The organism is Spirillospora sp. NPDC046719 (assembly GCF_040645715.1).
GTDB lineage: Bacteria > Actinomycetota > Actinomycetes > Streptosporangiales > Streptosporangiaceae > Spirillospora.
This window is the reverse complement of the sequence record NZ_JBEYYT010000023.1, coordinates 8475-50228: the sequence shown is the minus strand read 5'-3', so window position 1 is coordinate 50228 and position 41754 is coordinate 8475. Positions and strand designations below refer to the sequence as shown.

At 74.9% G+C, this 41754-nt stretch carries 35 protein-coding genes; 16 read left to right on the top strand and 19 right to left on the bottom strand.

Going from position 1 to position 41754, the window contains the following annotated elements; all coding sequences use genetic code 11:
• Positions 1–185: 185 nt before the first annotated feature.
• The 3 genes from ABZ914_RS06830 (at position 186) to ABZ914_RS06820 (ending at position 2114) form a co-directional block, all read left to right on the top strand.
• Positions 186–458: a DUF1905 domain-containing protein gene (locus tag ABZ914_RS06830; protein ID WP_500192119.1), complete on the top strand. Its 273-nt coding sequence runs from the start codon at positions 186–188 to the stop codon at positions 456–458.
• Positions 459–526: 68 nt separating this feature from the next.
• A complete protein-coding gene (lepB, locus tag ABZ914_RS06825) occupies positions 527–1039 on the top strand; it encodes a signal peptidase I (RefSeq protein ID WP_500192118.1) in 513 nt (170 codons plus the stop codon).
• 67 nt (positions 1040–1106) lie between these two features.
• Positions 1107–2114 (top strand): aldo/keto reductase, encoded by a 1008-nt coding sequence (locus ABZ914_RS06820; RefSeq protein ID WP_500192117.1) that lies wholly within the window; start codon positions 1107–1109, stop codon positions 2112–2114.
• Between the two features lie 176 nt (positions 2115–2290).
• Here ABZ914_RS06820 and ABZ914_RS06815 read toward each other — a convergent pair whose 3' ends face one another.
• The 6 genes from ABZ914_RS06815 to ABZ914_RS06790 form a co-directional block, all read right to left on the bottom strand.
• Positions 2291–5122, bottom strand: a complete 2832-nt coding sequence (locus tag ABZ914_RS06815; protein ID WP_500192116.1) for a glycoside hydrolase family 2 protein — start codon at positions 5120–5122, stop codon at positions 2291–2293.
• Between the two features lie 116 nt (positions 5123–5238).
• The gene (locus ABZ914_RS06810; protein WP_500192115.1) at positions 5239–6720 is read right to left on the bottom strand and encodes an ABC transporter ATP-binding protein; all 1482 of its coding nucleotides are present in this window, start codon (positions 6718–6720) and stop codon (positions 5239–5241) included.
• Entirely contained in the window at positions 6717–7598 is an 882-nt protein-coding gene (locus ABZ914_RS06805) for an ABC transporter permease (RefSeq protein ID WP_500192114.1), read from the bottom strand. The genes ABZ914_RS06810 and ABZ914_RS06805 overlap by 4 nt, the downstream gene beginning before the upstream one ends.
• Positions 7588–8571: an ABC transporter permease gene (locus ABZ914_RS06800; protein ID WP_500192113.1), complete on the bottom strand. Its 984-nt coding sequence runs from the start codon at positions 8569–8571 to the stop codon at positions 7588–7590. The genes ABZ914_RS06805 and ABZ914_RS06800 overlap by 11 nt, the downstream gene beginning before the upstream one ends.
• Entirely contained in the window at positions 8572–10110 is a 1539-nt protein-coding gene (locus tag ABZ914_RS06795; protein WP_500192112.1) for an ABC transporter substrate-binding protein, read from the bottom strand.
• A gap of 253 nt (positions 10111–10363) precedes the next feature.
• Complete coding sequence (locus ABZ914_RS06790; RefSeq protein WP_500192111.1) at positions 10364–10903, bottom strand: 2'-5' RNA ligase family protein; 540 nt, start codon at positions 10901–10903, stop codon at positions 10364–10366.
• A gap of 782 nt (positions 10904–11685) precedes the next feature.
• Between ABZ914_RS06790 and lanL the strand changes: the two genes are divergently transcribed.
• From lanL to ABZ914_RS06765, 5 genes are all read left to right on the top strand, one after another.
• Positions 11686–14535 (top strand): class IV lanthionine synthetase LanL, encoded by a 2850-nt coding sequence (lanL, locus tag ABZ914_RS06785; protein ID WP_500192110.1) that lies wholly within the window; start codon positions 11686–11688, stop codon positions 14533–14535.
• On the top strand, positions 14532–16547 hold the full coding sequence (locus ABZ914_RS06780) for a S9 family peptidase (RefSeq protein ID WP_500192109.1): 2016 nt from the start codon (positions 14532–14534) through the stop codon (positions 16545–16547). Before lanL ends, ABZ914_RS06780 begins: the two co-directional genes overlap by 4 nt.
• A 5-nt stretch (positions 16548–16552) precedes the next feature.
• Positions 16553–16711 carry a VenA family class IV lanthipeptide gene (locus ABZ914_RS06775; RefSeq protein WP_190855574.1) on the top strand — a complete coding sequence of 53 codons (159 nt, stop codon included), beginning with the start codon at positions 16553–16555 and terminating at the stop codon, positions 16709–16711.
• Between the two features lie 145 nt (positions 16712–16856).
• On the top strand, positions 16857–18683 hold the full coding sequence (locus ABZ914_RS06770) for an ATP-binding cassette domain-containing protein (protein WP_500192108.1): 1827 nt from the start codon (positions 16857–16859) through the stop codon (positions 18681–18683).
• A complete protein-coding gene (locus ABZ914_RS06765) occupies positions 18680–20413 on the top strand; it encodes an ATP-binding cassette domain-containing protein (RefSeq protein ID WP_500192107.1) in 1734 nt (577 codons plus the stop codon). Before ABZ914_RS06770 ends, ABZ914_RS06765 begins: the two co-directional genes overlap by 4 nt.
• 15 nt (positions 20414–20428) lie before the next feature.
• Here ABZ914_RS06765 and ABZ914_RS06760 read toward each other — a convergent pair whose 3' ends face one another.
• From ABZ914_RS06760 to ABZ914_RS06700, 13 genes are all read right to left on the bottom strand, one after another.
• Positions 20429–21598: an MsnO8 family LLM class oxidoreductase gene (locus ABZ914_RS06760; RefSeq protein ID WP_500192106.1), complete on the bottom strand. Its 1170-nt coding sequence runs from the start codon at positions 21596–21598 to the stop codon at positions 20429–20431.
• Entirely contained in the window at positions 21595–22695 is a 1101-nt protein-coding gene (locus ABZ914_RS06755) for an LLM class flavin-dependent oxidoreductase (RefSeq protein WP_500192105.1), read from the bottom strand. The genes ABZ914_RS06760 and ABZ914_RS06755 overlap by 4 nt, the downstream gene beginning before the upstream one ends.
• Positions 22692–23888, bottom strand: coding sequence for an LLM class flavin-dependent oxidoreductase (locus tag ABZ914_RS06750; protein WP_500192104.1), 1197 nt, complete (start codon positions 23886–23888; stop codon positions 22692–22694). Before ABZ914_RS06750 ends, ABZ914_RS06755 begins: the two co-directional genes overlap by 4 nt.
• Entirely contained in the window at positions 23885–25246 is a 1362-nt protein-coding gene (locus tag ABZ914_RS06745; protein ID WP_500192103.1) for an NtaA/DmoA family FMN-dependent monooxygenase, read from the bottom strand. The genes ABZ914_RS06750 and ABZ914_RS06745 overlap by 4 nt, the downstream gene beginning before the upstream one ends.
• Positions 25246–25791 (bottom strand): NADPH-dependent FMN reductase, encoded by a 546-nt coding sequence (locus ABZ914_RS06740; RefSeq protein WP_500192102.1) that lies wholly within the window; start codon positions 25789–25791, stop codon positions 25246–25248. The genes ABZ914_RS06745 and ABZ914_RS06740 overlap by 1 nt, the downstream gene beginning before the upstream one ends.
• Positions 25788–26633, bottom strand: coding sequence for a DUF1684 domain-containing protein (locus tag ABZ914_RS06735; protein WP_500192101.1), 846 nt, complete (start codon positions 26631–26633; stop codon positions 25788–25790). The genes ABZ914_RS06740 and ABZ914_RS06735 overlap by 4 nt, the downstream gene beginning before the upstream one ends.
• A complete protein-coding gene (locus ABZ914_RS06730) occupies positions 26630–28309 on the bottom strand; it encodes a dipeptide ABC transporter ATP-binding protein (RefSeq protein ID WP_500192100.1) in 1680 nt (559 codons plus the stop codon). Before ABZ914_RS06730 ends, ABZ914_RS06735 begins: the two co-directional genes overlap by 4 nt.
• A complete protein-coding gene (locus ABZ914_RS06725) occupies positions 28306–29214 on the bottom strand; it encodes an ABC transporter permease (protein ID WP_500192099.1) in 909 nt (302 codons plus the stop codon). Before ABZ914_RS06725 ends, ABZ914_RS06730 begins: the two co-directional genes overlap by 4 nt.
• Positions 29211–30170 (bottom strand): ABC transporter permease, encoded by a 960-nt coding sequence (locus ABZ914_RS06720; protein ID WP_500192098.1) that lies wholly within the window; start codon positions 30168–30170, stop codon positions 29211–29213. The genes ABZ914_RS06725 and ABZ914_RS06720 overlap by 4 nt, the downstream gene beginning before the upstream one ends.
• A gap of 2 nt (positions 30171–30172) precedes the next feature.
• The gene (locus ABZ914_RS06715) at positions 30173–31744 is read right to left on the bottom strand and encodes an ABC transporter substrate-binding protein (RefSeq protein WP_500192097.1); all 1572 of its coding nucleotides are present in this window, start codon (positions 31742–31744) and stop codon (positions 30173–30175) included.
• Between the two features lie 127 nt (positions 31745–31871).
• Positions 31872–32387, bottom strand: coding sequence for a flavin reductase family protein (locus ABZ914_RS06710; protein WP_500192096.1), 516 nt, complete (start codon positions 32385–32387; stop codon positions 31872–31874).
• 13 nt (positions 32388–32400) lie between these two features.
• A complete protein-coding gene (locus ABZ914_RS06705) occupies positions 32401–33606 on the bottom strand; it encodes an acyl-CoA dehydrogenase family protein (protein ID WP_500192121.1) in 1206 nt (401 codons plus the stop codon).
• A gap of 103 nt (positions 33607–33709) precedes the next feature.
• A complete protein-coding gene (locus tag ABZ914_RS06700) occupies positions 33710–34501 on the bottom strand; it encodes an IclR family transcriptional regulator (protein WP_500192095.1) in 792 nt (263 codons plus the stop codon).
• A 59-nt stretch (positions 34502–34560) separates the two neighbouring features.
• Here ABZ914_RS06700 and ABZ914_RS06695 point away from each other — a divergent pair, with 59 nt between their 5' ends.
• The 8 genes from ABZ914_RS06695 to ABZ914_RS06660 all read left to right on the top strand — a co-directional run bounded on the left by ABZ914_RS06695 (position 34561) and on the right by ABZ914_RS06660 (position 41678).
• A complete protein-coding gene (locus ABZ914_RS06695; RefSeq protein WP_500192094.1) occupies positions 34561–35577 on the top strand; it encodes an ABC transporter substrate-binding protein in 1017 nt (338 codons plus the stop codon).
• The gene (locus ABZ914_RS06690) at positions 35574–36578 is read left to right on the top strand and encodes an NrtA/SsuA/CpmA family ABC transporter substrate-binding protein (protein ID WP_500192093.1); all 1005 of its coding nucleotides are present in this window, start codon (positions 35574–35576) and stop codon (positions 36576–36578) included. Before ABZ914_RS06695 ends, ABZ914_RS06690 begins: the two co-directional genes overlap by 4 nt.
• Positions 36575–37447 carry an ABC transporter permease gene (locus ABZ914_RS06685; protein ID WP_500192092.1) on the top strand — a complete coding sequence of 291 codons (873 nt, stop codon included), beginning with the start codon at positions 36575–36577 and terminating at the stop codon, positions 37445–37447. Before ABZ914_RS06690 ends, ABZ914_RS06685 begins: the two co-directional genes overlap by 4 nt.
• Positions 37444–38322, top strand: a complete 879-nt coding sequence (locus tag ABZ914_RS06680) for an ABC transporter ATP-binding protein (protein WP_500192091.1) — start codon at positions 37444–37446, stop codon at positions 38320–38322. The genes ABZ914_RS06685 and ABZ914_RS06680 overlap by 4 nt, the downstream gene beginning before the upstream one ends.
• The gene (locus ABZ914_RS06675) at positions 38319–39137 is read left to right on the top strand and encodes an LLM class flavin-dependent oxidoreductase (protein WP_500192090.1); all 819 of its coding nucleotides are present in this window, start codon (positions 38319–38321) and stop codon (positions 39135–39137) included. Before ABZ914_RS06680 ends, ABZ914_RS06675 begins: the two co-directional genes overlap by 4 nt.
• A complete protein-coding gene (locus ABZ914_RS06670; protein WP_500192089.1) occupies positions 39127–40239 on the top strand; it encodes an LLM class flavin-dependent oxidoreductase in 1113 nt (370 codons plus the stop codon). Before ABZ914_RS06675 ends, ABZ914_RS06670 begins: the two co-directional genes overlap by 11 nt.
• Positions 40236–41150, top strand: coding sequence for an ABC transporter substrate-binding protein (locus tag ABZ914_RS06665; RefSeq protein ID WP_500192088.1), 915 nt, complete (start codon positions 40236–40238; stop codon positions 41148–41150). The genes ABZ914_RS06670 and ABZ914_RS06665 overlap by 4 nt, the downstream gene beginning before the upstream one ends.
• Before the next feature lie 93 nt (positions 41151–41243).
• Positions 41244–41678 (top strand): Fur family transcriptional regulator, encoded by a 435-nt coding sequence (locus ABZ914_RS06660; protein ID WP_500192087.1) that lies wholly within the window; start codon positions 41244–41246, stop codon positions 41676–41678.
• The last annotated feature ends 76 nt before the right edge of the window (positions 41679–41754 follow it).

Below are 41754 nucleotides of genomic sequence, written 5' to 3'. Positions count from 1 at the left end.
GTCTGATCCCTGGGGTCGCGCCCCCCCTCCGCCGTGGCCCATCCCGACGGGCCCGGCGTGGACCATCGTGGGGGGGGGGGGGGGGGGCCCCCCCCCCCCCCCCCCCGGCCCTGTCGAGAGCAACCGGCGCCACGCTCATTAACCTCGATCAGGACGGGCTGCCGGCGAGAGAGCGGGAGCAGACCATGAAGTTCCGAACCCGCGTCGAGCCCCCGGAGCCCATGCGGGGGCTGGAGGTCCCCGAGGAGGTCGTGGAGGCGCTCGGCGACGGCAAGCGGCCACGGGTGTCCATCACGGTAAACGGGCATACGTGGACGAGCCGGGTCGCCATCATGCGCGGCCGCTACCTGCTCGGCCTGAGCCGCGCCAACCGCGACGCCGCCGGCGTGGAGACCGGCGAGGAGGTCGAGGTCGAACTGGAAAAAGCCCTCACCACCCTGGAATCCGAAAGCCCCTAAGGCCCGGCCCCCACAGGCTGGTGGATTCGGGGGTTTTGGGGCGGGGTGGGTCAGTAGCATGGGCGGCCATGCGGAGGCGGGTGATCGCCGTGGCGGCGGTTCCATGGTTGGTGGCGGGATGCGGCGCGGCGAATTCGGCGGTGCACGGGTACCACCGGTACAGCGATCCCAGCGTGGCGATGGAGCCGACGATCCGCGCGGGGCAGACCTTCGACGCGCGTCCGGTGGACCACGGCGACTACAAGTCGAGGCGGGGCGACGTCGTCGTCTTCTCCATGCCGTCCTGGCTCGGGGGACGTGACGCGCCGCAGGTCAAGCGGGTGGTGGCGATCCCGGGCGACCGGATCGCGTGCTGCTCGCGCGATGGCCGGGTCATGCTCAACGGCGCCGCGCTGGACGAGCCGTACCTGGCGGCGGGCACCAGGGAATCGACGTTCGGGCCGGTCTCCGTGCCGGCGGGGCGGCTCTGGCTGATGGGAGACAACCGGGGGTCTTCGGCGGACTCGCGGTACCACCTCGGCGACGGCGGCCAGGGCACCGTGCCCGCGTCGGCCGTCGTCGGCGTGGCCGTTCTCAAGTAGGCCGCCGAGGTTTCGCGCAGGCGAGAAGCGATGGCGGCCGCACCGGGCCCGGTGTGATCATCCGGGCATGATCCCGAACATGATCGACGCGGCGGCGGCGGGCACCCGGCGGCTCGGCGACCTGGTGGTGAACCGGCTCGGCTTCGGCGCGATGCGGCTGCCGCAGACCGGCACGGCGCTCGTCCCGGACGCCGTGCCGCGCGACCGCGGGCAGGCGGTCGCGGTGCTGCGGCGGGCGGTCGAGCTCGGCGTGGACCACATCGACACGGCCGCCTTCTACTTCTCGGCGCTGCGCTCGGCGAACGAGCTGATCAACAGCGCGCTGGCGCCCTACCCGGACGGTCTCGTGATCGCCACCAAGGTGGGGCCGGCGCGGGACGCGTCCGGCCGGTGGGCGCCGCACGCGATGACGGCGGACGCGCTGCGCGGCCAGGTGGAGGAGAACCTCCGCCAGCTCGGCCGCGACCACCTGGACCTCGTCAACCTGCGCGTCAACGACGACCACGACCGGTTCGCCGAGCGGTTCGGCGCGCTCGCCGAGCTGCGCCGGGCCGGGCTGATCCGGCATCTCGGGCTGTCGAACGTCCGGCCGCACCACCTGGCGGAGGCGCAGGCCATCGCGCCGGTCGTCTGCGTCCAGAACCCGTACGGCGTCGGCGCCTTCCCCGAACAGGAGGAGATGCTGCGGCTGTGCGGCGAGCAGGGCATCGCGTTCGTCCCCTTCTATTCGCTGGCGGGCACCCGCCGCCTGGAGGGGCTGTCCGGCGACGACGACCCGGCGGTCAAGGCCGTCGCGCGCGCACACGGGGCGTCCCCCGCGCAGATCCGCCTGGCATGGACGCTGCACCAGGGTCCGCACGTCCTGGCGATCCCCGGCACCGGCGACCTCGGCCACCTGGAGCAGAACGTCGCCGCCGGTGCCATCAGCCTGACCGATGACTCTCCGCCCTGGCGCCTCACCCGAGCCCGCGCTGAGTCGCGGCGTCAGGCGGCTATGACGGCGGTGGTGGTGCGGCCGCCGTCGACGTCCAGGGTGATGCCGTGCACGAAGGCGGACTCCTCGGCGGCGAGGTAGACGGCGGCGTGGGCGATGGCCCGGGGGGTCGCCCAGGGCGCTGCCGGCGTTGTTCACCAGGATGTCGAGGCCGCCGCCGAAGACGGCCGTCGCGTCGCGGGCCAGGACCAGAAGGTCCGATCTAACGCGGCGGAAGGCCGGACGGGGACGCTCCCCGTCCGGCCTTCGCGCCGGGGTCAGCCGGTGTGGCGGGTCTGCTCGGGGACGTTGAAGCCGTTGACGCGGACGTCGGGCTTGCCGGACGTGGCGGAGTAGCGGGCGGTGATCGTCTGCTGCTCCCCCGGCCAGAGCGTGACGTCGTTGTCGCTCCAGCGGATCGGCAGCACCTGCTTGCCGCCGGCGAACAGGTCGGCCCGGGTGAACAGGGCCGGGGCGCCGCCGCGGCCGACGTTGCGGACGGTCACGCTCGTCACCATCTCGCCGCCCTCGCGGCGGGTGGTGGCCTGGACCTTGATGTCGGCGGGCTTGAGGGAGCGCAGGCCGGTCAGGTCGGCGTAGCCGTCCTTCTGGAAGACCGCGAACCCGTTGGACGGGGTGTACTTGCCGGGCGCGTGGGTCTTCGGCCAGTCGACCTGGTCGGCCTTGGTGGACAGCCAGTACACGTTGCGGCTGACGACCTTGGAGCCGCGGGTGAGGGTGAGCTTCTCGAAGTAGGTCTTGGAGATCCCGGCCGGGACCTTCGGGCGCAGGACGGTCCGGACGTCCTGGCTGCCCAGCGCGCCGACGGGGGCGCTGGCGGTGGCGCGGACCTTGCCGTCGAGGTCGATGATCTGGGCGGTGGCGCGCAGGCCGTCCTGGCGGGCGCCGGTGAGGTTGGCGACCTTGATGGAGCCGTCGTCGTAGGAGTACATGACGTGCACCGGCTCGTTGGCCTTCTTGGCGCCGAAGTAGACGCCCGGCTGGTCGAAGTCGGAGCCGTACATGCTCCACTGGAGCGACGGCCACGCCTTGTTCAGCATCCAGTAGATGATCCCGGTGCTGGGGTTGGCCTTGTCGGTGGAGTTGCCGATGTACGACTCGAACTGCGCGCGCGTGACCTCGTACTGGCCGAGCTGGACGGTCTTCTGGTACGAGCCGGCGTCCTTCCAGGGGCCGTACCGGTGCCACAGCGGGGTGTTGTAGACGCCCATCCGGGACAGGCGCGTGTAGTCGGAGTAGAAGAACGTGTGGTACATGTCCTGGCCGGCGGTCTGGCCCTGCGCGGTCGCCGGGTCCCAGATCTTCTTCTGCTCGGCGGCGCTGAGGAAGCGGTTCAGCGAGTCCTGCGTCGGGATGGTGTTCCCGGTGCTGACCTCGGTGTCGAAGCCCCAGGCGCTGCCGGTCATGCTGAGCGTCGGGTCGTTGGTGTTGACGGTCTCGCGCTTGTTGTTCCACAGCGCGTTCGGCGGGAAGTAGTTGTAGCCGCCCTCCTTGGTGCCGGCGGGCCCGAGCTTCGGCGACGACTTGTACTCGGCCGCGGCGACCTGCGGGAGCCGGAAGTCGGCCCGCTCGAACGCCTTGAGGAAGAGGGCCTCCTTCTCCGCGTCGGGCGCGTCGTCGCTGCCCTGGAAGAAGGTGAAGACGCTCGGGTGGTCGCGGAGCCGCTCCGCCATCCTGCCCGCCTGGTTGGACGCGTTGGCCTTGACGTCGTCCGACCAGGTCGACGACTTGCCCTCCCACAGCGCGCAGCACTGCCAGCCCGGCATGGCGAGGACGCCGGCGCGGTCGAGCTGGGCGAACATGTCGTCCGGCGGGAAGTTGCCCTCGAACCGGACCGCGTTCAGGCCCATGTTCCTGATGTAGGAGATCTGGTTCGAGACGTTGGACGGGGAGTAGCGCAGGAACAGGTCGGGTGACCATCCGGCGCCGCGGATGACCAGCGGCTTGCCGTTGACGATGAACTGCCGGTAGCCGTCCTTGCCGTGGGTCTTGCCGGGGACGGGCTTGGTGAGCCGGGACGTCACCGTCCGGATGCCGAAGTCCTCGGCGGCGGTGCTGGAGACGGTCCCGCCCACGGACGCGTCCAGCGCGAGGTGGTACATCGGCTGGTCGCCCATCTGGTACGGCCACCACACCGCCGGGTGCTCCAGGTGCAGGCCGGGGCAGTCCGCCTTGGTGATCGCGACGGTGCGGGTCGCGTGCGCGGGCACCGTGACGGTGGCCTTGCAGGCGATGCGGGTGGAGCCGTGCGACACCGTCCCGGACACGGTCACCCGCTGCGGCGTGCCGGTGTTGTTGCGCACGTCGGCCTTGACGGTCAGGTCGGCGGTGGACAGGTCGGCGGCGTCGTCCTGGAGGACGTGCGCGTTGCGGACCGAGACCGGGCCCTCCTGGACGATCTGCGGCGCGTACTGGAGCCCGGTGTTCTGGTCGGGCGCCATCGGGTTCCAGTCGACCTGGTTCTGGGTCAGGTACCGCATGGGGGTGTCGAACTTGGTGATGTCCTCGTCGTTGCGGGAGACGTCGAGCGCGATGGCGTTCGCGCCGTCCCGGACGTACCGGGTGATTTCGTACTCCAGCCGCGCGTAGGAGCCCTGGAGCTGCGCTCCGGCGGCGATCTTCTTGCCGTTGATCCAGAGGTCGGCCTTCCCGGAGACGCCGTTCATGACCAGGAAGGTGCGGCCGTCCTTGCGGGGGTGGACGGTGAGCTGCTCGCGGTACCACCAGTTCGCGTCGAACTGCTTCGCCGGGACCTTCTTCATGTTGTCGTCGTCGAAGATGTTCGGGTAGCGGCCGTTCTCCAGCAGGCCCGCCATCAGCGTCTCGGGGCGGGACAGCGGCAGCCATCCCTTCGCCGAGTAGTCCGGTCTGGAGATCTCGGCGCCGGTGTCGCGGGTGTCGGCGGACGACCGGATCGCCCAGCCGGAGGTCAGCTCCGTCGTCCCGGCCGCCCGGATCGCCTGCGCGGCGGGCCGGTGCCCGGGGAAGGCGTGGGCCGGTATCGCGTGGGCGGGCACCGCGGGGGCCAGCGTCCCGGCGAGGGCGAGGGCGGCGCACAGCGCCGTGGTTCGTGTCCTGGACCCGCTCATGTGTCCGTCACTCCTTCGTGCGGCGGGGGCCGGGCGCTTCCCGGCGGCCGATGCATTCATGCTCGGTCCGGGGGCACCCGCCGGGCCGTAGGGCCAGGACGTCAATGGGGGTAGTGCTAGGCCCACTTCGCGGTGAGGGCGGTGGCGTCCAGGAGCCGCCTGGTCTCGGGGTGGCGGGCGCCGTCGAGGGTGTGGGCGGGCAGGTCCTCGGCGATCCGGCCGTCGTGCAGGACGACGATGCGGTCCGCGACGCGGCGGGCGACGCGCAGGTCATGGGTGACCAGGGCGATCGTGATGCCGTGGTCGCGGCGCAGGCGGCCCAGCAGCCGCAGGACGCGCTCCTCGGTGAGGACGTCGAGGCCGCTGGTGGGCTCGTCGGCGAGCAGCACGTCCGGCCGCTGCGCGAGCGCCCGCGCGATCGCGACGCGCTGGCATTCGCCGCCCGACAGGGTGGCGGGGCGCCGCGCCGCCATGGCGGGGTCGAGGCCGACGTAGCGCAGCAGGTCGTCGTTGTAGGGGCCGGCCTGCGCGATGGCCTGCCGGACGGTGTGCCGGGGGTCGAAGGAGGCGAGCGGGTCCTGGAAGACCAGGCCGGTCCGGCGGCGGACGGCGCGGCGTTCCCGGTCGCGCAGCGCCCAGACGTCCCGGCCGCCGCGCAGGACGGTGCCGGCGTCGGGGCGATCGAGGGCGGCGAGGGCGCCGACGAGCGTCGACTTGCCGGAGCCGCTGCGCCCGACGATCGCGACGGCCTCGCCGGGACGGACGGCCAGGTCGGCGCCGTCCAGCGCGACGGTGACGCGGCGCCGGGACCGCAGGACGCGCCGCAGTCCCCGGACGGAGACGGCGTCGCCCTCGCCCGCCGCCGACGGAACGCCGGCCGGAGGGGGCGCGGCGGTGGCGGCGGCGACCAGGTCCCGCGCGAGGTCGCTTCGCGGGTCGCGGAGGATCCGCGCGGCGGGCCCGTGCTCGACGACGCGGCCGTCGCGCATGACGGCGATGTCGTCGGCCCAGCGCGCGGCGGCGGCCAGGTCGTGGGTGATGAGCAGGACGGCGCGGTCGCGGGCCTGCGCGCGGACGAGGTCGAGCACGGTCGCCTGGGTGACCGGGTCGAGCGCGGTGGTGACCTCGTCGGCGATGAGGACGGGCGGTTCGTGCACGGTGGCGAGCGCGAGCGCGACCCGCTGCGCCTGCCCGCCGGACAGCTCGAAGGGGTGCGCGGCGGCCAGCGCCGGGTCGAGGCCGAACCGGGCCAGCGCGGCGGCGGGGTCGCCGGTGCCGTGCGCCTTGACGGTCTCGGCGAGGTGCCGCCGGACGGTGACGGTCGGGTTGAGCGAGGCGAGCGCGTCCTGGAAGGCGTATCCGACGTCCCGCCCGCGCACCGGGGGCCGGCCGTCCACCAGGACGGTCCCGCCGTGCGGGTGCAGTCCGGCGACGGCGCGGGCGGTGAGGGTCTTGCCGCTGCCGCTCGGCCCGACGAGCGCGAGGACGCGCCCGGCCGGGACGGCGAGGTCGATGCCGTGCACGACGCGGCGTCCGGGGACGTCCACGGTGAGCCCGGACACGGTGAGCCCGGTGGCGGTCGGGCCGCTGGAGGTCACCACGTCCCGCCTTCGTCGGAGGGGCCGGCGACGGCGCCGGCGACGGCGTTGACCGCGACGATGGTGGCGACGACGGCCGCCGCCGGGATCGCGACGGTGTACCACTCGCCGGTGAGCAGGTGCGACTGCGCCTCGGTGAGCAGGTTGCCCCAGCTCGGCCGGTTCGGCGGGACGCCGAGGCCGAGGAAGCTGAGCGTCGACTCGGTCAGCACGGCGTGGCCGACCTCGAACGCGGCGACGGACGCGACGGGCGGCAGCGCGCCGGGCAGCAGGTGCCGCCACAGCACCTGCGCCCGGGACAGGCCGAGCGCGTAGGCGGCGCGGACGTGGAGGCGCTCGCGGCGGCCGCGCAGCTCGGCGCGGACGATCAGCGCGACCGGCATCCAGCTCGTCAGCGCGATCGCCGCGACCACCAGGCCGAGGGACGGGCCCGCCACGGCGGCGAGCGCGAGCACGATGACCAGCAGCGGGAGGGCGAGCAGCACGTCGGCGGTGCGCGCGATGAGGCCGTCGAGCCAGCGCGGCGCGATCGCGGCGAGCCCGCCGAGGAGCAGGCCGAGCCCGACCGCGATCGCGGCGGCGGTGAGCCCGACCAGCAGGGACGTGCGGGCGCCGTACAGCATCCGGGTCCACAGGTCGCGGCCGAGCAGGTCGGTGCCGAGCGGGTGGCCGGGCGAGCCGGGCTTCAGCGACGTCGCGGACGTGTCGGTGGCGACCGGGTCGAGCTCGGTGAGGAGCGGCGCGAGGACGGCGAGCAGCGCCAGCGCGGCGAGCACGGCGACGGCGGCGAGCAGCGCGGGGCGCCGGGGCCGCAGCCGGACGGCGAGCAGCCCGCGCACGCGGGCGGCGGCGGCGGTGGTGGGGGCGTCAGGCGGCATCGGCTCGTCCTGTCCGGGCGCGGGGGTCCAGCGCCGCGACGATCAGCTCGGCGGCCAGGTTCGCGGCGATCACGATGAGGCCGGTGACCAGCACGATGGCCATGAGCAGCGGGTAGTCCTGGGCGCGGGCGGCGGTGATGGCCTCGCGGCCCATGCCGGGCCAGGAGAAGATGACCTCGGTGGCGTAGACGCCGGCGATCAGCGTGCCGACGCCGACGCCGAGCCGCGCGGTGAACGGCACCAGCCCCGGACGCATGAGGTGCCGGGCGACGACGGTCCGCCGGGGCAGGCCGCGGACGCGGGCGTTCTGCACGTGCGGCGCGTCCCGGAGCCGTCCGACGCCGTTCTCCACGAGCCGCACGTACACCCCGAAGTGGTGGCCGAACGCGAGCGCGCACGCCGGCAGCACCAGGTGGGCGAGCAGCCCGTACGCGGTGACCGGCTCCCCCGGGCGGCTGACCCCGCCGGACGGCATCAGGTGCGTCGCCGCCGCGAACACGTACAGCAGCAGCAGCGCGACGACGAAGCCGGGCATGCCGCCCATCACGAACAGCAGGAGGTCGATGCCGCGCCGCAGCCACGCGCGGCGGGTGAGCGCCGCGACGAGGCCGACCGCGAGGGCGGCGGCGAAGCTCAGCAGGACGGCGGCGGCGGTGAGCAGCAGCGTCCACGGGACGGTGTCGCCCAGCGTCTCGGTGACCGGCCGCCCCGACATGTACGAGGTGCCGAGGTCGCCGCGCACGGCGTGCGACGCCCACCGCCAGTACCGGACGGGCGGCGGGTCGTCGAGGCCCATCTCCGCGCGCAGTTCGGCGACCGCCGCGGGGGACGGCGGGCGCCCGCCCGACCGCGACTCCAGCACCGACGCGGCCGGGTCGCCGGGCGCGGCGTCCAGGAGCCCGAAGCACACCGCCGACAGGGCGGCGACGATCAGCACGGCCGTCGCGACCCGGCGGACCGCACGGAGCGCCATCTAGTTGTAGCGCCAGGTCTCGGCGTTCCAGAAGAACCCGTAGCCGTGGTGGCCCAGCGTGCGCCGCGCGGGCCCGGTCAGGTTCGCCGGAACGGCGTTGATCGTCTTGAGGTAGGAGATCCACACGAACGGCGGATCGTCCTGCAGCGCCTGCTGGAACGCGGTGTAGGCGGCCTTCCTCCCGGCGGGGTCGAGGGTCGAGCGGCCGTCCTCCAGCGCCTTGTCCGCGACGGGGTTCCTGTAGGAGCCGTAGTTGGAGCCGCCCTTGGCGAGCGCCTGCGACGAGGCGAACGGCCCGTAGACCGAGGAGTCCGGGTCATAGGGGGTGCCCCAGCCGACCACCATGCCCTGCAGGTCGCCCCAGTGCTTGCGCACCCAGTCGCGCGGGCGGGGGCGCGGGTCGACGTCGAACCCCTGCTGCTTGAGCTGCGTGGCGGACACGTTCAGGATCGCGACGCGCAGCGAGTCCTCGGCGAAGGTGGTCAGCTCGAACTTCACGGTCCTGCCGTCCTTCGCCCACAGCCCTTGGGCGTTCCTGGCGTACCCGGCGTCCTTCATGAGGGACGCCGCCTTGGCGGGGTCGAACGCGAACCCCGGGGCGGCGGCGTACGGGCTCGTGTCCAGCGGCCCCTTCGCCGGGGTGCCGTAGCCGAGGACGACGCTCCTGGTGATGGCGTCGCGGTCGACGGCGTGGTTCATCGCCTGCCGCACCCGGCGGTCGGCGAACACCGGGTCCTTCATGTTGAACATGAGCGCCCGGTAGTCGGCGGTCGGGTACACCTCCAGCCGGTGCCCGCCGGCCTTGCCCGCCTGCTGCGGCGCGAGGTTCGCGGCGTCCACCTCGCCGTTGCGCAGCTGGATCAGCCGGGCCGAGTCGTCCGGGACGTACTTGACGACGACCTTCTTCAGCCCCGGCTTGCCCTCGTAGTAGCCGTCGAACGCGGTCAGTTCGGCGTACTGGCCGTGCTTGTAGGTGGTGAGGGTGAACGGGCCGGTGCCGACGGGGCGCTGCCCGAACCCGGGGTCGGTGAGCTTCTTCCCCTGGAGCAGGTGCTTCGGCAGCATGCCCATCGATACCGCGTCCAGCATCGGCGCGAACGGCTCGTCGAGGACGAGCCGGACCGTGGCCGGGTCGGGCGTCTCGACCGACCTCACCATCGAGAAGTTGCGCGACAGCGGCGAGTCGGCGCCCGCGTCGCGGACGGTCTCGATGGTGAACTTCACGTCACCTGCGGTGAACGGCTTGCCGTCCTGCCAGGTGACGCCCGGCCGCAGCGCGAACGTGTACGTCCGGCCGTCGGGCGCGACCGTCCACGACCTCGCCAGCGCCGGGACGACCTTGTTGTCCTTGTCGTGCCTGGTCAGCCCGCGGAACACGAGCTCGGTCACCGGGTCGGTGTGCTCGTCCTGCAGCCCGGGGTTGAACGTCTCCGGCTCGTCCGCGATCGCGTAGGTGAGCGACCCGTCCTTCCCGCCGGGCGCGGACTCTCCGCCCTGCCCGCACGCGGACGCGACCGAGGCCGCCAGCACAACGGCCATCCCTGCCATAACCGGACGTTTCACCATGCGCGGCATTATTGCAAACTCCTCGCAGTAGCGAGTTACTCGCATCTGCCCGCACGGCACTGCCTCGCAGCGGTGAGCGGGAACGACCGCCGTCATCACGCACTGGGCCGGCGCCTCTTCACGGACGCGATGCCCGCGAGATGAACGTCCGACGTCCGGCGCCGCCAGCAGCGCCTTCATTGGTCCGCGAGGCCACATACACGTCCTCCGGCGCCGGCCCGTCGGGCTAAACGGTTGCCACCATCTCCGGAAAGGTGCCGTAAGGACCGAGACGGCCCAGCGCCGGGCGAAAACGCATGTCGGTGGCGAACAGTCGGTCAGGCAGCGGGATGGCGCCGTTCGGCGCGGTACGCAACACACCAAGGGTCACATGCGGGCGGAACCGCACCCCGGACGGGCTGAGCATCGGCGCTTGGGCGGCGTCCAGCCAGGAACGCGCCTCTTCGTGGAGTTCGAGCAGCGCTGCGGAGCGTGCGCACTCAAGCCCGCAGTAGACGCCGCCCTCCGGAACGTATTGGTCACCTGAAGCGATCGGAGCGAACATCAGACCGGTGAACTGCAGCGCGAAGTCCAGTCGGCGCTGAGCCGTGAGATCGGTCCACAGGGCCATGGCCGTCTCCGCCGAGACATCCGCGTGCACCACGCTGACATGGGGCGGTGCGTCGGCGCCCAATTGCATGATCGGGTCGGCGAGTCGGGCGATTGCGGCGGACTGCCGTGTCAGAGGGCTGGCATCCGTCGGCAGCAAGATGATTCCGTACGCCATGAAGATCGCACATTACCCCGGCCTGGAGCCTTACCGGGACGTCCCGAAGGTTCGCGAGGTACTCGACACGCACGCGGCCCGACACGAGGCGGCCCCGGCCGCTTCGACGAGGCCGCGTCCGGCCGTCCCGGGAGGCGGTCGCGCCGCCGGTTCACGGAGCAGCGCAGCGGATCCTTTTTCCTGGCGCGGTCCATCCTTCTTTCCGTCAGCCCTCCGACGCCGCGAAAGGTGAACGGGGCGGCCGGAATGGGGGGCGGCCTGCGGCGTGCATCTCCCGATCTAGGCCGACAATACGGATAAATTAGGACAACAGAACTGCATTCGGCCCACCGGCCGGCGGAAAACGATCGCCTCGCGCCGCGCGATGGTGCGCTAAAAGGCCCGCGGTGGTGCGCTAAAGAGCCCGCCTAGCTGCGCTTTTGTAGATCGCGCGGCCGAATGCGGACAGCAACTCGATCATAACTGTCCTGTCGAGATCGAAGTGTGCCATGGCCCCGGTCAACCCCCTGAAGGGCTCCTCTTGCGGTCAGTTACCGCCTCCTGCGTCACAGCGGTCACACCCGGCACAGCCATTAATGCGGCCGAAGAATGTTCCCTACCAATCCGGTAGGGATGATTTGTTATTCGCCCCTCTGGATTTCTCGCCGGGTCCGTGGTTAACGTGTTCCCGTTCGCCGAGAAGTTCCGGCCGGCACCGGGAGAGGCGAACCCGATCAAGGCGGCATTCGATCTTTGCGCGCGTAGGGCGGCACTCGAAACGCGCAATGAGAGCGGAGATCCTCATGGTGGATTTCAATTTCAGTGTCTTCTCGGCTGCCCCGGAGGCGGCGGACGAGGACACGGCTCTCACCGATCTCCTCACGGCGGCGATCGGTCGGGCGCCCGCCCCGGAGCGGTGGCGCACCGGCCGGGCCGGCATGTGGTGCACCGTCGTCCCCGACGGGGCGCCCCGCCGCCCGCAGGGCTGGAAACTGCACGTCACGGCCACCCCGGCGGCGGCATCCGAGATCCTCGGGCGATGTCTGGAGGTCCTCCTCCAGGCCGGCTCGGTGTTCAAGTTCGCCGCCACGACCGACTACGTCGCGGCGCTCAACGCGCGCAACACGCCGCGCGGTCATTCGGGCAAGTTCGTCACGGTCTATCCCGAAAGTGATGACGAGGCCGTCCGGCTCGCCGCCGCGCTGCACGACGCGACGGCCGGCCTGCCGGGCCCGCGCATCCTTTCCGACCGGCCCTACGCGGCGGACAGCCTCGTCCATTACCGCTACGGCGCTTTCACCGAGGACCGGCGTCTCACCAATGACGGATTCTACGCCTGGATGATCATCGATCCCGACGGGAATCCGGTCGAGGATCGGCGCATCGGCCGCTACACACCTCCCCCTTGGGTGACCTGTCCCTTTCCTGACAACGGCATGCGGGTCACCCGCCCGGAAGGCGGTTCCCGAAAGGACATCGTCATCGGCGGGCGCTTCGCGGTCAAGAACGCGATCCGCCACACCAACAAGGGTGGAGTTTACCGTGCCGTGGACGTCCGCAGCGGTGACGCGATTGTGCTCAAGGAAGCACGTCCGCATGTCGCCGCCGATATGGAGGGCCGCGACACCCGGGACCGGCTGCGCGCGGAGGCCCGCGCCCTGGAACGGATTCAGGACCGGAGAATCGCGCCCCGCTCGGCCGGGTTGTTCACCCAGAACGGGCACCTCTTCCTCGCGCAGGAGATGATTCCGGGAACGCCGCTGCGGGAATGGACGGCCGATTCCATCCGCGAGGCCGGCTGGGGCCCGCACCTCGCTCCGGCGCTCGACATGGCGCGCCGGCTGGCCGACCTGATGATCGAGGCGCACGCCGCCGGGCTCGTCCTGCGCGACTTCAATCCCAACAACGTCATGGTGCGGCCGGACGGCGCGCCGGTGCTGATCGACCTCGAGCTGGCCGCGGCGGCCGGCGGCGGCGAGGACGTGCCGCTGCGCGCGGGAACCCCCGCCTTCAGCTCGCCGGAGCAGTTCGAGGGCGCGCCGCCCCACCCGACGGCGGACTACTACAGCCTCGGCGCGACGCTGTGCTACGTCCTCACCGGCGGCCCGCCCTACTTCCTGGAGGAGCACCCGCGGCCCCGGCCGCTGACGCAGCGGCTCACCGAGTGGCTGGCGGCCCGCACCCAGGGCCTGGACCTGCCCGAGTCCCTGCGGGCGGTGCTCGTGGAGCTGATGGCGGACGACCCCGGACGCCGCTGCACGCCGGCGCGGGCCCGCTCCGTCCTGGCCTCGTGCGCGCCGACCCCCGTCCCGCCCCAGGCCCGGCGCGCCGGGACCGACCGCGGGCCCATCACCGATGGGCACACCGCCGACGGGTACGCCGCCGACGAGGACGCCGACCTCGGCGAGGCCGCGCCCGAGTGGCTGCGGGAGGCGTGCGAGCAGGCCGTCAGGGGCCTCACCGGCCGGCTGCTCGCGGCCATGGAACCGGAGTCGCCGCAGGCGCTGTGGCCGATGTCCTGCGTGCACGGCGCGCCCGACCCGTGCAGCGTCCAGCACGGCGCCGCCGGATGCATGGGCGCGCTGGTGCGGTACATGCGGCACACCGACGATCCGCGCCTCCCGGACGCGTCCGCCACGGCGTCGCGCTGGATGCTGGACCGCCTGCGGGACGGCACCCGGCGGCCGTCCGGCCTGTATTTCGGGACGGCCGGCGTCGCGTGGGCGCTGCTCGACGCGGGCCTGGCGCTCGGCGACGAGGACCTGGCCGAGGAGGCGGTCGCGCTGGCGGAGGCGCTCCCCGCCACCGCCCCCGGGCCCGACGTCACCCACGGCACCGCGGGCATCGGCCTGACCGCGCTGCACCTGTGGGCCCGGACCGGCCGGCCGCTGTTCGCCGAGCGCGCCCTGGCCGCCGCCGACGCGCTGGCCGCCTCGGTCGAGGAGGGCCCGGACGGGCTCGTCTGGCGGACGCCCGCCCACGTGGAGTCGAAGCTGGCGGGCAAGTCGTACTACGGGTTCGCGCACGGCATCGCGGGCGTCGGGTACTTCCTGCTCGCCTGCGCCGAGGCGACCGGGCGCGACGAGCACCGGGAGCTGGCCGTCCGGGTCGGGGACAGCCTGCTGGACGCGGCGGTCATCACGCCGCGCTCGGCGATGTGGGGCGCCGGGACCGGCGACCCGCCCACCGCGCCGTACTGGTGCCATGGCGCGTCCGGGATCGGGACGTTCCTCGTCCGGCTCGGCGCCGCGACCGGCGAGGCGCGGTTCCTGCGCGCGGCCGACCTGTCCGCCGGCGCGGTGACCGACCAGTCCTGGCGCGCGGTGCTCGGGCAGTGCCACGGCCTGGCGGGCAACGGCGACTTCCTGCTCGACATGGCCGACATCACCGGCGACGCCCGGCACCGGGCCGCCGCCTGGCGGCTCGCCCGGATCATCATCGCCAACCGCGCGCACCGCGACGGCCGGATCGTCCTGCCCGACGAGCGCGGCGACGTCTCGATGAGCTGGGGCGAGGGGCTGAGCGGGGTGCTGGCGTTCCTGGTCCGGCTGCGGTACGGCGCGGAACGGCTCTGGATGGCCGACGGCGCGGGCGCGCCGGGCGCGGCCGAGGACGCGGTGGCCGGCACGGCCGTGCGGGGGTCCGCCCCGTGAACGCCACCGCGAACGGCACCACGGGCGGCACCGCGAACGGCGCCGTGAACGGCACCGCGGGCGGCGCGGCCGACCCGGCCGTGCCCGCGCTGCCGGAGATCCCGACCCGGTTCGGCCTCGCCTTCTCCGCCGGCGGCCGGTGGGCCGCCTGCCTGAGCGCCGTCGGCGACCACGTGACGCTGGAGCGGTGGAACCTCGCCCGCGCCGTGCCGTCCCGGCGGGTGTTCGGCGGCGGGACCGTCGCCTCCGGACCGGACCGCCGGGAGCCCGTCGACCGGCACAGCCGCCCGCTGCCGCTGGACGACGGCCGCCTCCTCGTCGTCCGTCCCGAGGTCGACGCCCACGGGGCGCCCTCCGGGCACGGGACGGTGGTCGCGGCGCAGGCCGGGCACGGCGGCACGACCGTCGGGCGGTCCTGGTGGATCCCGTCGATGCTCGCCGGGTACGCGCTGGCGAGCCCGGGCGCCCCGCAGACCGTCGTCCTCGTGACCGTGGAGGACGAGCACCGGTCGCGGATCTGGGAGCTGTCGCTCGCCGCCGGCCGGCTCGAACCGGTCATGGCCGTCCCCGGCACGCTGTCGGGGGGCGTCTGGCTCGACGACGGGCGCACGCTGGCCCTCGACCAGGCGACCGCGGACCACCGCGCCGACGGGATAGCCGTCGACCTGCGCGAACGCTCCTGGCGGCGGGTCTGGTCGGTGGCCGCCGCGACGGCGGACCGGATCGTCGCCCGCGACCGCCGCTCGGGGACGCTCGCGGTGACCACCGGCCTTCCCGGCGCCGAGTGGACCGGCTCCCTGCGGATCGGGCTGTGGTCGCCCGGCGGCGGGCGCGTCCGGTTCCCGGCGGCGCTCAACCGGCCCGGCGGCGGCATGGTCCCGCTGACCTTCGACGACACCGGCGCGCACCTGCTGGTGAGCGAGGTGTCGGGCGCCGTGTCGCGGCTCCTCGTGCACACCCGGGAGGACGACCGGCTCACGCCGGTGGCCGTCCCGCCCGGGACGGCGGGGCCGCCCGCCTCGTGGACGGGCGACCGCATCCACCTGCGGTTCTCGGCGCCGCACCTGCCGCCGACGCTGGCGACGGCGCACCGGCCGCCGCTCGCGGGCTGGACGCCGGTGCGGCGGGCGCCCGACGTCGCGGCGGACTGGCGGAACGCCGAGCTGGTCGAGCTGGCGGGCCCGGCGGGGCCGATCGAGGCGATCGTCTACGGCGGTCCCCGCTGGCGCGAGCGGCGGCACCTGGTGCTGGCGCTGCACGGCGGCCCGCTGTCGGCGTGGCGGTTCGAGTTCGACCCGCTGTTCCAGCACCTCGCCGCCGCCGGCATCGCGGTGGTGGCGCCCAACCAGCGCGGCAGCACCGGCTACGGCGCGCGCCACCTGCGCGCGGTGATCGGCGACTGGGGCGGCCCCGACCTGGAGGACGTCGTCCACCTGGCGCGCGGCATCGCCCTGCCGCGGCGGGACGCGGGGCTGCCGGAGCCGGTCGTGCTCGGCGGCAGCTACGGCGCGTACCTCGCGCTGCTGGCCGCCTGCCACAGCCCGGACCTGTGGTCGGGGTGCGCGGCGCTCGCGCCGTTCACCTCCGCGGACGGCCTGTACCGCGACGCGCCCGCCCCCGTCCGGGACCGGGTCGCGCGGCTCACCCGAACCGGCGGCGGCACCGGACCCGCCTCCACGGAACCCGCCTCCACGGAACAGGGCGGTACGGGACAGGGCGGCGACGCGCCCGGCGCGGGACGCGACGTCCTGCGCGCGTGCGCCGCGCTCACGGCGCCGCTGCTGCTGGCGCACGGGACCCGCGACGAGGTCATCCCCGTCGCGCACTCCCGGGCGCTGCGGCGGCGCCTCCTCGAACTCGGCAGGACCGAAGGGGCCGGCCTCGACTACATCGAGGTCGACGACGGGCACACCGCCGTCGTCCAGGCATGGTCCCCGGTCCTCCGGACGGCGGTGGTCCGCTTCTGCCTCGCGGCGGAGCGGATCTCGGCGACGACGAACGGAGGGAGGTGAACAGAATGGAGAACATCTTCGAGGGTGACCTCGTGGCGGAGCTTCAGGAGCTGCCCGAGACCGACCCGATCGAGATCGAGGGCGTTCAGCTCAGCGGCACGTGCGCCTGCGTCGGCCTGCTGACCCTGCTGAACTCCGTGTGCATCGGCATCTCCTGCGCGTGATGCCGATCCCTACCGCGGGCCGGGGCGCCTGAGGTGACCCCCGTCCGCAGACACCGGTCACGGGCCGGCCGAGAGGCCGGTCCGTGACCGGACCCACTTTCCACTGTAACCCGACGGCCGCCGAACGCGAACGGAGCCGACGAGAGTGCCCGATCCCGATCCCGAGTCCGCCGCGGGTGGCGGACCCCAGCCTCTCGCCGGATCCCCCGCCGCGCCCGCCGCGCTGCGCCGGGACGGGAGGCGGCTGCTGCGCGCGGCGGCGCGCCGCTTCCGGGGACCACTCGTCCTGCTGGCGGCCGTCACGGCGGTCCGCGTCGCGGCGATGCTCGCGACGCCGGTCATGCTCGGCCGGGCGATCGACGCCGTCCGCTCCGGCCGGGGCCTCGGCGCCGCCGTCGCCGGGCTCGCCGCCGTGCTGCTCACCGCCGCCCTCGCCGACGCCGCCGAGGAGCTGGCGGGCACCTACTGCGGCAGCCGCATCACCGCGTGGCTCCGGCACCGCCTCGTCGGGCGGGTCCTGGAGCTGGGCGTGCCCGGACGGCGCCGCTTCCCCGCCGGGGACGTGCTGTCCCGGCTCACCGAGAGCGCGGGCGGCCCGGCCGTGTTCCCGACGCTGCTGCTGTCCGGCGCGGCGGTGCTGGCGACCACGGCCGGCGCGGTCGTCGCCCTCGGCCTCATCGACTGGACGCTCGCGCTGGTCTTCGCCCTCGGGACGCCGCCGGCCGTCCTCGCGCTGCGGATGTTCGTCGCGAAGGCGGGCGCGCCGTTCGCCGACTACCAGCGCCACCAGGCGGAGATCGGCACGCGGCTGCTCGACGCCCGGCAGGGCGCCCGCACCATCCGGGCCTCCGGCACCGCCGCCCGCGAGGTCCGGCGGATCCTGCGGCCGCTCCCGCTGCTGGGGGCGGCCGGGCGCCTGACCTGGGACGCGCAGGGGCAGGTGGGCTGGCGGCTCGCGCTGCTCGCGCCGCTGCTGCAGATCATGGTGGTCGGTGTCGCCGGGGTCCGCCTCGCGAGCGGCGACGTCACGGCCGGGGAGCTGGTCGCCGCCGCGTCGTACACGTCGATGGCGGTCGGTGCGGCGGCGCTCTTCGACACCTTCGTCGCGCTGCTGAACTGCGAGGTCGCCGCCGGGCGCGTCGCGGAGATCCTCGACGCGGACCCGGCCGTCCGGCCGCCGGAGCGGCCCGTCCCGCTGCCGGACGGTCCCGGCGCGCTGCGGCTGCGCGGGGTCACCGTCCGGGTCGACGGCCGGACGGTGCTCGACCGCCTCGATCTCGCGGTGCCGCCGCGGACCGCCGTCGCGGTCGTCGGGACGTCCGGGTCGGGCAAGAGCGTGCTGGTGGCGACGGTCGCGCGGCTCGCCGACCCGGACGAGGGCCGCGTCGAGCTCGACGGCGTGGACGTCGCGGACGTCGCGCTCCCGGAGCTGCGGCGGGCCGTCGCGTACGCCTTCGAGCGTCCCGCGCCGCTCGGCGCGACCGTGCACGACATGATCGCCTACGCGCGGCCGGGCGCCACCCGCGCCGAGGTGCGCCGCGCGGCGCGGACCGCGGCGGCCGACGGGTTCGTCCGGGCGCTGCCGGCCGGGTACGACACCCCGCTCGCCGAGGCGCCGATGTCGGGCGGCGAGCTGCAGCGGCTGGGGCTGGCCCGCGCGGCGCTGGCGGACGCGCGGCTGCTCGTCCTCGACGACGCCACGAGCAGCCTCGACACCGCGACGGAGATGCGGGTGACGCGGGCGCTGCGGGAGGTCCTCGCGGGGCGCACCAGCCTGGTGGTGGCGCGGCGTCCCGCGACGGCGGCCCGCGCGGATCTCGTCGCCTGGCTCGACGCGGGCCGGGTCCGCGCGCTCGCTCCGCACGGCGAGCTGTGGGCCGACCCCCGGTACCGGGCCGTGTTCGCCGCCGAGCCCGGCGAACCGCCCGGCGAACCGGCGCCGTACGCCGCCGCACCGGGGCCCGCCCTGTGACCGCCGCGCCCGCCGCCCGGCTGCTGCGCCGCCACCTGCGCGGGCAGTGGCCCGCGATGCGGCGCCTGGCCCTGTGGTCGGCGGTCGAGAGCCTGCCGTCGTTCGCGTCCGGCCTGCTGCTCGCCCGCGCGATCGACGACGGCTTCCTCGCCCGCCGCCCGCTGACCGGGCTCGGCTGGCTGGCCGCCCTCGCGGTCCTCCAGGCGGTCGGCGCGCTCGGCACGCGGCGGATCTACCCCTGGCTCGCCGCCACCGTCGAGCCCCTCCGCGACTCCCTCGTCGGCGCGGTCGTCACCGGCGCGCTGCGCCGCACGATCGACCGGGCGGCCGGCCCCGTGTCCGCGTCCGGAGGCGCCGGTGCGGGGATCTCGCAGGTCACCGAGCAGGCGGAGGCCGTCCGGGCGCTGCTCGGGACGGCGCTGCGCAACGTCCGGCAGATGCTCGCGGCCGGGATCGCCGCGCTGCTCGGGCTGACCCTGCTCGCCCCGCTGCCCGCCCTCACCGCCGCCGTGTCCGTGACGCTCGCGCTGGCGCTGTTCGGCGCGCTGCTCGGGGTCCAGGTCCGCCGCTACCGCACCGTCGTGCGGGACGCGGAGCGCATCGGCGAGACGGCGACCGAGATCGTCCAGGGCGTCCGGGACGTGGTGGCGTGCGCGGCCGAGCCGCGCGCCGCCCGGACCGTCGGCGAGGCGGTCGACGCGCAGGCCGGGGCGCTGCGGGCGTTCGCCCGGTCCCGGCTCGTCCGGCTGCCCGTGCTGGCGCTCGGGGTGCACGTGCCGCTGCTCGCGCTGCTCGCCCTGTCGCCGCGGCTCGTCGAGGAGCACCGGCTCACCACCGGACAGGTGGCGGGCGGGGTGAGCTACCTGGTCACCGGGCTCCAGCCCGCGATGGTGCTGCTGGTCGACGCCGGCGGGACGCTGCTGCTCAGCCTGGCCGTGGTCCTCGGCAGGCTCGCCGAGGTGTGCGCGGAACCGGCCCGCGCGCCCCGCTTCGCGGCGCCGGCGACCGCTACGTCCTACGACCTGGAGGCCGAGAACGTGACGTTCGCGTACTCGGCCGAGGCCGCGCCGGTCCTCGCCGACCTGTCCCTGTCCATCCCGGAGGGCACCCATCTGGCCGTGGTCGGGCCGAGCGGGACGGGCAAGTCGACGCTCGCGGACGTCCTCGCCGGGCTCGTCCGGCCCCAGCGGGGAGGCGTCACGCTCGGCAAGGTGCCGCTGCCCGAGCTGGACGAGGCGCAGCTCCGGTCGGCCGTCGCGCTCGTCCCGCAGGAGAGCTACGTGTTCGCCGGGACGCTGCGGGAGAACCTCGCGTACCTGCGCCCCGACGCCGCCACCGCCGACATCGACGAGGCCGTGGACGCCGTCGGCCTGGCCGGGACGGTGGAGCGGCTCGGCGGCTACGACGCCGCCGTCCCGCCCGGCGGCGGGTCGCTGTCGCAGGGGGAACGCCAGCTCGTCACGCTCGTCCGCGCGTACCTGTCCGCGGCGCCCGTGACGATCCTCGACGAGGCGACCTGCCACCTGCACCCCGCCGCCGAGGCCCGCGCGGAGCGGGCGCTGGCCGCGCGCGGCGGCACGCTCATCGTCATCGCGCACCGCATCAGCTCCGCGCAGCGGGCCCAGCGCGTCCTGCTGCTGGACGGCTCGGCCCCGCAGCTCGGCACGCACGAGACCCTGCTCGCCCTCAGCCCCCTCTACGCCGAACTGGTCGGCCACTGGCAGACGTGACGGCGCCGGGCGCCGTCATCGGCGGGCCTGGCGCGGGACGGTGACCGGGGGCGCGGTGACCGGGGACGCCGCGCGTTCCCAGGCCGCGGCGAGCAGCTCGTAGGAGCGGACGCGATCGGCGTGGTCGTGGGTGATCGTCGTGATGAGCAGCTCGTCGGCGCCGGTGACGCGCTGGAGGGTCGCGAGGCCGTCCACGACCGTGCCGGGCGCCCCGGCGAACTGGGTGTCGACGCGGTCGGCGACCAGGTCGAGGTCCTCGGGCCGCCACTCGTGCGCGGCGGCCTGCGCCGGGGTGGGGAACGGGATCGCCGCGAGCCGGGACCGGATGCTGTGCACCCACAGCGCGTACGGCGACGCCAGCTCCCGGGCCTCCTCGTCGGTCGGCGCCACCACCGCGTCGGCGGACACGATGACGTACGGCTCGTCCAGCACGTCCGACGGCCGGAACGCGGCCCGGTACGCCTCGACGGCCTCCAGCACGTTGGACGGGCTGACGTGGTAGTTCGCCGCGAACGGCAGCCCGCGCTCGCCCGCGACGCGGGCGCTCTCGCCGCCGCTGCTGCCGAGGATCCACAGGGCGAGGTCGGCGCCCTCGCCGGGGGTGGCGTGCGCCTCCTGGCCGTCCCTGGCGTAGGTGCCGGCGATCAGCGCGGCGATGTCGTCGACGACGCCGGCGAAGCCGGGGGACTCGGCGCCCGGCTGCTGGAGCAGCGCGCCGTGCAGCCCGAACGCGGCGGACGCGGCGAGCCGGGTGAAGTCGAACGGCGCGGGGATGAGCAGCCCGTCCACCACCTCGGCCTCGCGGGCGGGCTTCGGAGGCGCCGCGCGCCGGGCGGCGGCCTCGGCGCGGCGCTGCCCCGAGCGGCCGAGCCCGAGGTCGATGCGGCCGGGGTGCAGCGCGTCGATCGTGCCGAACTGCTCGACGATGGACAGCGGCGTCCAGTGCCCGGTCTGAACCGCGCCGGAGCCGACGCGGATCCGGGACGTGGCCGCCGCGACCGCCTCGATGAGGACCTGCGGCGCGGCGCTGGCGACACCGGGCGCGAGGTGGTGCTCGGCGAGCCAGTAGCGGCGGTAGCCGGCGGCCTCGGTGCGGCGCGCCAGGTCGAGGGTGTTGCGGAGGGCGTCGCGCGCGGTGCCGCCGGCGGGGATGGGCGCGAGGTCGAGGACGGAGAGGGGGGTCACGGGCGGCTCCCTGCGGCGGTCGTGGCGGGGGCGTTCGGTGCGGGCGGGATCGGTGCGGGCGGGAACGGCCGGCTCGGGATCTCCCTGCGCAGGACGGGCGCGACGTCGCTCTGGAACAGCTCCAGGGACGCGCGGTGCAGGTCCTCGGGGAGCCCGTCGGGATCGGCCTGGACGTGCATGACCTCGTGCCCGAGCCGGTCGTGGTAGCGGTGGACCTTGTCGATGATCTGCTGGGGGCTGCCGATGAGCGCGGAGCTGCGCGCGACGGCGTCCTCGATCGAGTCGAAGACGGGCGTGACGCCGTTGCGGCGGAACAGCTCCTGCCGCGCCTCGAACACCGGCCGGTACACCTCGATGGCGTCCTGGGACCTCGGCGCGACGTAGAGCCCGGCCGTTCCGGCGCCGACCAGGGCGTCGGCGGGGTCGTGGCCGTGGTGCGCCCACCGCTCCCGGTAGTGGGAGACCAGCTCGGCGTACGGTTCGACGGGGTTGGTGACGTTCGCGGAGAACAGCGGGTCGCCGTAGCGGGCGGCCAGCTCGACCGACTCCTTGCTGGTGGCGCTGCCGTGCCAGACGCGGACGGGGCGCTGGAGCGGCCGGGGCAGCACCTCGGCGTCGTCCAGCGGCGGGCGGTGCCGGCCCCGCCAGGTGACGGCGTCCTCCCGCCACAGCCGGCGGAACAGCTCGTAGCCCTCGCGGTTGCGGTCCCACTGGTCCTCGGCGGTGACGTCGAACAGCGCGGCCTGCGCGGTGCCGTTGCCCTTGCCGATGATCAGTTCGAGGCGCCCGCCGGACAGGTGGTCCAGCGTGGCGTAGTCCTCGTAGGCGCGGACGGGGTCGAGGAGGCTGAGCGTGGTGACGGCCGTGAACAGCCGGATCGTCGAGGTCCGGGCGGCGATGTGGCTGAGCACGACGGGCGGCGACGACGACAGGAACGGCCGCTCGTGCCGCTCGCCGACGCCGAAGCCGTCGAAGCCGAGCTCCTCGGCGAGGACGGCGTGCTCGACGACGTCGCGGAGCCGTTCGGTGACGGGCTTCAGGGCGCCCGTGCGGGGGTCGGGCGCGTGCACGATGAGGGTGATCGCGAGGAACTTCATGCGGTCGCGTACCGGTTGGCGGGACGGGACAGGCCGAGGTGGCCGCGGAGCGTCGCCGCGTCGTACGCGGTCCGGAACGCGCCGCGCCCCTGCAGGACCGGGACGAGCCCCCGGGTGATCCCCTCCAGGTCGAGGGGGAGGACGCCGGGCCGCAGCCGGAACCCGTCGAGGCCCGCGTCGCGCCAGTCGAGCAGCAGGTCGGCCAGCTCGCCGGGGGTGCCGGCGAAGATCTCGGCGTCGGAGGCGAGGGCGGCGCCGTCGAGCTCGTCCAGGCGGGCCTTGCGGGCGAACGCCGCGCCGGGCGCCTCGTCGAGGAACACGACGAGGTCGGCGAAGACCTTGAGGGGTTCGCTGGCCCGGCCGACCGTCCGTTCCGCCTCGCGGACCTGGGCGATGATGGTGACGGCGTCCGCCCGGGAGTGCGGCGTGACGTAGACGACGTCGGCGCCGCGCGCGGCGAACTCGTAGGGGCCGACGTCGTGCGCGAGGGCGGTGACGAGCGGCTGGCCCTGCGGCGGGCGCGGGGTGATCGAGGGGCCGCGGACGCTGAAGTGGGGGCCCTCGAAGTCGATGTAGTGCAGCTTGTCGCGGTCCAGGAAGCGGCCGGTCGCGGCGTCGCGGATCTCCGCGTCGTCCTCCCAGCTGTCCCAGAGCCGCCGCACCACCTCGACGAAGTCGGCGGCCTCCCCGAACAGCTCGGCGCTGAACGCCGCCCCGTCCGGGGTCGCGAACCAGGGCAGGTCGAACTCGGGGAACGTCCGGCGGCCGAAGTGGGCGGCGTCGGAGAGCCGCGCGCCCGCGACCTGCGGCCGCCAGCCCGCGCGCCCCCGGCTCGCGTAGTCCAGCGACGCGATGCCGATGGACACGTGGAACGGCTCGGTGTGCGTGGTGATCGTCGTCGGGACGAGCCCGATCCGCGACGTGGCGGGCGCGAGCAGCGCGGCCGTCAGCACCGCGTCGAGACGGCCCCTGACCTGGTCGGTCCGGTCGTCGGGCGCGGTCGGGTCGGACGACTGGAGCCCGAGCGAGTCCTCGATGGTGAGGAAGTCGAGCAGCCCGCGCTCGGCCTCGGCGGCCAGGTCCGTCCAGTAGCGGGCGGTGAACAGCGCGCCGGGGCGGGCGGCGGGGTCGCGCCAGGCGGCGGGGTGCCAGCCGGCGTCGGTGAGCGCGGCGGACAGGTGCAGGCCGGTCACGACGCCTCCCTTCCGGATCGGGTCGAGTGGACGCCCGGGACCCGCAGACCGAGGTGGTCGCGCAGCGTGGGCCCGGTGTAGTCGGCGCGGAACACGCCCTTCTCCTGCAGCAGCGGGACGACGTGCTCCACCAGGTCGTCGAGGCCGCCCGGGGTCAGGTGCGGGACGAACACGAAGCCGTCGGCGGCGTCGGTCTGCACGAACTCGTCGATCCGGTCGGCGACCGTGCGGGCCGTGCCGACGAACGTCTGCCGCGCGGTGGCCTCGATGACCAGCTCGCGGATGCTGAGGCCGCGCTCGGCGGCCAGCTCGCGCCACCGGCGGACGGTCTCGGCGCGGTCGCCGCGGAACTGCGCGCGGCCCTTCGAGACGCCCTCGCCGAGGTCGGGTTCGATGTCGGGGAGCGGGCCGTCGGGGTCGTAGGCCGACAGGTCCCGGCCCCAGTAGCCCTCCAGGAACGCGATGGCGTTCTGCGGGGAGACCTGCGCGCGGCGGATCTCGGCGGCGCGCTCGGCCGCGTCCTCCTCGGTGTCGCCGAGCACGTAGGTGACCGCCGGCATGATCTTCAGGTCGTCGGGGCGCCGCCCGTACCGGGGGAGGCGGCTCTTGACGTCCTTGTAGAAGGCCCGGCCGTCCTCCAGGGTGCCGTGCCGGCTGAAGATGACGTCGGCGTCGGCGGCGGCGAACTCGCGGCCCTCGTACGAGTCGCCCGCCTGGATGATCACCGGGTGGCCCTGCGGCGGGCGCGGCACGTTGAACCGGCCGGCGATGTCGAACTGCGGGCCGCGGTGCGCGAACGCGCCCGCGCCGGGGCGGGCGAACTCCCCCGCCGCCGGGTCGGCGACCAGGTCGCCGTCCGCCCAGGAGTCCCACAGCTCGCGGGCGGTGTGCAGGAACTCGGTGGCGCGGGCGTAGCGGTCGGCCTCGGCGAGGTACCCGCCGCGCCGGAAGTTCTCGCCGGTGAACGCGTCCCAGCTCGTCACGACGTTCCAGGCGGCGCGGCCCCCGCTGAGGTGGTCGACGGTGGCGAGCCGGCGCGCCACCTCGTAGGGCTCGTTGAAGGTGGAGTTGACGGTGGCGGCGAGGCCGAGCCGGGTGGTGACGGCCGCCAGCGCCGACAGGACGGTCAGCGACTCGGGCCGCCCCGCCACGTCGAGATCGTGGATGCGCCCCTTCATCTCGCGCAGCCGCAGCCCCTCGGCGAGGAAGAAGAAGTCGAACTTGCCGCGTTCGGCGGTCTCGGCGAGGTGGACGAACGACCCGAAGTCGATCTGGCTGGCCGACCGGGGGTCCGTCCACACGGTGGTGTTGTTGACGCCTGGGAAGTGGGCCGCCAGGTGGATCTGCTTGACCGGCATCAGCGGGCCCCCGCGGTCGTGTTCGGAGGCGCCGTGATGCTCGCGAGGGCGGCGGACACCTGCGGGGCGACGAGGTCCGCCCACGCGCCGAGCACCTCGGCGGCGTCCGGGACCTGCGCCTCCAGGAACGCCAGGCCGGGGGTCGGGACGGTCGCGCCCAGCTCCACTAGGAGCGGCCGCAGGTGGACCTCGACGGCCAGCGAGTGCTTCGGGTCGCCCATCACCAGCAGCGGCAGCGCGACCGTCGACGCCAGCGCGCCGCCGGGCAGCCGGTCGAGGAACGCCTTCAGCAGGCCGGTGTAGGTGGCCTTGTAGGTCGGGCTCGCGACGACCAGGACGTCCGCTCGCGCGACGCGGTCGAGCGCGTCCTGCACCTCGGGCGGCGGCGCGGCGCCGAGCAGCCCGGACGCGAGGTCCGAGAGGTCGACGACGTCCGGCTCTCCGGCGTGCCCGGCGCGTCCGGCGACCGCCTCGGCGGCCTGGAGCGCGATCTGCAGCGTCCGGGACTTCGGACGCGGGTTCCCCACCAGGACGACGACGCTCACGACCGGTCCCCCTGCCCCGCCGCGCGCTCGTAGGGGATCTTCTCGCCCGCCTCCACCGCGACCGGCAGCCGGTTCTCGGCGGGCGGCAGCGGGCAGGTCGCGAACTCGGTGTACGCGCACGGCAGGTTGTGCGCGCGGTTGAAGTCGAGCGTCACCGTCCCGTCGGCGGCGGGCGCCGCGACGGACAGCGCCCGGTTCGCGGCGTAGGTGGTGACGCCGGACGTCGCGTCGGTGAACAGGACGAGCAGCTCGCCGGGCCCCTTGCCGTTGAACGCGGTGAGCGCGAGAGACCGGCCGTCCAGCTCGAACTCGATCCTGCCCGGCGCGTCGTAGACGTGCTGGAGCCCCTCGACGGCGGCGCCGACGGTGGTCGGGCGCGGCGCGTCGAACGGGACGTAGCGGCCGGTCACCGCCCAGCGCGGGTCGGGCGGGAAGGCGGGGGTGCCGTGGAACGCGGTGCGCAGCGGATGGTCGGGGTGGCGGGGCCGGACGAGGTCGTTCCCGCCGCGCTTGGCCACCTCGATCGCCGCGTCCCCCCAGATCGCGGTGACGCCGCCGCGTTCGGGCAGCACGCCGAACCGGTGCTCGCCGCGCACGGTCTCGCCGTCCACGACCAGCTCCTCGCCGTCGCCGAGGACGACGGTCACGCCCTCGGGGCCGGTGGCCCAGGCGCCGGGCGCGCCGGGGAGGCGGCGCGGCTCCTCGTCCAGGAAGTGCAGGCCGGTGATCGCGAGGAAGCCGTGCGGGTCGGCGAGCAGCGCCTCCTGCGCGGCGTGCCAGGCGCGCCACTCCTCCGCGAACGCCTCCGCCGTGCCGGTGGTCGTCGTGGTCTGTACGGTCATGTCCGCTCCTCCAACAGCCGTGCGCCTGCGGCGCCGATGCGCGCGTCCCCGCCGGGGATGGCGGCGAGCAGTTCGCGGGTGTACTCGTGGGCCGGGTCGCCGAAGATGGCGCCGGTCTCGCCGGTCTCGACGATCCGTCCGGCCTTCATGACCGCGACCCGGTGCGCGATCTGCCGGACGACCGCGAGGTCGTGCGAGATGAACAGGTAGGTCAGGCCCGTGCCGTCCTGGAGTTCGGCGAGCAGGTCGAGGACCTGCGCCTGGACGGACACGTCCAGCGCCGAGACGGGCTCGTCGCACACGACGAGGTCGGGTTCGAGAGCCAGCGCGCGGGCGAACGCGACCCGCTGCCGCTGCCCGCCCGACAGCTCGGCGGGGCGGCGCTCCAGCGTCGCGGCCGGGAGCGCGACGCGGTCGAGCAGCTCGCGGGCGCGGGCCGTGCGGGACGCCCGGTCCCCGACGCGGAACGCCCGCAGCGGCTCGGTGATCACCTCGCCGATCGAGAACCGCGGGTCGAGCGAGGCGTACGGGTTCTGGTAGACGAGCTGGGCCCGGCGCCGCAGCCGCCGCAGCGCCGCGCCCCCCGCGGCGGTGACGTCCTCGCCGTCGAACACGATCCGGCCGGACGTCGGCGGGACGAGCCGCAGGATCATCCGGGCCGTCGTGGACTTGCCCGAGCCCGACTCGCCGACCAGCGCGAGCGTTCGGCCCCGGTGCAGGGTGAGGCCGACGTCGTCGACGGCGCGGACGGTCCGGCCGCGCGGCAGCGGGAAGTCCTTGACGAGGTGCTCGGCGGTGACCAGCACCTCGCCGGACGCCTCCGGCTCGGCGGACTCCGGCGGCGGGGCGGGCCGGGGGCGCGCGCGGACGGCGGTGAGGCTCGGCGCGCTGCGCAGAAGCCGGCGCGTGTAGGCGTCCTGCGGGTCCTCGATGATCTTCCGCGCCGGGCCCGACTCGACGACGCGGCCCTGCGACATGACGGCGATCCGCGCGGCCCGGTCGGCGGCCACGCCGAGGTCGTGGGTGACGAGGAGCACGGCGGTGCCGAGCTCCTCGGTCAGGTGCTGGAGGTGGTCGAGGATGCGGCGCTGCACGGTGACGTCGAGGGCGCTGGTCGGCTCGTCCGCGACGATCAGCCGCGGCCCGGCGGCGATCGCGACGGCGATCAGCGCCCGCTGCCGCATGCCGCCGGACAGCTCGTGCGGGTACTGCCGCGCCCGCACCTCCGGCTCCGGCATCCCCGCGCGCTCCAGCGCCTCGACCGCCGCCGCCGGCGCCGTCCGGCGGGTGGCGAGCCCGTGCAGCCGCAGCACCTCCGCGACCTGCTCGCCGATCCGCTTCACCGGGTTCAGCGCGACGCCCGGGTCCTGCGGGACGAGCCCGATCCGGGCGCCGCGCACGGTGCGCAGCTCCCGCTCGGACAGCGCCGCCAGGTCGCGTCCGGCGAACCGGACGGCCCCCGCGTCGAGGGAGGCGTTCGGGGCGAGCAGCCGCAGCACGGCGTGCGCGGTGGTGCTCTTGCCCGAGCCCGACTCCCCCACCAGCGCGACGATCTCCCCGGGCCGGACGTCCAGGTCGGCGCCGCGCACGGCCTCCACCCGGCCCGTCCTGGTCCGGTACGAGACGGACAGGCCCGCCACCTCCAGCAGCGGGGCGGTCTCCTGCGGGCCGGTCACCGCCGCCCCCACTCGCCGTCGAGCGCCCGCGCGATCCGGTTCGTGGCGAGCACGGTCGCGGCGATCGTCAGGCCCGGCAGCGCCGTCATCCACCAGGCGTTCGCGAGGTAGTTGCGGCCGTCGGAGATCAGCGTCCCCCACTCCGGCGCGGGCGGCGCCGCGCCGTAGCCGAGGAAGCTCAGCGACGACACCGCGAGCACCGCCGTGCCGAAGTCGAGCGTCGCGAGCACCAGCACCGGCCCGATCGCGTTCGGCAGGACGTGCCGGCCGAGGATCGCGTACCAGCGCGTCCCGCAGGACCGGGCCGCCTCCACGAACACGGCCTGCCGGACCCGCAGCACCTCCGACCGCATCACCCGCGCGAACGTCGCGACGCTGGCGACGCCGACCGCGACGGCGACCTTCACCGTCCCGTAGCCGAGCGCGGTGACCAGCGCGAGCGACAGGAACAGCGCGGGGATCGACAGCAGCACGTCGACGAACCGCATCAGCGCGTCGTCGATCCAGCGGCCCGCGAACCCGGCGAGCAGGCCGAGCAGCCCGCCGGCGGCGAACGACACCGCGACCGCGATGAGCGTCGCCTTGAGCGACAGCGCCGCGCCGTGCACGACCCGCGCGTACAGGTCGCGGCCCAGCTCGTCGGTGCCGAACCAGTGCGCCGTGCCGGGCGCCCGGAACGCCTGCGCCGGCACGCCGGTCAGCGGGTCCCGCGAGGTGAACAGGCCGGGCCAGAACGACGCCAGCACCACGGCCGCGATCACGAGGACGGACAGGACGAGCCCCGGCCGGCGCAGGAAGAACCGGACGGTGCGGGCGGTCCCGGCGCGGCGGCGCGGGGGCGGCTCGGGCTCGCGGGGCCCGTCCGGGACGTCGAGGACGCCGAGGGCGTCGAGGGTGCTGCTCATGCGGGGCTCCAGCGCCGGCCGCCCGCGGCGGAGATCCGCGGGTCCAGCAGCGGGTAGGCGAGGTCGACGATCAGGTTGACCAGGACGAAGACCAGCGACCCGAACACCACGACGCCCTGCACGAGCGGGATGTCCTGGGTGGTGACCGCGCCGGCGGTGACGCGGCCGAGGCCGTTGCGGGAGAACACCGTCTCGATCACCACGGAGTTGGCCATGAGCTGCCCGACGAGGACGCCGACGACGGTCAGCGCGGGCAGCGACGCGTTGCGCAGCGCGTGCCGCAGGTGGATGCGGGCCCGTCCGGCGCCCTTGGCGCGGGCGGTCTGGACGTACGGCTCGTCGAGGGTGGTCAGCAGGCTCTTGGCCAGCACCTGCGCCACGATGGCTCCGGTGGGGATCGCCAGCGTGACGGCGGGCAGGATCAGGCCGCGCAGCCCGCCGTTCCCGAACGCGGGGAGCAGCCGCGCCCGGAACGAGAAGATCTCGACGAGCATCAGCCCGGCCCAGAACGTCGGGACCGACACCCCGAGCGGCGGCAGCGAGAGCAGGAGCTGCCGCAGCCACCGCCGGGAGGTGTAGGTGGCGGCCAGCGCGAGGCCGCCGCCGAGCAGCACGGCGAGCCCGAGAGCCGCGGCCACGAGCTGGAGGGTGGACGGCAGCGCGTCGCCGATGACGGACGTCACCGGCCGCCCGCTGGACACCGAGTCGCCGAAGTCGCCGCGCAGCGCCCGGCCGAGGTAGTGGACGTACTGCACCGGGATCGGGTCGTCGAAGCCGTACTCGGCCCTCAGCCGCGCGATCCGCGCGGGGTCGACGCCCGCCTGGTCGGCGCCCGCCCCGGCCATCGCCGAGACGGGGTCGCCGGGCAGCAGGTCGAGGACCAGGAACGACACCGTGTAGGCCGCCCACAGCACCCCGGCCGCCTGGGCGAGGCGCAAGGCCGCGTAGCGCCGCATCGCTAACCGATCCAGGTGTCGTGGAGCTGGATGCGGCTCGACGCGTCGAACAGCAGGCCGTGGACCTTCTTCGCGACGCCCAGCTCGGTCTGGAGCTCGACGACGGGGATCGTGTAGGCGTGCTGGACGATCTGCCGCTGCGCCTGCGCCACCAGGTCGAGGCGCTTGGCCTGGTCGGGTTCGGCGGCCTGGCCGTCGAGGAGGGCGTCCAGGCCGGTGGCCGGCAGCTTGTACGGGTTGGCGAGCTTGGTGGAGAACGAGCTGCGGAGGATGTCGGGGTCGGCGCGGGTGATGTTGCCGAACAGCAGGTCGAAGTTGCCGGAGGTCTGGAGCTGCGCGAGCTGCGTGACCGGCTGCTCCTTGAGTGCGAGCTGCACGCCGATGGTCTTGAGCTGCTGCTGGAGCAGTTCGAGTGCGGGCTTGTTGGTGGCGGCGACGGCGGCCCACGTGGCGGTGATGCTGAGCTTCTTGCCGCCCTTCTGCAGGACGCCGTCGCTCCCGGGCGTCCAGCCGTCGGCCTGGAGCAGGGACTTCGCTCGCGCCGGGTCGTGCGCCAGCGCGGCGCCGACGTTGACGTAGCCGGGCGTGGTGTGGGCGAGGACGCTGGTGGCGGGGTGCGTCCCGGTGGGGAAGACGGTCTGGGCGATCTGCTGCCGGTCGACGCCCAGCGCGATCGCCTGCCGGACCTTCTCGTCGTTCAGCGGTGACCGGGTGTTGTTGGGGGTGAGGCCGAAGACGACGCCGGGATTGGCACGTGCCAGCAGCTGCACGCCGGACGCCTTGAGCGCCGCCTCGTCGGCCCGGCCGACGCTGCCGATGGCGTCGACCTGCCCGGACTGGAGCCCGCCGGTCCGCACGCCCGACTCAGGGAGGATCTTGAACACGACGCGGTCGAGGTAGGCGGTGCCCGGCTTCTTCCACAGCGACGAGCCCCACGCGTAGCCCTTGCGGGCGGCCAGCGTGATCGACTGGCTCGGCACGTACTTCTGGAGCGTGAACGGCCCGGACCCGACGATGCCCTCCGCGCACCGCTGCTGCGGCGTCTTGCGGACGCTGGCCTCGGCCTCGATGCCGAGCGAGTGCGTGGCGGTGGCCTGGAGGAACTGCGCGTTCGGCTGCTTGAACCGGACCTTGAAGGTGAGGTCGTCGACGACGTCGGTGCCCTGGTAGCCGCTGAGGTAGCCCTCCGCCAGCAGCCCGAGCGGGCCGAGTTTCGGGACGGCGTCGAAGTTGGCCTTGACGACCTTGGAGGTGAGCGGGGTCCCGTCGCTGAAGGTGACGCCGGGGCGCAGGTGGAAGGTGAACGTCCGGGCGTCGTCGCCGATGGTCCAGCTCTGCGCGAGCCAGGGCACGATCTTGCCGGTGGACGGGTCCTGGTCGGTGAGCGAGTCGACGAGCTGGCGCATCGAGTAGATGGTGTCGTTGCTGCCGACCTGCTGCGGGTCGGCGCAGCCCGCGTCCGATCCGACGGCGAAGGTCAGGGTGCCGCCGGTGCGGGGCGTCCCGGTGCCGCCGCCGGACGCGCCGCCGCCCGATCCGCACGCGGTCAGCGCCGCCAGTCCGGCCGCCAGCACGGCGGCGCTCCTCCAGGGGCCCGGCGTCGCATTCACGTGGATCTCTCCCATCACGGTCTGCTGATCACGGCCAACGTAAGCGGGCGATCATGTATCAGTCAATACCGACCAACAAAGTAGGAAATAGTCAGCCGAGCCGGCGGAAGGCGCTGGCGTGGAACACCAGCGGCGGGACGTCCGGGGCGGCGTCCAGGTCGTGCACGCGGAACACGACGATGTCGTGGTCGCCGGAGCGGACCCGCTGCTCGACCGTGCACTCGTACCAGGCGGACGCGCCCTCGACGAGCACGCCGCCGCCCGGCGTGGACCGCCACGCGACCCCGGCGAACCGGTCGCCGGTGCGGGCGCCGAGCCGCCGGCCGACGTCCTCCTGGTGCGCGCCGAGCACGCTGATCCCGATGCGGGGCAGCTCGCGCAGCAGCGGCCAGGTCGTGGACGTGTGCGCGACGCACACCGACACCAGGGGCGGGTCGAGGGACACGGGGACGAACGAGCTGGCGGCGATGCCGGCGGGGCGCCCGCCCGCCAGGCCCGCGACGACCGCGACGCCGGTCGGGTAGGCGCCGTAGACGCGGCGGAGGTTCAGGTCGAGCGCCGTCATCGCGCCGCCCGCCCGGCGGACGGCGGCGCGGCGGAGGGCCAAGGGGGCGTCAGGGTCACGGTGGGGCCTTCCTTTCGGGAGGGAACTCGCCGGTCAGGAACTCGCGGCCGACCTCGGCCTGCCGGAAGGCGACCGGGTCGTGCAGGGTCTTGGCGTAGCGCCAGAACCGGGCCAGGCCCGGACGCGCGCGGGCGGAGTCCGGCCCGGCCAGCTCGAACACGCGGGAGGCGACCGCCAGCGAGGCCTGGACGGCGGCGATCTTCGCGGTGGCGGCCAGGACCGCCGTCTCGCAGTACCGCTCGTCAGGCGCGCCCGCGCCCTCCACGTTCCGGGGCTCGGCGGCGGCGCCGTGCAGGGCCGGGGCCAGGTCGTCGGCGGCCCGGTCCGCCAGCGCGCGGGCCGCGCGCACCTGCGCGAGCAGGCCGCCGTAGGCGCCGGCGAGGTAGGCGTCGCCGCCGGTCCGCCGCGCCTGCCCGAGCGGCCACGGCCGCGACCGGGCGACGGCGTGCGCGCGGGCGGCGTCGAGGGCCCCTTCGGCGATGCCGAGGTAGAGCTGCGCGAACACCATCTGGATGGCGGGGGCCATCAGCGCGGTGGACGCCGGGCTGGGCCGTCCGATGACGTCGTGGTCGCCGACGATGGCGCCGGAGAAAAGGACCGTTCCGTTCGGCGCGCCGCCCGCGCCGCCCTCGGCGCGCGCGACGCCCGGCCCGGCCGGATCGACCAGGACCATCAGCGGCTCCCCGGTGTCGGCACGGGTCGCGCCGACGGCCAGGCGGTCGGCGAGGACGGCGCCGGAGGTGATCGCCGTCGTGCCGTCCAGCGTGAAGCCGCCGTGCGGGCGCGGCGCCAGGGTGGGCGACGCGTCGCGCGGGTCGGGGGCGCCGCCCCACAGCCGGCAGGCGGCGGCCGCGGCCGGCCAGACCCGCTCGCGGTCCGCTTCGGTGCCGTGGAGGGCGGGCGTCCAGGACAGCAGGTAGTGGTGCCCGAGGAGCAGCCCGAGGTCGCCGTTGGCGGCCGCGACCTCGCGGACGACCTGGAAGGCGGTGCGCCAGGTGGCTCCGCCGCCGCCGTGGCGGGCGGGGATCAGCAGCGTGAGCAGCCCGGCCTGCCGCAGGGCCTCGGCGCCGCGCGCCTGCGGGCGCCCGGCGTGGCGGGCGTCCGGGTCGTCCACGGCCGGGCCGGACGCGGTGGTCCGCGCCAGCGCGAGCCAGCCCGCGTGGTCGCGCGGGGGGACCCGCTGCGCGGGCTCGTCGCACATGGTGGTCACGGTCGTCTCCCAAGGGCCGGGATCGTCCCGGCGGACGCGGGGAGTGTAAGCACCCATCCGATGAAAAAGCAACTAAAACAGTAGGAAATACATGTTATGGACGGGAGCCACTCTGGCCCGCCCAGCCCCGGCGGTCCTCCGGCGGCAGCAGGAGCACCTCCATCGCCCGCGCGCACGACTGCGCGTGCGCGAGGAACCACGGGACGCGCGCGTCCGTGACGACCTCGGGTGTCGAGCGCAGCGCGAGCGCGTACCGGGCGTGGCCGGACCGGTCCAGCAGCGGGACGGCGAGGGTGCGCACGCCCTCGGCGGACTCGCCGTCGTTCATCGCGTGCCCGGCGGCGCGGACCCGCTCCACCTCCGCGCGCAGCTCGCCGACGTCCGCGATGGTCCGGCCCGTGAGCGGGCGCAGCGGCGCCAGTTCCGCAAGGTCGTCGGCGCCGGGCCGGGGCCAGGCGAGCAGCACCTTGCCGAGGGCCGTGGAGTGCAGCGGGCGGCGCAGCCCGACGCCGTCCTCGGTGCGCCGCACGGTGCCGCCGGCCAGCAGCACCGCGTGGTCGCCGCTGCGGATCGCGAGGTCGGCGGTCGTCCCGGTGACGCGGGCCAGGTGGTCCAGCTCGGGCGCGACCCGGTGCAGGCCCTGCCGGTGGAACGACAGCAGGCCCAGCTCGGTCACCGCGGGGCCGAGGCGGTAGCGGGCGGACGCGTCGCGGACGAGGAACTCCGCGCCCGCGAGGGTCTGCGCGAGCCGGTGCGCGGTCGAGGTGCTGAGGCCGAGCCGCCGGGCGATGCCGGACGCGGTCAGCGGCGGGGCGCCGTCGCGGAAGCAGAGCAGGACGTCCAGCGCGCGCCGCACGGCCTGCCCGCCGGGGGGAGGGTGTGCCATGTTTCCCACCTTATGGGATCCAGATTGAGTTGGTAGGGATTGTTGGCAATACTCCCGGCATGGCCGACACCCGTCCCGCGGACCTCTGGTTCACCCGCTGTCCCGTCCCCACCGCCACCGGCATCGCCGCAGACCAGGGCTGGCTCGCGGCGGAGTTCGCCGCCGACGGCATCGCCGTGCGCTCCCTCCAGGACGCGGGCGCCGGGCCCGACCGCGGCGAGCACTTCCGCCACCGGCTTCCCACGCTCGTCCGCGAGGGCGGCAACGTCCCCGCGCTGTGGGCCCGCTCCACCGGCGCGCCGACGCGCCTGGTCGGCCTCACCTGGTTCGAGGAGCGGCAGGTCGTGCTGGCCCGGCCGGGCGCCGGCCTGCAGGGCCCGCACGACCTGAAGGGCCGCCGGCTCGCCGTGCCGCGCCGCACCATCGAGATCGACTTCTGGCGGGCGATGGCGCTGCGCGGCTTCGACGGCGCGCTGCGCCAGGCCGGGCTCACCCTCGCCGACGCCGAGCTCGTCGAGCTCGACGGCGACGCCCTCCCCGGGCAGTGGGAGTCCGAGCTCGCCGCGCTGCGCGACGGCCGCGTCGACGCCGTCTACACCAAGGGCTCGGTCGCCGTGGAGACCGCCGCCCGCTACGGCGCGGAGGTCGCGATCGACCTCGACGCCCTGCCGGACCGCCGGTGGCGGGTCAACAACGGGACGCCCCGGCCCATCACCGTCGACCAGCGGCTCCTCGACGAGCACCCGGACCTCGTCGTCCGGTTCCTCGCCGTGCTGCTCGGCGCCGCCGACTGGGGCCGCGACCATCCCGGCGACCTCGCCCGCATCCTCGCGGACGAGACCGGGTCGGGCGCGGAGGGCGTCGCCCGCGCCTACGGCGACGGCTTCCACCGCGAGCTGCACGCCACGCTCGACGCCGACCGCCTCGACCTGCTGGCCGACCAGGAGGAGTTCCTGCGCCGGCACGGCTTCCACGACGCCCCGGTGGACGTGTCCGCCTGGGCCGATCCCGCACCCCTCGCCGCCGCGCGCGACCTCGTCCCGCGGCTCGCCTTCGTCGCACAGGAGCATCCATGAAGCGCTTCCCCGCCCTCCCGGCCCTGGCCGCCGGCGCCCTCGCGGTCCTGCTCGCCGCCGCGGGCTGCGGCGGCTCGGACGACTCCGGCGCGTCCGGCGGCGGGACGGTCACCATCCGCGTCCCGGACCCGGGCAACTCCGGGGTGCTCGCCGCCGGGAAGAAGGACGGCAGCCTCGACAAGGCGCTGTCGGCCGTGCACGCCAAGGTCAAGTGGACCGGGAGCGCCGGGCCGTTCGCGCCCGCCGCGCAGGAGCTGAACGCGGGCGAGCTGGACTTCGCGCAGGGCTCGATCACCTCCGCGATCGCCGCGCTCGCGCAGAAGCCCGGCTTCAAGCTGTTCGCGCAGATCGCCCCCGACAAGATCGGCGAGGGGATCCTGGTCCGCAAGGACTCCCCGATCCGCACGCCGCGCGACCTCGTCGGGAAGTCGGTCGCGGTCAACAAGGGCGGCACCGCCGAGTACCTGCTGCTCAAGGCGCTCGCCGCGTCCGGGATCAAGCCGGACCAGGTGAAGCGCGTCTACCTCAACCCCGCGCAGACCGCTCCCGTCTTCAACTCCGGGAAGGTCGACGCGTGGGCGGTGTGGGCGACGTACTCGCTCCCCGAGATGGCCTCGACCGGCGCGCACTTCCTGGTGAACGGCGGGCAGATCGGGTCGCAGAACTACTCGGTGTGGGCCGTCCGGACGAAGCTCGCCGACGCGCACCCCGAGGTCGTCAAGGCGTTCTACCAGTACCTGCACGACCGCGGGCAGGACCAGATCAAGAACCCCGGCGCCTACGTCAACGTGTTCACCAAGGCCGGGCCGCAGGCCGTCAGCGGCGACGCGGAGCGGCTCACCGTGCAGAACCTCGCGCAGGGCGCGACGGCCCAGCCGATCGGCGCCGCCGACCTCGACGGCTTCGCGAGCGTCGCGCGGTTCTTCGCCGACCAGAAGATCACTCCGACGACGGTGGACGTGAAGCCGTACGTGGTGGCGCTGCCCGGGAGCGGGACGTGACCGCCGCGTCCGCCCCCGCCGCGTCCGCTCCCGCCGCGGGCGGGGAGGCCGGCCGCGCGCACCCCGGGCTCGTCGTCCCGCGCCCGCGCGTCCCGAGGCCGCGGCGCCGCGGCGTGACCGTCGCGCTGCGCACCCTCGGCCCGCTCGCGCTGCTCGGCGGCTGGTGGGTCGCGTCCGCGACCGGCGTCCTCAGCCCCGACGTGCTCGCCTCGCCCGCGACGGTCGCGGACGCCGCCCGCGAGCTGTGGTCCGACGGCCAGCTCACCGACGCGCTGCGGGTCTCGCTGACCCGCGCCGTCCTCGGCCTGGCGTTCGGCCTCGCCGCCGGGCTGCTGCTCGGCGTCGTCACCGGCTTCTCCCGCCTCGGCGAGGAGCTGCTGGACTCGCCGCTGCAGCTGCTGCGCGCGCTGCCGTTCCTGTCGCTCGTCCCGCTGTTCATGGTGTGGTTCGGGATCGGCGAGTCGGCGCGGGTCATCCTCATCGCCGTCGCCACCACGTTCCCGATGTACGTCTCGACCGCGGGCGGCGTCCGGAACGTGGACCGGCGGCTGCTGGAGGCGATGCGCACCTTCGGCCTCGGCGGATGGCGGCTCGTCCGCGAGGTCGTGCTGCCCGGCGCGCTGCCGTCGCTGCTCGCCGGGTTCCGGCTGTCGATGACGCTCAGCGTGATCGCGCTGATCGCCGCCGAGGAGATCAACTCCACGTCCGGGATCGGCTACCTGATGACGCAGGCGCAGAGCTTCTCGCGCACCGACATCCTGTCGGTCTGCGTGCTGGTGTACGGGCTGCTCGGGCTGGCCGCCGACCTGCTGGCGCGCGGCGCCGAGCGGCTGCTGATGCCGTGGCGGGCGAAGGGGGCGGCGCGATGAGCGACACCGCGAGCAAGAGCACGGCGAGCACGGGCAGCACGAACACCGGCACGGCGAGCACCGCCGTGCACCTGCGGGGCCTGCGCAGGGTCTTCGGGACCCGCGCCGTCCTGGACGGGGTGGACCTCGACATCGAACGCGGCGAGTTCGTCGCGCTCCTCGGCGCCAGCGGCACCGGCAAGACGACGCTGCTGCGCATCCTCGGCGCCCTCGACCGCCCGGACGGCGGCACCGTGCTGGTCCCCGAGGCCCGCACGATCGTGTTCCAGGAACCGCGGCTGGTGCCGTCCAAGCGCGTCCTCGGCAACGTCGTCGTCGGGCTGCCGCGCGGCGCCGCCGTGCAGGAGCGGGGGCGGCGGGCGCTCGCGGAGGTCGGCCTCGCCGACCACTCCCGCGCGTGGCCGCACACGCTGTCCGGCGGCGAGGCGCAGCGCGTCGCGCTGGCGCGCGCGCTGGTCCGCGAGCCGGAACTGCTGCTGCTGGACGAGCCGTTCGCCGCGCTCGACGCGCTGACCCGGCTGCGGATGCAGGACCTCGTCGGCGACCTCGTCCGCACCCACCGCCCGGCGGTGCTGCTGGTCACGCACGACGTGGACGAGGCGATCCGGCTGGCCGACCGGGTCGCGGTGCTGCGGGACGGCCGGCTCGTCACCGACGAGCGGGTGACCGCGCGGCGCCCCCGCGACTCCGCCGACCCGGAGTTCACCGCGCTGCGCCGCCGCCTGCTGGCCGACCTCGGCGTCCGGCTCGGCGACCCCGGCCCCGAGGCCGCGCCCGAGCAGGAGCCCGAGCGCAAGCCCGAGGCCGCGCCCGAGGCCGCACGCGAGCCCGAGAAGGAGAAGGCCGGACGGCCCTCGGAAGGAGCGATACGTTGACCCGCTTGCATGTCGTGGCGCCGACCCGCGCGCCCGGACGGGCGGTGCTGCCGGACTTCGTCACCGACGTGCGCCCGCGCGCCGTCGAGCCCGAGCACCGCGCGGTGGGCCGCGCCGCCGAGCTGGGCGGGCTGGACGGGGTGCTCGTCCCGTTCGATCCCGGTGGCCACGACCCGCTGGTCCTCGCGGCGGCGGTGCTGCGCGACACCCGGCACGTCCAGGTGGCGGCCGAGTTCCACCCGGCGATCGCGACGCCCGTGTACGCGGCGAAGCTGTCGGCGTCGTTGCAGCGCTACACCGGCGGGCGGCTCGCATGGCGGCTCGCCGTCGACCTCGCGCCCGACGTCGCGCGCGCACACGGCGACTTCCTGGACGGCCCGGCCCGCTACGCCCGCGCCGACGAGTTCCTGACGATCGCGAAGGGCGTGTGGGGCGAGCGTCCGTACACCTTCGAGGGCGAGCACTTCCAGGTGCTGGACGGCGGCTTCCCCGGCTCGCGCGTCCCGCGCCCGTTCCCGCGCGTGTACCTGTCCGGGACGTCGCCGGAGGCCCTCGCGCTGTCCGCCAAGCACGCCGACGCGCACCTCATCGGCCCGGACGACGACCCCGGCCTCGTCCCCGACGGCGTCGACGCGGCGCTGCGGCTGCGCGCCGACGTCCAGGACGAGACGGCGCTCGCCGACGAGATCCTGCGCCGCGCCGGCGAGGGGATCGCCGAGTTCTTCGTGGAGCCGGCGGCGACGCCCGGCACCGCCTACTGGCTGGCGCAGCGCGTCCTGCCCCTGCTGCGGAAGGAGACCGAAGGTGTCGGTTGACATCTACTGGCGCATCGCGATGGAGGGCGACGCTCCCGCGCTGCGCCTCGGCGACATCACCCGCGGCGGCTTCGGCCCGTACCTGCCGGGCAGCCTCGGCCCCGGCCTGCGCGGCGGCGCGCCGGACGGCCACGGCCCGCTCGACTACATGGCGGAGGTGGCGCGGGCGACCGAGCGGTCCGGGTTCGTCGGCGGGCTGATGCCGTCGTTCCCCGAGACCGACGACCCGTGGGCGGCGGCCGCCGCGCTCGCCGGGGAGACCACCGCCTACCGGTTCATGATCGCGTTCCAGCCGGGGTTCCTGCACCCCGTCCAGGCCGCGCGGATGTCGGCGTCGCTCCAGGCCGCGACGGGCGGGCGCGTCGTCTACAACATCATCTCCGGGGGCGGCGGGCCGCAGCAGCTGTGGTGGGGCGACAAGGTCGCGCACGACGACCGGTACGCCCGCACGTCGGAGTTCCTCGACGTGCTGAAGGGCGTGTGGGACGGCCCGTTCGACCACGAGGGCCGCTTCTACCGGGTCGAGGGCGCGGCGCTGCCGCCGGAGCTGCGCGGGCAGCCGTTCCCCGAGATCTTCTTCTCCGGGTCCTCGCCCGCCGCGATCGCCGCCGCCGGCCGCCACGCCGACTACTACCTGTCCTGGCTGGAGCCGTTCGACGCGCTCGCCGCGAAGTTCGCGCTCGTCCGCGAGCACAGCGACACGCCCCCGAAGTTCGCGGTCCGCGTCGACGTCCTCGCGCGCGAGACCGAGGAGGAGGCGTGGGAGGAGCTGCGCCAGGGCTGGGCGCGGCTCGGCGAGGCGCAGCGCACCCCGGACGCGTCCGAGTCCGTCGGCTGGCAGCGGGGCCGCGCGTTCACCGCCGACGCGGGCTCCGACCTCCGCGACCTCGAAGTGCAGCCCAACGTGTGGGGCGGCTTCAACCGGCTCCGGCCGGGCCCGCTGTTCGGGCTCGTCGGCGACTACCACCAGGTCGCCGAGCGGCTCGACGAGCTCATCGACCTCGGCGTGGACGCCTTCATCCTCGCGGGCGTCCCGCACCTGGAGGAGGCCCAGCGTGTGGGCCGCCACGTCCTCCCCCTGCTGAAAGGAAAGATCGCATGACCCTGCGCGTCGGCTACTTCCCGCAGAACAACTCGCTGTGGGTGCTGCGGCACCGCGGCATCCTGGAGCGGTCCGTCCCGGACGTGGAGTGGGTGGACCTGCGGTCGCTGCCCGCCGGCGACCGGCCCGCGCCCACCGAGGGCCTCCCGTCCGGGCACGGCGACCACCTGTTCGACGGCGGCTACGACTTCATCGGCACCGGCTCCACGCCGCCCGTCACCGCGCAGGCGAAGGGGCACGACGTCGTCTACGTCGCGATCTCCGGGCCGCGGGTGGAGAACGGCCGGATCGTCGTCCCGGACGACTCGCCGATCGCGGGCCCCGCCGACCTCAAGGGCCGCCGCGTCGCGCTCGGGCACGGCTCCTGGCAGACCACCCTGCTGCTGCTCGCGCTGGAGAAGGCGGGCCTGAGCTGGAGCGACATCGAGCCCGTGGACGCCTACGGCAACGCGGCCGAGCTGTTCCTGAACGGCGACGTCGACGCCTGGGTCGGGTCCTACCCCTACCTCACCGACGTGGAGAAGCGGCGTCCCGTCCGGACGGTCATCGAGACGCCCGGCCTGTTCAGCCACCGCTCGCTGTGGTTCACCAGCCGGGCGTTCGCGACGGAGCGGCGCGACGAGCTGGCCGCGATCGTCGCCGCGCTGAAGGAGTCGGACGCCTGGATCGAGGCGAACCCGCGCGAGGCCGCGGAGCTGTTCGCCGCCGACGACGGCGGCGACGTCGGCGCCTGGGAGCACGCGCTGCGCACCCGTCCGTGGGGGCTGAACCCGGTGGACGAGGGCTTCGTCGCCGAGCAGCAGCACGCCGCCGACCTCTTCCACGCCAACGGCCTGATCCCGCGCGCGGTCTCCGTCGCCGACGCGGTCCTGCCCGAGGTCAACGCCCTGGTCTCCGCGCCCGCGTCCTGATCCGAGCGCGCGGCGCCCTTCCCAACGGAGGTACAGAGTTGTAGCGTTTGCTGTTTTGAATCGTTCGTGATTCGTTAAGGTAATCTGGGGTCCATGTGCGCATCGCAGACCCCGACCACCGCCGAGGAACTGCGCGGTGCCGGCCTGCGGGTGACCGCCGCCCGCGTCGCGCTGCTGGAGACCGTCCGGGAGGGCGACCACCTCGACGTCGAGGGGATCGCCGCCGGAGTCCGCGACCGCGTCGGCCACATCTCGCTGCAGGCCGTCTACGAGGCCGTCCACGCCCTCACCAAGGCCGGGCTGGTGCGCCGCATCGAGCCCGCCGGGAGCCCCGCCCGCTTCGAGGGACGCGTCGGCGACAACCACCACCACCTGGTGTGCCGTGGCTGCGGCGCCGTCAAGGACGTCGACTGCGCCGTGGGCCACCCGCCCTGCCTGGACCCGGTCGACGACGCCGGCTACCTCATCGACGAGGCCGACGTCACGTTCTGGGGCCTGTGCCCGCGGTGCCGCGAGCGGGCCGGCTGACCGCGGAACCCTCCACCGGCATGCGACGGCCGGGGCCCGGCCCCGCGGGCCCGGCCCGGCCGCCCGCGGGTGAGGG

Excerpts from the sequence above, each read along its gene's own strand:
- ABZ914_RS06830 (WP_500192119.1), top strand. The coding sequence starts at position 186 with ATGAAGTTCCGAACCCGCGTCGAGCCCCCGGAGCCCATGCGGGGGCTG.
- lepB (WP_500192118.1), top strand. The coding sequence starts at position 527 with ATGCGGAGGCGGGTGATCGCCGTGGCGGCGGTTCCATGGTTGGTGGCG.
- ABZ914_RS06820 (WP_500192117.1), top strand. The coding sequence starts at position 1,107 with ATGATCCCGAACATGATCGACGCGGCGGCGGCGGGCACCCGGCGGCTC.
- ABZ914_RS06815 (WP_500192116.1), bottom strand. The coding sequence starts at position 5,122 with ATGAGCGGGTCCAGGACACGAACCACGGCGCTGTGCGCCGCCCTCGCC.
- ABZ914_RS06805 (WP_500192114.1), bottom strand. The coding sequence starts at position 7,598 with ATGCCGCCTGACGCCCCCACCACCGCCGCCGCCGCCCGCGTGCGCGGG.
- ABZ914_RS06800 (WP_500192113.1), bottom strand. The coding sequence starts at position 8,571 with ATGGCGCTCCGTGCGGTCCGCCGGGTCGCGACGGCCGTGCTGATCGTC.
- ABZ914_RS06795 (WP_500192112.1), bottom strand. The coding sequence starts at position 10,110 with ATGGCCGTTGTGCTGGCGGCCTCGGTCGCGTCCGCGTGCGGGCAGGGC.
- ABZ914_RS06790 (WP_500192111.1), bottom strand. The coding sequence starts at position 10,903 with ATGGCGTACGGAATCATCTTGCTGCCGACGGATGCCAGCCCTCTGACA.
- lanL (WP_500192110.1), top strand. The coding sequence starts at position 11,686 with ATGGTGGATTTCAATTTCAGTGTCTTCTCGGCTGCCCCGGAGGCGGCG.
- ABZ914_RS06775 (WP_190855574.1), top strand. The coding sequence starts at position 16,553 with ATGGAGAACATCTTCGAGGGTGACCTCGTGGCGGAGCTTCAGGAGCTG.
- ABZ914_RS06755 (WP_500192105.1), bottom strand. The coding sequence starts at position 22,695 with ATGAAGTTCCTCGCGATCACCCTCATCGTGCACGCGCCCGACCCCCGC.
- ABZ914_RS06745 (WP_500192103.1), bottom strand. The coding sequence starts at position 25,246 with ATGCCGGTCAAGCAGATCCACCTGGCGGCCCACTTCCCAGGCGTCAAC.
- ABZ914_RS06735 (WP_500192101.1), bottom strand. The coding sequence starts at position 26,633 with ATGACCGTACAGACCACGACGACCACCGGCACGGCGGAGGCGTTCGCG.
- ABZ914_RS06725 (WP_500192099.1), bottom strand. The coding sequence starts at position 29,214 with ATGAGCAGCACCCTCGACGCCCTCGGCGTCCTCGACGTCCCGGACGGG.
- ABZ914_RS06720 (WP_500192098.1), bottom strand. The coding sequence starts at position 30,170 with ATGCGGCGCTACGCGGCCTTGCGCCTCGCCCAGGCGGCCGGGGTGCTG.
- ABZ914_RS06705 (WP_500192121.1), bottom strand. The coding sequence starts at position 33,606 with ATGTGCGACGAGCCCGCGCAGCGGGTCCCCCCGCGCGACCACGCGGGC.
- ABZ914_RS06700 (WP_500192095.1), bottom strand. The coding sequence starts at position 34,501 with ATGGCACACCCTCCCCCCGGCGGGCAGGCCGTGCGGCGCGCGCTGGAC.
- ABZ914_RS06695 (WP_500192094.1), top strand. The coding sequence starts at position 34,561 with ATGGCCGACACCCGTCCCGCGGACCTCTGGTTCACCCGCTGTCCCGTC.
- ABZ914_RS06690 (WP_500192093.1), top strand. The coding sequence starts at position 35,574 with ATGAAGCGCTTCCCCGCCCTCCCGGCCCTGGCCGCCGGCGCCCTCGCG.
- ABZ914_RS06680 (WP_500192091.1), top strand. The coding sequence starts at position 37,444 with ATGAGCGACACCGCGAGCAAGAGCACGGCGAGCACGGGCAGCACGAAC.
- ABZ914_RS06665 (WP_500192088.1), top strand. The coding sequence starts at position 40,236 with ATGACCCTGCGCGTCGGCTACTTCCCGCAGAACAACTCGCTGTGGGTG.
- ABZ914_RS06660 (WP_500192087.1), top strand. The coding sequence starts at position 41,244 with ATGTGCGCATCGCAGACCCCGACCACCGCCGAGGAACTGCGCGGTGCC.